Source organism: Streptomyces sp. NPDC001663 (assembly GCF_042893105.1).
In the GTDB taxonomy this organism is placed as follows: domain Bacteria; phylum Actinomycetota; class Actinomycetes; order Streptomycetales; family Streptomycetaceae; genus Streptomyces.
Genome location: NZ_JBIAUR010000001.1, coordinates 1,090,876 through 1,145,977, shown reverse-complemented (window position 1 = coordinate 1,145,977; position 55,102 = coordinate 1,090,876). Strand labels below are relative to the sequence as shown.

Annotated in this window: 62 protein-coding genes and 4 pseudogenes (1 of these 66 cut by a window edge); 20 read left to right on the top strand and 46 right to left on the bottom strand. The window is 69.5% G+C overall.

Annotated elements, in window-relative coordinates; all coding sequences use genetic code 11:
• Positions 1-455: the 3' portion of a TetR/AcrR family transcriptional regulator gene (locus tag ACFY1L_RS05485; protein ID WP_388818459.1), read on the top strand. It extends 190 nt beyond the left edge of the window; 455 of the gene's 645 nt are visible here — the last part of the coding sequence; its start codon lies beyond the left edge, outside the window; it ends in the stop codon at positions 453-455.
• Between the two features lie 854 nt (positions 456-1,309).
• Here the strand turns inward: ACFY1L_RS05485 and ACFY1L_RS05480 are convergent.
• Complete coding sequence (locus tag ACFY1L_RS05480; protein WP_388818456.1) at positions 1,310-1,975, bottom strand: TetR/AcrR family transcriptional regulator; 666 nt, start codon at positions 1,973-1,975, stop codon at positions 1,310-1,312.
• Positions 1,976-2,136: 161 nt separating this feature from the next.
• Here ACFY1L_RS05480 and ACFY1L_RS05475 point away from each other — a divergent pair, with 161 nt between their 5' ends.
• From ACFY1L_RS05475 to ACFY1L_RS05435, 9 genes and pseudogenes are all read left to right on the top strand, one after another.
• On the top strand, positions 2,137-3,276 hold the full coding sequence (locus ACFY1L_RS05475; protein ID WP_388818991.1) for a VOC family protein: 1,140 nt from the start codon (positions 2,137-2,139) through the stop codon (positions 3,274-3,276).
• Complete coding sequence (locus tag ACFY1L_RS05470) at positions 3,273-4,232, top strand: fumarylacetoacetate hydrolase family protein (protein WP_388818453.1); 960 nt, start codon at positions 3,273-3,275, stop codon at positions 4,230-4,232. The genes ACFY1L_RS05475 and ACFY1L_RS05470 overlap by 4 nt, the downstream gene beginning before the upstream one ends.
• Before the next feature lie 126 nt (positions 4,233-4,358).
• Positions 4,359-4,784, top strand: a pseudogene (locus ACFY1L_RS05465) (AMP-binding protein); the annotation flags it as partial.
• A 180-nt stretch (positions 4,785-4,964) separates the two neighbouring features.
• Positions 4,965-5,423 (top strand): hypothetical protein, encoded by a 459-nt coding sequence (locus ACFY1L_RS05460; protein WP_388818988.1) that lies wholly within the window; start codon positions 4,965-4,967, stop codon positions 5,421-5,423.
• A 1-nt stretch (position 5,424) separates the two neighbouring features.
• Positions 5,425-5,766, top strand: a complete 342-nt coding sequence (locus ACFY1L_RS05455; protein ID WP_388818450.1) for a DoxX family protein — start codon at positions 5,425-5,427, stop codon at positions 5,764-5,766.
• Between the two features lie 53 nt (positions 5,767-5,819).
• Positions 5,820-7,580, top strand: coding sequence for an FAD-dependent monooxygenase (locus tag ACFY1L_RS05450; protein ID WP_388818447.1), 1,761 nt, complete (start codon positions 5,820-5,822; stop codon positions 7,578-7,580).
• 953 nt (positions 7,581-8,533) lie between these two features.
• Positions 8,534-9,916, top strand: a complete 1,383-nt coding sequence (locus ACFY1L_RS05445; protein ID WP_388818444.1) for a hypothetical protein — start codon at positions 8,534-8,536, stop codon at positions 9,914-9,916.
• Between the two features lie 146 nt (positions 9,917-10,062).
• A complete protein-coding gene (locus tag ACFY1L_RS05440) occupies positions 10,063-13,806 on the top strand; it encodes a helix-turn-helix domain-containing protein (RefSeq protein ID WP_388818441.1) in 3,744 nt (1,247 codons plus the stop codon).
• A gap of 11 nt (positions 13,807-13,817) precedes the next feature.
• Positions 13,818-14,153 carry a hypothetical protein gene (locus tag ACFY1L_RS05435; RefSeq protein ID WP_388818438.1) on the top strand — a complete coding sequence of 112 codons (336 nt, stop codon included), beginning with the start codon at positions 13,818-13,820 and terminating at the stop codon, positions 14,151-14,153.
• Positions 14,154-14,453: 300 nt separating this feature from the next.
• On the opposite strand, the pseudogene ACFY1L_RS05430 reads toward ACFY1L_RS05435, so the two are convergent.
• From ACFY1L_RS05430 to ACFY1L_RS05410, 5 genes and pseudogenes are all read right to left on the bottom strand, one after another.
• Positions 14,454-14,657 (bottom strand): annotated as a pseudogene (locus tag ACFY1L_RS05430) (transposase); the annotation flags it as partial.
• Positions 14,658-14,729: 72 nt separating this feature from the next.
• Positions 14,730-16,088: a hypothetical protein gene (locus ACFY1L_RS05425; RefSeq protein ID WP_388818435.1), complete on the bottom strand. Its 1,359-nt coding sequence runs from the start codon at positions 16,086-16,088 to the stop codon at positions 14,730-14,732.
• Positions 16,089-16,115: 27 nt separating this feature from the next.
• Positions 16,116-17,282, bottom strand: a complete 1,167-nt coding sequence (locus ACFY1L_RS05420; protein WP_388818432.1) for a transposase — start codon at positions 17,280-17,282, stop codon at positions 16,116-16,118.
• A 65-nt stretch (positions 17,283-17,347) separates the two neighbouring features.
• Positions 17,348-17,446, bottom strand: a pseudogene (locus ACFY1L_RS05415) (hypothetical protein); the annotation flags it as partial.
• Positions 17,447-17,640: 194 nt separating this feature from the next.
• Positions 17,641-18,063 carry a nuclear transport factor 2 family protein gene (locus tag ACFY1L_RS05410; protein ID WP_388818985.1) on the bottom strand — a complete coding sequence of 141 codons (423 nt, stop codon included), beginning with the start codon at positions 18,061-18,063 and terminating at the stop codon, positions 17,641-17,643.
• 391 nt (positions 18,064-18,454) lie between these two features.
• Between ACFY1L_RS05410 and ACFY1L_RS05405 the strand changes: the two genes are divergently transcribed.
• From ACFY1L_RS05405 to ACFY1L_RS05385, 5 genes are all read left to right on the top strand, one after another.
• Positions 18,455-18,706 (top strand): phosphatase PAP2 family protein, encoded by a 252-nt coding sequence (locus tag ACFY1L_RS05405; RefSeq protein WP_388818429.1) that lies wholly within the window; start codon positions 18,455-18,457, stop codon positions 18,704-18,706.
• A gap of 69 nt (positions 18,707-18,775) precedes the next feature.
• On the top strand, positions 18,776-19,195 hold the full coding sequence (locus ACFY1L_RS05400) for a phage holin family protein (RefSeq protein WP_388818426.1): 420 nt from the start codon (positions 18,776-18,778) through the stop codon (positions 19,193-19,195).
• Entirely contained in the window at positions 19,192-19,656 is a 465-nt protein-coding gene (locus ACFY1L_RS05395; RefSeq protein ID WP_388818423.1) for a DUF3618 domain-containing protein, read from the top strand. The genes ACFY1L_RS05400 and ACFY1L_RS05395 overlap by 4 nt, the downstream gene beginning before the upstream one ends.
• 35 nt (positions 19,657-19,691) lie before the next feature.
• Positions 19,692-19,922 carry a DUF4235 domain-containing protein gene (locus tag ACFY1L_RS05390; RefSeq protein WP_388818982.1) on the top strand — a complete coding sequence of 77 codons (231 nt, stop codon included), beginning with the start codon at positions 19,692-19,694 and terminating at the stop codon, positions 19,920-19,922.
• Between the two features lie 87 nt (positions 19,923-20,009).
• The gene (locus ACFY1L_RS05385) at positions 20,010-20,282 is read left to right on the top strand and encodes a hypothetical protein (RefSeq protein ID WP_388818420.1); all 273 of its coding nucleotides are present in this window, start codon (positions 20,010-20,012) and stop codon (positions 20,280-20,282) included.
• A 233-nt stretch (positions 20,283-20,515) separates the two neighbouring features.
• Here the strand turns inward: ACFY1L_RS05385 and ACFY1L_RS05380 are convergent, their stop codons facing one another.
• The 3 genes and pseudogenes from ACFY1L_RS05380 to ACFY1L_RS05370 all read right to left on the bottom strand — a co-directional run bounded on the left by ACFY1L_RS05380 (position 20,516) and on the right by ACFY1L_RS05370 (position 21,419).
• Positions 20,516-20,719 (bottom strand): hypothetical protein, encoded by a 204-nt coding sequence (locus ACFY1L_RS05380; protein WP_388818418.1) that lies wholly within the window; start codon positions 20,717-20,719, stop codon positions 20,516-20,518.
• Positions 20,720-21,065: 346 nt separating this feature from the next.
• Positions 21,066-21,236, bottom strand: a pseudogene (locus ACFY1L_RS05375) (ANTAR domain-containing protein); the annotation flags it as partial.
• Between the two features lie 15 nt (positions 21,237-21,251).
• A complete protein-coding gene (locus ACFY1L_RS05370) occupies positions 21,252-21,419 on the bottom strand; it encodes a hypothetical protein (protein WP_388819017.1) in 168 nt (55 codons plus the stop codon).
• A 525-nt stretch (positions 21,420-21,944) separates the two neighbouring features.
• Here ACFY1L_RS05370 and ACFY1L_RS05365 point away from each other — a divergent pair.
• From ACFY1L_RS05365 to ACFY1L_RS05355, 3 genes are all read left to right on the top strand, one after another.
• Complete coding sequence (locus ACFY1L_RS05365; RefSeq protein WP_388818415.1) at positions 21,945-22,979, top strand: YaaC family protein; 1,035 nt, start codon at positions 21,945-21,947, stop codon at positions 22,977-22,979.
• Between the two features lie 77 nt (positions 22,980-23,056).
• Complete coding sequence (locus tag ACFY1L_RS05360) at positions 23,057-24,535, top strand: hypothetical protein (RefSeq protein ID WP_388818412.1); 1,479 nt, start codon at positions 23,057-23,059, stop codon at positions 24,533-24,535.
• Positions 24,536-24,740: 205 nt separating this feature from the next.
• Complete coding sequence (locus ACFY1L_RS05355; protein ID WP_388818410.1) at positions 24,741-25,208, top strand: hypothetical protein; 468 nt, start codon at positions 24,741-24,743, stop codon at positions 25,206-25,208.
• A gap of 326 nt (positions 25,209-25,534) precedes the next feature.
• Here ACFY1L_RS05355 and ACFY1L_RS05350 read toward each other — a convergent pair whose 3' ends face one another.
• Positions 25,535-25,711 (bottom strand): hypothetical protein, encoded by a 177-nt coding sequence (locus tag ACFY1L_RS05350; RefSeq protein WP_352181346.1) that lies wholly within the window; start codon positions 25,709-25,711, stop codon positions 25,535-25,537.
• 177 nt (positions 25,712-25,888) lie between these two features.
• Between ACFY1L_RS05350 and ACFY1L_RS05345 the strand changes: the two genes are divergently transcribed.
• Positions 25,889-26,776, top strand: a complete 888-nt coding sequence (locus ACFY1L_RS05345) for a transporter (protein ID WP_388818407.1) — start codon at positions 25,889-25,891, stop codon at positions 26,774-26,776.
• Between the two features lie 325 nt (positions 26,777-27,101).
• Here the strand turns inward: ACFY1L_RS05345 and ACFY1L_RS05340 are convergent, their stop codons facing one another.
• The 35 genes from ACFY1L_RS05340 to ACFY1L_RS05170 all read right to left on the bottom strand — a co-directional run bounded on the left by ACFY1L_RS05340 (position 27,102) and on the right by ACFY1L_RS05170 (position 53,663).
• Complete coding sequence (locus tag ACFY1L_RS05340; protein ID WP_388818405.1) at positions 27,102-28,229, bottom strand: DnaB-like helicase N-terminal domain-containing protein; 1,128 nt, start codon at positions 28,227-28,229, stop codon at positions 27,102-27,104.
• Positions 28,229-29,509, bottom strand: a complete 1,281-nt coding sequence (locus tag ACFY1L_RS05335; RefSeq protein WP_388818402.1) for a DNA cytosine methyltransferase — start codon at positions 29,507-29,509, stop codon at positions 28,229-28,231. The genes ACFY1L_RS05340 and ACFY1L_RS05335 overlap by 1 nt, the downstream gene beginning before the upstream one ends.
• A complete protein-coding gene (locus ACFY1L_RS05330; protein WP_388818979.1) occupies positions 29,506-30,405 on the bottom strand; it encodes a hypothetical protein in 900 nt (299 codons plus the stop codon). The genes ACFY1L_RS05335 and ACFY1L_RS05330 overlap by 4 nt, the downstream gene beginning before the upstream one ends.
• Positions 30,406-30,825: 420 nt before the next feature.
• A complete protein-coding gene (locus tag ACFY1L_RS05325; protein WP_388818399.1) occupies positions 30,826-31,419 on the bottom strand; it encodes a hypothetical protein in 594 nt (197 codons plus the stop codon).
• Between the two features lie 251 nt (positions 31,420-31,670).
• Positions 31,671-32,387, bottom strand: coding sequence for a DUF317 domain-containing protein (locus tag ACFY1L_RS05320; RefSeq protein WP_388818396.1), 717 nt, complete (start codon positions 32,385-32,387; stop codon positions 31,671-31,673).
• Entirely contained in the window at positions 32,384-33,187 is an 804-nt protein-coding gene (locus tag ACFY1L_RS05315) for a hypothetical protein (RefSeq protein ID WP_388818394.1), read from the bottom strand. Before ACFY1L_RS05315 ends, ACFY1L_RS05320 begins: the two co-directional genes overlap by 4 nt.
• Before the next feature lie 74 nt (positions 33,188-33,261).
• On the bottom strand, positions 33,262-34,017 hold the full coding sequence (locus ACFY1L_RS05310; RefSeq protein ID WP_388818391.1) for a hypothetical protein: 756 nt from the start codon (positions 34,015-34,017) through the stop codon (positions 33,262-33,264).
• Entirely contained in the window at positions 34,014-34,484 is a 471-nt protein-coding gene (locus ACFY1L_RS05305; RefSeq protein ID WP_388818388.1) for a hypothetical protein, read from the bottom strand. Before ACFY1L_RS05305 ends, ACFY1L_RS05310 begins: the two co-directional genes overlap by 4 nt.
• A 481-nt stretch (positions 34,485-34,965) precedes the next feature.
• Positions 34,966-36,762, bottom strand: coding sequence for a type IV secretory system conjugative DNA transfer family protein (locus tag ACFY1L_RS05300; protein ID WP_388818386.1), 1,797 nt, complete (start codon positions 36,760-36,762; stop codon positions 34,966-34,968).
• A gap of 48 nt (positions 36,763-36,810) precedes the next feature.
• Positions 36,811-37,575, bottom strand: coding sequence for a DUF317 domain-containing protein (locus ACFY1L_RS05295; RefSeq protein ID WP_388818383.1), 765 nt, complete (start codon positions 37,573-37,575; stop codon positions 36,811-36,813).
• 106 nt (positions 37,576-37,681) lie between these two features.
• Entirely contained in the window at positions 37,682-37,936 is a 255-nt protein-coding gene (locus ACFY1L_RS05290; protein ID WP_388818380.1) for a hypothetical protein, read from the bottom strand.
• Positions 37,937-37,954: 18 nt separating this feature from the next.
• Complete coding sequence (locus tag ACFY1L_RS05285) at positions 37,955-38,173, bottom strand: hypothetical protein (protein WP_388818378.1); 219 nt, start codon at positions 38,171-38,173, stop codon at positions 37,955-37,957.
• A gap of 68 nt (positions 38,174-38,241) precedes the next feature.
• A complete protein-coding gene (locus ACFY1L_RS05280; protein ID WP_388818376.1) occupies positions 38,242-39,060 on the bottom strand; it encodes a DUF317 domain-containing protein in 819 nt (272 codons plus the stop codon).
• Positions 39,057-39,410: a hypothetical protein gene (locus ACFY1L_RS05275; RefSeq protein ID WP_388818373.1), complete on the bottom strand. Its 354-nt coding sequence runs from the start codon at positions 39,408-39,410 to the stop codon at positions 39,057-39,059. Before ACFY1L_RS05275 ends, ACFY1L_RS05280 begins: the two co-directional genes overlap by 4 nt.
• A 164-nt stretch (positions 39,411-39,574) precedes the next feature.
• A complete protein-coding gene (locus ACFY1L_RS05270) occupies positions 39,575-40,381 on the bottom strand; it encodes a DUF317 domain-containing protein (protein WP_388818370.1) in 807 nt (268 codons plus the stop codon).
• Complete coding sequence (locus ACFY1L_RS05265) at positions 40,378-40,770, bottom strand: hypothetical protein (protein ID WP_388818367.1); 393 nt, start codon at positions 40,768-40,770, stop codon at positions 40,378-40,380. The genes ACFY1L_RS05270 and ACFY1L_RS05265 overlap by 4 nt, the downstream gene beginning before the upstream one ends.
• 309 nt (positions 40,771-41,079) lie before the next feature.
• A complete protein-coding gene (locus ACFY1L_RS05260) occupies positions 41,080-41,451 on the bottom strand; it encodes a hypothetical protein (protein ID WP_388818364.1) in 372 nt (123 codons plus the stop codon).
• Positions 41,452-41,476: 25 nt separating this feature from the next.
• A complete protein-coding gene (locus tag ACFY1L_RS05255) occupies positions 41,477-41,899 on the bottom strand; it encodes a hypothetical protein (RefSeq protein WP_388818361.1) in 423 nt (140 codons plus the stop codon).
• 20 nt (positions 41,900-41,919) lie between these two features.
• Complete coding sequence (locus ACFY1L_RS05250; protein WP_388818359.1) at positions 41,920-42,588, bottom strand: hypothetical protein; 669 nt, start codon at positions 42,586-42,588, stop codon at positions 41,920-41,922.
• Positions 42,585-43,343 carry a hypothetical protein gene (locus tag ACFY1L_RS05245; RefSeq protein WP_388818356.1) on the bottom strand — a complete coding sequence of 253 codons (759 nt, stop codon included), beginning with the start codon at positions 43,341-43,343 and terminating at the stop codon, positions 42,585-42,587. Before ACFY1L_RS05245 ends, ACFY1L_RS05250 begins: the two co-directional genes overlap by 4 nt.
• 30 nt (positions 43,344-43,373) lie before the next feature.
• Complete coding sequence (locus ACFY1L_RS05240; protein ID WP_388818353.1) at positions 43,374-44,084, bottom strand: hypothetical protein; 711 nt, start codon at positions 44,082-44,084, stop codon at positions 43,374-43,376.
• Between the two features lie 21 nt (positions 44,085-44,105).
• Positions 44,106-45,011 (bottom strand): hypothetical protein, encoded by a 906-nt coding sequence (locus ACFY1L_RS05235; protein ID WP_388818350.1) that lies wholly within the window; start codon positions 45,009-45,011, stop codon positions 44,106-44,108.
• Positions 45,008-45,778, bottom strand: a complete 771-nt coding sequence (locus ACFY1L_RS05230) for a hypothetical protein (protein WP_388818348.1) — start codon at positions 45,776-45,778, stop codon at positions 45,008-45,010. Before ACFY1L_RS05230 ends, ACFY1L_RS05235 begins: the two co-directional genes overlap by 4 nt.
• The gene (locus tag ACFY1L_RS05225) at positions 45,775-46,197 is read right to left on the bottom strand and encodes a hypothetical protein (protein WP_388818345.1); all 423 of its coding nucleotides are present in this window, start codon (positions 46,195-46,197) and stop codon (positions 45,775-45,777) included. The genes ACFY1L_RS05230 and ACFY1L_RS05225 overlap by 4 nt, the downstream gene beginning before the upstream one ends.
• 109 nt (positions 46,198-46,306) lie before the next feature.
• Positions 46,307-46,804, bottom strand: coding sequence for a hypothetical protein (locus tag ACFY1L_RS05220; protein WP_388818343.1), 498 nt, complete (start codon positions 46,802-46,804; stop codon positions 46,307-46,309).
• 132 nt (positions 46,805-46,936) lie between these two features.
• Positions 46,937-47,269, bottom strand: coding sequence for a hypothetical protein (locus tag ACFY1L_RS05215; protein WP_388818340.1), 333 nt, complete (start codon positions 47,267-47,269; stop codon positions 46,937-46,939).
• An 8-nt stretch (positions 47,270-47,277) separates the two neighbouring features.
• The gene (locus ACFY1L_RS05210; protein WP_388818337.1) at positions 47,278-47,895 is read right to left on the bottom strand and encodes a hypothetical protein; all 618 of its coding nucleotides are present in this window, start codon (positions 47,893-47,895) and stop codon (positions 47,278-47,280) included.
• A gap of 111 nt (positions 47,896-48,006) precedes the next feature.
• Entirely contained in the window at positions 48,007-48,357 is a 351-nt protein-coding gene (locus ACFY1L_RS05205; protein ID WP_388818334.1) for a hypothetical protein, read from the bottom strand.
• A complete protein-coding gene (locus tag ACFY1L_RS05200; protein ID WP_388818331.1) occupies positions 48,354-48,755 on the bottom strand; it encodes a hypothetical protein in 402 nt (133 codons plus the stop codon). Before ACFY1L_RS05200 ends, ACFY1L_RS05205 begins: the two co-directional genes overlap by 4 nt.
• A gap of 433 nt (positions 48,756-49,188) precedes the next feature.
• Positions 49,189-49,926, bottom strand: a complete 738-nt coding sequence (locus tag ACFY1L_RS05195; protein ID WP_388818976.1) for a glycosyltransferase family 2 protein — start codon at positions 49,924-49,926, stop codon at positions 49,189-49,191.
• A 77-nt stretch (positions 49,927-50,003) separates the two neighbouring features.
• Entirely contained in the window at positions 50,004-50,732 is a 729-nt protein-coding gene (locus ACFY1L_RS05190) for a hypothetical protein (protein WP_388818328.1), read from the bottom strand.
• A gap of 474 nt (positions 50,733-51,206) precedes the next feature.
• Positions 51,207-51,725 carry a hypothetical protein gene (locus tag ACFY1L_RS05185; RefSeq protein WP_388818325.1) on the bottom strand — a complete coding sequence of 173 codons (519 nt, stop codon included), beginning with the start codon at positions 51,723-51,725 and terminating at the stop codon, positions 51,207-51,209.
• 34 nt (positions 51,726-51,759) lie between these two features.
• Positions 51,760-52,557: a hypothetical protein gene (locus ACFY1L_RS05180; RefSeq protein ID WP_388818322.1), complete on the bottom strand. Its 798-nt coding sequence runs from the start codon at positions 52,555-52,557 to the stop codon at positions 51,760-51,762.
• A gap of 300 nt (positions 52,558-52,857) precedes the next feature.
• Positions 52,858-53,394: a hypothetical protein gene (locus ACFY1L_RS05175; protein WP_388818319.1), complete on the bottom strand. Its 537-nt coding sequence runs from the start codon at positions 53,392-53,394 to the stop codon at positions 52,858-52,860.
• Positions 53,395-53,417: 23 nt separating this feature from the next.
• Complete coding sequence (locus tag ACFY1L_RS05170) at positions 53,418-53,663, bottom strand: hypothetical protein (RefSeq protein WP_388818316.1); 246 nt, start codon at positions 53,661-53,663, stop codon at positions 53,418-53,420.
• Positions 53,664-53,867: 204 nt separating this feature from the next.
• Here ACFY1L_RS05170 and ACFY1L_RS05165 point away from each other — a divergent pair, with 204 nt between their 5' ends.
• Complete coding sequence (locus ACFY1L_RS05165) at positions 53,868-54,284, top strand: cupin domain-containing protein (protein ID WP_388818973.1); 417 nt, start codon at positions 53,868-53,870, stop codon at positions 54,282-54,284.
• Positions 54,285-54,295: 11 nt separating this feature from the next.
• Here ACFY1L_RS05165 and ACFY1L_RS05160 read toward each other — a convergent pair whose 3' ends face one another.
• Positions 54,296-55,084, bottom strand: a complete 789-nt coding sequence (locus tag ACFY1L_RS05160) for an alpha/beta fold hydrolase (RefSeq protein WP_388818313.1) — start codon at positions 55,082-55,084, stop codon at positions 54,296-54,298.
• Between the last annotated feature and the right edge of the window lie 18 nt (positions 55,085-55,102).

Sequence of the window (55,102 nt, the reverse complement as noted above, 5' to 3'; positions counted from 1 at the left end):
CGCTCGCCGAGGAGGCCGCCGAGACCCTCCGGGATGCGGTTGCTGCCGGGGTGAAGCCGACGGAGCCCGCCGAGCGGGCCCTCGCGTACTTCTCGTTGACGATGTGGCCCGTAGGGGACCGCTACCGGATGCTTCTGGCGCTGGCCCGGCACGACCTGGGCACGGAACGGGTCGCCGAGATCCTGGCACCGGCCCGCGACGCGGTTACGGCCATTCTGGAGCGAGGACAGCGGGACGGTGTCTTCCACGGCCATGTGCCGCCAGCCGTACTCAGCGCCGGACTGGAGTCGATGACAGTTGCGCTGCTGGAGCAGGTCAACACCGGAGCGCTGGAGGACGATGGCACCCAGGTCACCGCCGTCACGCTCGTCGCGGCCGGTGTGCCGGCGCAGCGGGCGCGTGTCGTGGTCGACGATGTCGCCGCCACGTTCGTAGCGGTGACCGCTGACGACTGAGTTCCCGGCACGCCTGTCGGTGAGCCTTCGAGTCCCCACCTCACGCCTCTGCCGACCGGCCCGACTCGGGTCGGAACTGGAAGCACGGCCTTCTCGGCTCCAGGTAACTCAGTTCGCCCGGTAATGGATGGTCCAGTGAAATTACCGTCACCACGCGCCGGCTTTACAGCGGAGCTCGTTCATGGGCCGCCTGGAAACGATCGACCTCGTTGGACCCGAGATCTTCCGTACCACCTTCCGCAACCTCCACTGCGCACGGCAGGAGTGCGGCTGGTGGATCGGTCATCTACGGGGCTGGGTCCCCGCCGACATGCGGGCCGCCGTGTCGTGCACCGGCTGCGCGTGCAGCTCGAACAGTGCCACCAGGTCGACCCGTCGCCGTTGATCTCCCGGTGCACGAACAGGCCGTCCGTGCTGGTGACGGCGTAGGGGTCAGGGCCTGTGCGTTGTCCTCGTCCAGGTCCGAGAACATGGTCCTGAGTACATTGGCTGTCGTCTGGTGGGCGAGGGGACCCGCTCCAGTCGTATGTCGGCCTCCTCGCCCGGCAGCGCAATGGCGGCCAGCCAGCTCTCGAAGCTGCGACCGATGACCGTCGTAGCCACGCTCGCCCGCGAACTCCACGGTGGCGGCGAAAAGCAGCGGCAGGTCGCGACACCGTTGGCGCGCCGCTTCCGCTCCGTGGTCCCCTGCCTATATCGCCTCTCCGGTGCGTGCAGGCTCTGGGCCGTCTCTGAACGGCCATTCTCTGATGAACCCCACTCTCCTTGGACCATGTGGTACTGCGGGGCTTGGTCAACCTGGCCCGGACCGCGCGCGGCCAAGCGTTGTCGCCCCGCCCGGCCGGAGGCGAACCTCAAGCGATGACGGTGTCGACGAGATCAAGGTTCGGCAGGTCCAGCGAGCAGATTCGCTCGGCCTCGGCGGCGGGGATGCCGAACTGCCGTAGAAGTCCGCGGACGACCAGGTCCGATGACTTCGCGTCGTCACGGTCGGGCTGCTCGTGCAGCAGAGCGCCCAGTGCCAGCGTGGCGCCCGCCGTCACCGCCAGCGCGAGATCCAGGTCCTCCACCTCGAACCGCCCTGCGTTCACCGCGGCGCTGATGTCGTGGAACGCCCGCGGCGCCAGGCCGCGGTCGGAGCGAGCCAGCTCGAGTCCATGATTCAGGAGGATCCGGCTCAGTTCCGGGTGGCGGCGGTGCAGGCGGCCGGTCAGGCGGAAGCTCTGGGCGTACGCGACCGCGGGGTCGTCGATGTCCGCGGTGAGGCGGTCCATCAGAGTGCCCCACCCCTCCAGCGCCTCTTCGACCGCGACGCGGAAGAGGCCTTCCTTGCTGTCGAAGTGGTTGTAGAAGGAACCGACTCCGATGTCGGCGAGCTCGGTGATCTCCAGGATGGGGACGTCCATCCGCCCTTCGGCCAGTAGACGCTGGGCCGCGCGCACCAGAGCGGTCCGGGTCCGCGCTCTCCGTCGGTCGACTCGCCGGGGTGCGGTGTTCTCGGCAACGGTCTTGTCGGCCATCGCATCCTCCATCCCATCCGCACTCGCTTCACCTGCACTCTAGCCGCCCCACCCGACTTCTTGAGGATTTCTTCAGTTCGCTTGACTGACGTCAACTTCGGAAGTGAATATTTCTTCAGGAGGTGGTGACCGTGGCTGCTCACCCCAGCGCCGGACTTGGCATGCACGACGGCCATCACGGGACGCACAACGACTTGCATTCCGAGCAGGGCGCACTGCCCGGAGAGCATCCGGGCCGGGCGGCAAACCCTGTGATCAAGGTCCACGACATCGCGTGGCTGGAGTTCTTCAAGCCCGACCTGGCCCGCGCCGAAGCCTTCGCCCGGGCGTTCGGCTTCGTAGCGTCCTACCGCGACGCCCACGAGCTGCATCTGCGAGGAACGCAGGCGGGCTCGCCGTGCGTGATCATCCGCAAGGGCCCCAGGTCGCGGTTCCTCGGCCTGGCCTTCCGGGCCGCCGACACCCGTGACCTGGTGCGGCTGGCCGACGCCACCGACACTCGGGTGAACCGGCTGCCCCAGACCCTGGGTGGGTCGGTCGTGGACCTGCTCGACCCCAGCGGAATACGGGTCCGCGTCGTCGCCGGCACCGACGAGCTGCCTGCCCTGCCGGGGCAGGAGCCGCAGCGACTGAACTTCGGCGGCGATCTCGACCGGGTCAACGCCACCCAGCGGCCGCCACGGGAGCCGGCCACGGTACACCGCCTCGGGCACGTCGTCCTGCAGACGACCAGCTACCTGCGGACCCTGAACTGGTACCTGGAGCACCTCGGCCTGATCGTCAGCGACTTCCTGTACTACGAGGGCCAGCGTGATCGGGGCCCCACCATGAGCTTCATCCGCTGCGACCGCGGCAAGACGCTGACCGACCACCACACCCTGGCCCTGACGCTGGGGCCCTCCAACCGGTACGTGCACTCGGCGTACGAGGTGACCGACCTCGACGCGCTGGCCGTGGGCGGACAGTACCTGCTCGACGAGGGCTACAGCCGTTCATGGGGCATCGGCCGCCACATCCTCGGCAGCCAGATCTTCGACTACTGGCGCGACCCCGACGGTTTCCTCGTCGAGCACTTCGCCGACAGTGACGTGTTCGACTCCACCCTGGAGCCCGGCTGGGCAGCCATGACGGCTTCCGGCCTGGCGCAGTGGGGACCGCCGGCCACCAAGGACTTCCTGGGCATCGCACCTGGCCGCGTGTTCCTGAACGAGCTGCGCTCGATCCTGACCGCTCTCCGATCCGACGACAACGAGTTCGACCTCGAGCGCCTGCGTGGCCTGCTGAAAGTGGCTACCTCATGAGCATCTCCGTCTTCCGTACCGTCGACGCGTGGTGGGTCGCGCTCGACGCGTACCGCGCCGTCCCGGTCGACACCACCGCGACCACGACCTCCGAACTACTCGACGATGTGGTCACGGTCCACATGGCCCTGGCCTCGGCTCGCTCGGGCACCCTGCCGGCGGAGTCGCGCCGCATCACCGAACTCCCGTTGGTGTCACCGGTGACCACACCGTGCCGAGTGGTCGCGCAGATGACCAACTTCGTCTCCCACGTGCGCGATTCGGGCATGGATCCCGAGACCGTCCCGCTGACCTTCTTCCGCAAGACCTCGGGGTCGATCAGCGGACCGTTCGACGAGATCGTGAAGCCCGCCCACGTCCGCTTCCTCGACTACGAGATCGAGCTCGGCCTGGTCATCGGACACCCCCTCGACGTCGGCACCACCGTGACCGCCGCCAGCTGGAAGGACCACATAGCCGGTCTGGTCATCACCAACGACATTTCCGCACGCGATGTACAGCTGCCCAAGACCCAGTTCTACGAGGCCAAGTCCTACCCGACCTTCACCCCGGTCGGCCCCGCCCTCGTGCTGCTCGACGCCGACGAGCTCGACCGCCTCTCCGAGCTGAGGCTCGTTCTCAATGTCAATGGAGAGGTTCGCCAGAGCAGCGACCTCACCGACATGATCTACAGCCCGTTGCAGGCCCTGCAGGAGCTCTCCCGCTTCCAGGCTCTTGCCACCGGCGACCTCATCCTCACCGGTACGCCCGGTGGTACGGCCCTCAAGGCGCCGCCCAAGCCGGTGGAGATCATCGGCGCCCTCCTGCCCCCGGCTATGAAGTGGAAGGCGTTCTTCAACGCCCAGGCGAAGAACGAGAGGTACCTCCATGACGGGGATGCGCTGGAGCTGTCCATCCGTACGCCCGACGGAGCCATCGACCTGGGCGTGCAGCAGAACAAGGTGAGGTTCTCTTGACCACCAGCACCGACACCGGCACCACGTGGCCGAGCTACGACCGCCCCGAAGACCTGGCCGACATCGAGGCCATGCCGCTGGCCGAACGCGGGCTGCCCAGTACCTCGTACGAGCTGCTGCGGCGCGCAGCAGGTCGTGTGGGCGGGGTCGTTGGGCTACCGCGACCTCACGCTGTACGCGGAGTTCTGGCGCATCGTCGAGCACTATCGGATCGGCACGATGAGTGCCGTACCCACCGTGTACGCGGTGCTGGGCACTTGCCCGGTCGGCGGAGCGGACATCAGCTCGATGCGCTGTGCGATGGTCGGCGCCTCCGCGCTGCCTGCGGGCGTGCGCACCGACTTCGAGACGGCGACAGGGATTCCGTTGGTCGAGGGGTACGGCCTGACCGAGGCGACCTGCGTCAGTGTCCGCGGATTTCTGGAGGTCCGCCGGCCCGGCTCGGTCGGACAACGGCTGCCGTACCAGCAGATCAAGATCATGGATGTGGAGACAGGCGTGGAGCTGTCGGCCGGCGAGACCGGTGCCATCCTCATCAGCGGCCCCACCGTCTTCCCCGGCTACGTCGAGGGCCGCGACCATGACGGCTACCGGATCGGCGGCCGGGGCAAGCTGGTCGACGGCTGGCTGGACACCGGTGACCTCGGCCATGTCGACGAGGACGGCTTCCTCTACCTCACCGGACGCGCGAAGGACCTCATCATCCGAGGGGGTCACAACATCGACCCCCGAGTGATCGAGGACGCGCTGCTCTCCCATCCCGCGGTCACGGGTGCGCTGGCCGTCGGGCAGCCGGACCAGCGGGCGGGAGAGGTACCGGTGGCCTACGTGACCCTCGCCCACGGCATGGTCAGCGAGGACGAACTTCGCGACTGGGCCACGGCGCACGCCAGCGAGGCGGCCGCTATCCCCAAGGCCGTTCGCGTCCTCGCCGCGTTGCCCGTGACCGTGGTCGGCAAGCCGTACAAGCCTCCGCTGCGTGCCGACGCCACCCGCCGTGTGCTGAGCGATGTCCTCGCCGACATCCACGACGTCGAAGAGATCAGCGCCGAAGCCGACTCCGGGTCGGTTGAGGCCATCGTGTGGCTGCGTGCCTCCGCGTCGGCCGACACCACCGCGGAAGTGGAACGCCGGGTCGGCAAGTTCACCGTGCCATGCCGGATCCTGCAACGGAAGCCGAAGGACGACTGACATGATCGCGCTCTTCGTCCTCACCTCGATCCTGGCCGTGTGGTTCGTGCTGCTGGGCGCCGGAAAGGTCCTCGGCCTTCCTGCGATGGCCGAGCGGGCCGCCCACGTGGGGTTCACCGTCGGTGGCTACCGCATCATCGGCCTTCTCGAACTCGCCGGTGTGCTCGGCCTGTTCGTCGGATGGACGGTCGTCAGCGTAGGCGTCGCCACCGCGGCCGGATTCCTGCTACTGCTCACCGGTGCTGCCCTGGCACACCTGCGTGCCGGAGACCGACCTCCTGCGCTGGTACCGGTGATCGTCTCGGCCGCCCTGGTGGCGGGCTACCTGACCGTTGTCCTCTAGACCACAGCCCTGGTCAACTTCTGTACAGAGCCGTACAAGAAATGAGTCGCAAGATGGCCAAGCAGACAACCCCGGGACGGCGTCAGGGACCGAGAGCCGCGGCGCTCGAAACCACGTCGGTGCTGGTGATCGGTGCGGGACCGGTCGGCCTCACACTGGCCATGGAACTGGAACACCACGGCGTGGACGCATTGCTCGTGGAGCGCAATGCCTCGACCACCCGGCACCCGAAGATGGATGTCACCAACGGGCGAAGCATGGAGCTGTACCGCCGCCTCGGCGTCGCCGACGACTTGCGCAAGATCGCCATCCCGGCCGATCACCGCACCAAGGTCACATGGGCGACCGACGCGGTGGGCTGGGAACTCGCCTCGTTCGAGTACTGCAGCGTCGAGGAGACGCGTAAGGCGATCCGTGAGCGCAACGACGGCACCCTCCCACTCGAACCGTGGATGCGGGTGTCCCAGGTGGTCCTCGAACCGGCGCTGCGGGACCTGCTGGAGGCGCGGTCCCAGCACGTGAAGGTGGAGTACGGCTGGGCACTGGAGAGCTTCGAGGAAGACACCGAGGGCGTCACGGCCGAGCTGGTCTCCGCGGACGGCGGCCGCCGGCGCACGGTTCGCGCGCAGTACCTGGCCGGATGCGACGGCGCCGGCAGCCGAACGCGCGCACAGCTCGGCATCGGCCTGGACGAGATCGACCTGCGGCGGACGCTCATCAAGGAGCTGGGGCTTCCCACGACAGTGGCGACGATGGCGCGGGCCTACAAAGCCACCCGGGAACGGCCCATGGACGGTCGGTTCTACCTGGTGCACTTCACCACGCCCGACACAGATGTCTTCCGCCGTTTCGGCAACGTGTGGCACCTGCAGTCCCCAGAGGGATGGACGCTGATCTCACAGAACGACGGTGACACCTTTACCCTCCATGCGCCTCTGGGGGTCGGAACCGACGCCGACAGCATCGATCCCCGGGAGTTCGTCTACGACCGCGTCGGTCGCAGGTTCGAAATGCACGTCCTGGTCGCCAACGCCTGGAGGCCGAGGCTCACCGTCGCCGACTCCTATGGTCGCGGCCGGGTCTGGCTCGCCGGGGACGCCGTCCACCAGGTGCCCCCCGTCGGCGGCTACGGCATGAACACCGGCGTCGGCGACGCCGTCGGACTCGGCTGGGCGCTGGCCGCGGTGCTCCAGGGGTGGGGGACGCCCGGACTGCTACGTGCCTATGAGTACGAGCGCCGGGCCGTGGCGCTGCGCAACCGCGCGGCCGCCGCCCGGCACAGCGTCGTCCGGGGAGCGGTGAAGGCGGCCTACCGGACCGCAGTGCACAGTGAACGATGGCTCGGGGCACGCGCCCGCCAGAGACTCGGCCGTGAGATCAGCGACCTGGGAAACCTGGAGAACGAGGCCCTCGGCATCGAACTCGGCTATCGCTACGACACCTCGCCCGCGGTGTGTCACGAAGCCGGTGGCCAGGCTCCGCCTCAGACGACGGCTGAGTACACGCCGAGCACCTGGCCGGGCGCCAGACCACCGAGCCTGCTTCTGCAGGACGGCTGTGCCCTGTTCGACCTCTTCCACCGTGGGTTCACCCTGCTGCGATTCGCCGACCACGACGTCAGCGCCTTCACCGACGCAGCCGCCGCACGAGACGTCCCTCTCGGGGTCGTCGACGTACGCGACGGTCACGCCCGCGCCCTCTACGAGCGTGACCTGGTCCTCATCCGTCCCGACCAGCACGTCGCCTGGCGCGGAGACGCTCCACCCGCGGAGCCCCTGTGTGTGATTGACCGTATCCGGGGAGTCCACAGCTGAGCCGCTGCACCGGAAAGACATCAACGGCCTCGGCCGAGAGTCCTCCCGGGCGCGTCGGCGTTTTTGTGCAAGTACTCGGTTTTCATCCGGCGCCGTGACGCGGCTACGTCGGTCGACCCGGTGAAGTTCACCACCCGTGCCTTGGGGTCGGCGCGGCAGCCCGGCGTCGCGCAGCACGTCGGTGATGAACAGCCCGCAGGCCCGCGAAGCTTCTTCGCTGGGCTTGAGGAGCACCGTGTGACCGGTCGCCGGCGGCGCGGCGACCGCGCGGACGCCGTTCACGAAAGAGACACGACGGACAGGGCTATGCCGAGAAGTCGGCAGTTCATGAACGGGGCGAAGACCGAGTCGGCGAGCGCCTCGAGCGTGTCGCAGAGGTCGTTCTGCTGCCGGCCCAGTCTCTGGGCAGACGGTTACGCTTCGCCACCCGGCCTACCTACCGTGCGGCCCAAGGGCTGCTGCCGCACGCGGGATGCCTTGCGCTGAATGCCGCATCAGGGGCCCGATGTGCGCTCCACTGTCGTCCGTTTCCGCAAAGTGGAGCTGCACTTCGTGGCCACCCGCAGCGCGGTCGACTACGTCAGGCGCGTAGCGGAAACCCATCTGGTGCTTCTGACCGTGAGGTGCTGAGCACTCCCTCTGGGGGAGAGCAGGCGTCTGTGGGACGCCGGCTCCGTTCCCACGCCGGATTGCGACGGTCGCTCCCAGATGCGCCGTCGTGTTCTCCGGTTCACGCTCCACACCAGCGTTGCCGCCGGACGTGCGCGGCGGATCATGCGGCACATGTTCTTCGCCCACCGGAGAATGCCTGGTCAGCCGCTGGGTGGAGGCAATTGTTTGCCCCATGTCCAGCGTTGCCGAACAACTCCTCGCGCAACAGGATCTGACCTCATCCCTTGGAGCACCCCCGCACGAGTGCCCATTCCTCCCGGCTGTGACAAGGAGTTGCCGCTGTGCAGTCCATAATCCGTATGAGCCCGATGCTTCGCAGAGGGCCGACCAAGATCTCCCTGTGGAAGACGGCCATGATCGCCATCCTGGCCCTCGCCCTGGCCTCCGCCGTGCTCGGCCCGACGATGCCCACGCACAGGGCCACGCTGCACAAGGTCTCGATCACACAGCTCTGCGACCAGTCCGCTGACTCCATCGAGGCCTCCTACGGCGTGCAGCCCCCGGGCAAGTCCGGGCCGTCGGCCGAGGGAGGCCCTGCCACGGTCACGGTTCAGCCGGCCGCGGCCCCCCGCACGCTCACCGTCCAGCAGGCCGCCGCCCTGCGCACCGTCCGGCAGAAGGCGGTCGCCGACTGCAGGGGCAAGCTCGGCGCGCAGCAGACGGTCTGGTCCTACATCAGCGCACGGGCGGTCGAGATCGCGGTGGACGCGACCATTACCGTCCTGGCCAGCACCATCATCTGCTATCTCGCACCGGCCGCCTGCAAGTGGGGAGTCCGCGTCGCCGCGTTCCTCGGCGGTTTCGTCGGGTCCTTCGTCTTCCAGTACCTGACCGACGGAACCATCGACTGGAAGACCGCCGGCTACGCCCTGCTGGACGCGATGGTCTCGATGCTGACCTTCTCCGGGCTGGACTCACTTTCGGAGCACTACATCGAGCAGGGTGTGACGTCCACGCTGGGCGAGGCCGGCAAGGCCGTCACGTCCGTGGGGAACCGGATCGGCGGTCTCGGCTCCGGCTTCATCACCTACATGCAGAACGCGGCGGATTGGATCAACAGCAACGTCCTCGTGGCGGCCGGTTGGTGGAGCCCGGTGGCAGGCATCGGCTACACCGGAGGTGGCTCCATCCGTCCCGCCACCGCCGACGGCCACGGCTCCGTCGTGCAGGCTGCCGCCACGTCGAAGTCGGCCACCAATGTCGAGATCCGCGCGGTGGACGACTCCCGTCACACCGGCTACGACCACACGGATCTGCACTCCGGCAGCGGCAACAACGAGTACTACACGTGGACCATCACGAAGCTGGGGTACACCAACGGCGACGGCGCGATCGCCTACGCGATCTCCCAGGGCAACCAGTGCCTCAACGCCACGGGCAGCTACAGCAAGGTCGAACTGGCCACCTGCGACTACGCGACCAACTCGCACCAGGTGTTCTTCATGGACGGCGACGAGCTGATGGCCTACAACGGCGAGTGCATGGACGAAGGCGCTGACGGCAACCGCTGGCTGGCCGACTGCGACGGCCTGAACTACGAGACGTTCGCCGCCCAAGGCGACAAGGACGACCAGTTCATCGTCACTCCGCCCATCGACGGAACCGTTTACCCCGACACCATCACCAATTGGAAGAACGACCTGAGCATCTACGAGAACGCCTGACCGACACAGAGCGTTCGGACCCCAAGAAGCCGAGGGCCGGTGACGGAAGTCACCGGCCCTCGGCCCATCCGGCTCTTGCGATCACCCATCGCCGTCGCTGATAGTGCCGAGAATGTGAAGAAATCATCATCCGTGAAGGGATCGTCATGGGAAGGCCCGAACGGGCGATCGATCCCGCTGCGGGGCCGGTCCAACGTCTCGCTCACGAACTCCGTGCGCTTCGCAAGCGCGCGGGGAACCCCTCCTACCGGTCCATGGCCGAGCGTGGCGAGTTCTCCGTGACGACGCTGTCCCAGGCGGCGGCCGGCACCCGCCTGCCCTCTCTGGCCGTGGTGCTGGCGTACGCGGAGGTCTGCGGCGCCGATCCGGAGGAATGGGAACAGCGGTGGAAGGCGGCGGCAGACGCGGTCGCGGGCGTGCCGGAGGCCGCACATCACGACCGGGAGAGCCAGGCGCCCTACCGGGGTCTGGCGCGCTTCGAACCGCAGGACCGCGCCGGGTTCTTCGGCCGGGAGCGCTTCGTGAAGGACGCCCTCGTGCTCGTGCGGGAGAACCGCTTCGCTGCCCTGCTCGGCGCCTCCGGCAGCGGCAAGTCCTCACTCCTGCGCGCCGGCCTCGTCCCTCGCCTCCAGGAACTCGCGCAGGAGGCGCCCACGCCCGCCGCGATCAGGATTCTCACGCCGGGAGAACGTCCTGTCTCCCGCTACGGCCACCTCTTGACGCCCAAGGCGGATGAACCGGATAGCTGGGTGATCGTGGACCAGTTCGAGGAACTGTTCACGCTGTGCCCGGACCCACGGGAACGAACACGCTTCATCGACCTGCTGCTCACCGCGCGGGAGCCGGAGTCCCGACTGCACGCGGTGATCGCCATGCGCGCCGACTTCTATGCACGGTGTGCCGAGCACCCCGGGCTCGCCGACGCACTGAGCCGCTCCGGCCTGCTCATGGGACCGATGAGCACCCTGGAACTGCAGGAAGCGGTCACCCGGCCGGCCGCAGCCGCGGGGCTGCGCGTCGAACGGGAGCTGACCGCCCGCATCGTCGAGGAGGTCGTCGACCGTCCCGGCGCCCTGCCGATGTTCTCGCACGCACTTCTGGAGACCTGGAGGCGGCGGCGCGGGTGCGTGCTCACTCTGGAGGCGTACGAGGCGGCCGGAGGCATCACTGGGGCCATCGCCGCCACAGCCGAGAGTGTGTACGGGCAGCTTTCCCCCGGCCAGGCGGGCGCCGCCCGCCGCCTGATGCTGCGGCTGATCGTCCCGGGTGACGGCGCTCCCGACACCAGCCGCCCCGCCCGCCGGACCGAACTGGATGCATGGCACTGCCCCGAGCTGGACACGGCGGTCGAGCGGCTGGCCGCGGCCCGTCTGCTCACCATCGACGGCGACACGGTGCAACTGGCGCACGAGGCCCTGATCACCGGCTGGCCCCGACTGCAACGCTGGATAGACGAGGACCGTGAACGGCTCAGCCTGCGCCGGCGGCTCACCGATGCCGCACGGACGTGGCACGACATGGGACGCGACCCAGGCGCTCTGTACACGGGGGACCAGCTGGAGCCGGTCGCGAAGATCCTGCTGCCGTCCGACCGGGACCACGACCTCTGTCCGGTCGAGAAGGCCTATCTCACTGCCGCCCTCGATGCCCGCGCGGCTGAGCAACGCACCACCGCCCGTGCCAGGACGCGGACACGGCGCCTGGTCGCCGCATTCTCAGCCATGCTGGCGATCGCCTTGATCGTCAGTATGCTCGCCTGGCAACAGCACCTCACCACTGAACGGGAGAAGAGCGCGGCCACCGCCGTCCGGGTCGCCGAACTGGCCGCTGCAGCCCGGACCACCGACCCCCGAACCGCCCTGCTCCTCAGCCTTGCCGCCTGGCGGATCGCGCCGATACCCGAAGCACGAGCCGCTCTGTTCGGTGCCCTCACGCAGCGCGAGTCGGACGCCTTCAGTGACCCCGGGGCAGGCGTCGGGAGCCGGCGGTTCCTCGTCGAATCCGGCGGGACGCTGCTCAGTGTGCGCGACAGGTCGTGGCATACCTGGGACGTGGCCACACACGCCGAGCGTGCCTCGGGGCGATTGCCCGGCACCGTGTTGGCCGCTGACCCCGACGGCCGAGTGGTCGCTCTCGACAGCGGCACCGGCTGGCGGCTGTGGGACACACGTACCCATGTCTGGACGGGATCCGTGAACGAGCTGTCCAAGGACTCCTACCTGCCCGACTTTCCCGCCTCCGGAGCCAGCTACCTGGTGAGCGCCGTCGGCCGGTCCCAGGTCCAGGTACGCGCCGTGTCGGATGGCCGATTGCTGTACCAGGCGGCGGCGGACAGCCCGGCGAACGTGACCGTCGGTCCCGGGAACCGGCTGGTGGCCGCATGCCTCGCCGGTGGCTCACTCGTCGTCCAGGACCTCGGCGGCAACCACCCAGTCCCCGGTGCTTGGACGAGCACGGGTGGGAACACCTGCGGCGAGGCCAGCTCACAACTTGCGTTCGACCCCGCCGGCAAGCGGCTCGCCGCCGTGTCCGACAACGGCGTACGGGTGTGGGACCTGACCTCGGGCCGACTGCTCGCCGACCTCGACTCTCCCGGCATCGAGCGCATAGTGTTCGGCGGCGGCGACGAGTTCCTCGCTGCCGCGGGGTCGGACGAGATCACCGTGTGGAACCTGTCGACAGTCAGGCCCGTCTTCCGGCACTCCGTGCCCGGCCACCAGGTGGCCGGCCTCGCCTGGGACGCCCACCACCCCCTGCTCCGCTACCTCGCGGACGGGACCGTCCACACCTTCGACCTGGCAGCGAGCCTGACCCCGGCAGACAATGCCAAGGCTTCGGACAGCACCCTGCTCAGCCCGGACGGCCGCACGGTTGCCACCGCCGTGGGCACCGGTGACCACTATGTCGTCCAACTGCGAGACATTGGCGGCGGGCGGCCGGCGCACACGCTCCCCGCCCCGTCCCCGCCCGCCGTCGGCTCCGGGCCGGTCGCCCCCGGGGGCATGACCGCCGTCATGGGCTTCAGCCCGGATGGCAAGACCTTCACATACGGCATCACCGCCCCCGGTCGTACGGCGGCGCGGCAGACGTTCATCCTCTGGGACATCCCACAGGCCCGCCAACAGGCTGTCGTTGACGTCGCACCGCGGCCGGCGCCCGCGGTCACGGGAGTCGCGCTCAGCCCCGGGGGCACGATGTTGCTGACCACACGCACGGACGATAACGGCCGCTACGGTGAGGTCTGGGAAACCGAGCGTGGCCGTAGAACCGCCGTCCTACCGGGCCTGGACACCGCCTCCCCGACGATCAGACCCGACGGGCGGCTGCTCGTCGGCGCCGACGGGACTGCCGAACTCCCGGTCGGGCGAACAGCCGTCCGCGCCCTCGGCCGGGGTGAAGAAGTGACGGCCCTCGCCTTCGACGCGGACGGCAGCAAGCTGGCAGTGGGCGACGCGTCCGGGCGCGTCACCCTATGGGACAGCGACGCTCGCCACAGCATCGGCACCCTGCCGAGCACCTTCCCCGCCCCTGTGGGCGAGCCGGCAGAGGGGGTCAGCGCTCTCAGCTTCAGCCCCGACGGCACCACCCTCGCGGTCGGCGGCCGCTTGGGCAGTATCCAACTCTGGGACACCACTGGCGACGAGCCGCTGGGGACCAACCTGGTCAGCTTCGGCGAGAGCATCATCTCCCTCTCCTTCGCGCCTGACAGCGAGGCCCTGTACGCCAGCAGCCTCCACGCCTCGCTCCAGCGCTATCCCATCACTCCAGACTCCATTGCGATGTTCATCTGCGCCGCCACGAAGTCCGCTCTCACACCCACCGAGTGGCACGCCTCCATCCCTGACGCGCCTTACCGCAAACTCTGCCCGCCGTCCGCCCGGCGCGGATGAACTACTGTCCCGTGTCGATCGCGCCGGGGCGCTTCGAGCGGTACGCGCAGAGCACCTGGTCGACCAGCCGGCACCTGCCGGGCGCCGCGCTCACCGACGGCGGTAAGGGCGCCGCCCACCTCGCCCTGTTCGGGCCTGACGACGCGTCTCACCAGTGGCGTCGCACGCTCACGCCCGGCGAGCAGTTCACCACCGTGCCCGCTGTCCTGGTGCGCGCGTCGTTGGCCTGGACGGGGCCTTCGGCGAGCTCACCACCTACCGCCACCTTCGGGGCCACCGGGCCGCCAGCGGACGTGCCCGACACGGGGTACTCGCTCATCCGCCCTCCGGAGACCGTGACTGCGTAGCCGTCAGCGGCACCCGCAACGTCATCTTCCAGACGAGCCTGCACTCCGTGACCGACGGACGGCGCTTGGATCCCCGGCTCGCGGCGGCCCACCCCGGTCTGGACATCGCGAGCGGGTGATCACGCTGCGACACGAGAAACTGCTGGGGCACGTCCTCGAACAGTACGGCCGTTCCGTCGACGTCGTCGCGCTCGACATCTGGGCCGAGCCCGGCGCCTGCCAGGGAAGATGGTGACCGAACCGTGGTCAACCCGTCCCGCCTTTCCAAAGGTCCGCCGGGTCCCGCGATGCCAGGCCAGCCAGCATGCGGCGCAGCCGCCACCCCTGGCCGTAGGCGGCATCCGCGGTCACCCAGGCGACCGGCAGCGGCGAGACGATCGCCCGCAGCACCATTGCCTTGGCCAGGTCGGGCTTGGTGGCGAAGGCCCGCTCGTCAGGGATGCGGGCGGCGCGGCAGCGGTCGCGGTCGTCGGTCCAGGACTTGGGCAGATACAACTGGCGATCTCAGTGTCTCTTGAACGACCGCAGCGCGAGTTACTCCTGTGGTGATGAGGCCGCGGCAGCAGTCCCACCGGCTCAACTGAAGAGCTTATGCAGGACCGAGCCCCATGAATCCAGTGCACTACTGAGTGCGGAGCCACCGGCAGCGGCTGCTGTTAGCGCCGCGAGAGCGGCCCGGGAAATACCCTTGTTACGCTCCTCGGGCGGTGTTGCGGCAGCCTGTGCCAAGTACTCAACGTTGTCTAGAAGGTCACTTCTACGCTCGTCTTCCATGCTGTCGGTCATGACGGCCTGCTGGAGAGCCCGAAGGGCCTCGGCAACGTCAATGCGGCCCTCTTGGTGCATGCCAGTTATCGCAGAATGAACGTTGTTGATCCGGGCTGCAAACTGACCACCGATGAAAGTTCCCCCGCTGAATGTCATAGATACGTGAGGGTCGGGCTGTTGGCTGGAAGCCTCGATGTAGTCAGGCATGCGGGTCTGCACCTCGTTCAGGTAGGACAGGGCGAATACGGTGTAGGCGCGGGCGAGGAGGCGGGAGTCAGCGACAAGGGGGCTCTGGCATGCCGCGACAGCCGCGTCCATCGTGTGCAACCCTGCGGCCACGCTACCCAGCGAAACGCGTAGTAAGTTGCCCGCATCTTTGATCCATGTGTGTGCCTCTGGCCAGTCCGCGTTGCCTTGCGCTAGGCGCTCCGACAAAGCGCTTCCTCTGTTCACCGTGGCTGCTAGGTCTTCGTTTACCAGACGGCCGAGGCGTCCTTCCTCCAAGTTCCCGTACCGGGGGGCATGGGCCTGACGCGGTATCACCAGGAGTCCATCGGGGGGTTTCCTCAGGAGCTCGGCAAGTTCCCTGATGTGGTCATGCAGGGTTTGCACGGCTGTCTCGGTGTGTCTTCTCCGCGTGAAGGGCGGAGGCTTACCCACGCCCTCGTAGGGGCTGTCCCCATGGTGGCTGTTCTCAACCTGACGGAGGGAAGGGGGGTGGTATTGCAGATCACGTACGGCCTTCCCCACCTCCTCCCAAGATGTTTTCAGGGTTGATCCCTCAGCCCACTTCTTGGCAGCGATGAAGGCGCTCTCGGCACCATTCTTCAGGCGTCCCAGGGGGTCTGAGTCGCCCCAGGTTCCGGAGTTCCTCTTCCAGGCCCTGCCGAGCCACGGAGTGAGGGCATCGGCATGGGCGTCACCTTCCGCTGCAACCTTGCGGAGGACGGGTACCAGCCGTTGCCGCGCGAGCTTGTCCTGCAGGCGTATGGCTTCCCGGGCAGCATCAACATCCATGCCGAAAACTTTAAGGCTCAAAGTCGTGCTGGATACGAATCTCTGCAGTATTGAGCTGCATGCGCTGGTTCCTGACCAGGCCGAGCGGACGGTGGCCTGACAGAACATCAGATGCTGGAGCGGTGCAAGAAGGACGGCCCTGACGGTCACGGGTGATTCTGGTCTGCTGCTCGATAGCTATGGAATCCTGGAACCGCTGTTCGTGGTGGCGGAGGAGGTTCCGTACGGGATCAGCCGGATCATCAAGGGCCGCTGACGCCGACGGACCACATTAGCCTCGATCTTGCATGAGGGTCCGTCAGCTTGCTGACGGACCCTTTGTGGCGAGTGTTGGTGCGGAATTCCGGAGTCTGGGCAGGTTGAGTGCCCGGCTGTCGCGTCGGGTGTGCGCCAGGGTTCCACGGCTCCGGTGGGCTGGTGCTGCTCGCAGGGGCGGAATGTGCTGGTCAGCTGGGGTTCGGTAGGGCCTGGAGCCGGTCGGAGATTGCGCATACCGGTGGTACGGGCGGCGCGGATGCGGTCCTCAGCACGGGCCCGCTGCCGGTGGCGCAGTTCGAGGGCGGCGATCGCCTCGCTGGCCGTGTTGGTGGCGAAGCAGGTCAACCGCATGCCGTCGGCGTCGGTGAAACGCAACTGGGCACCGGGGTGCGGCCGCTCCTTGCGCACGATCAGCCGCAGGCCCTTCGGCCAGCCCGTCAGGCAGTCGCCGGCGAGTTCGGCCACCCAGGCGTCGTCGCGGATGTCGCCGTCGGGTTCCACGGCCGGTGTCCAGGCCGAGGTTGGGACCTTCAGGACGGCCTGGTGGACGGCGTCGGTGCTGGTCATCCCGACCGAGTACGACAGCCACCGCCCGCGCCGAGCGAGCCAGGCGACGAACTCGTGGGTGCCGCCGCCGGAGTCGGTACGGATCAGTGTCTGACGCCCCCGCCGGAGCCGTTTCGGCAGCTGGGCCAGGGCCAGTTTCGTGGCTTCGATGTGGTCGGCGGCGGTGTTGGAGCAGGCGTTGCCGGGCCGCAGCAGGCCCACGACCGGCTCGCCGGACCCGCCGCGGGAGTGGTCGACGAACCCCATCAGCGGGTTGGTGCCCGAACGTCTTCTTCCAGGTCGCGGCGTCCTGCTTCTCGAGTGCGCCAGGACGAGGACCCCGTCGATGTCCACGATCACCTGCCCGCCCGCATCCGGCGCCGCGTCACCGGCCAACCGCCAGACGTGTTCACGCACTTCGGTACGGGCGGTGCGCAGCGCGGCCAGGACCCGCTTGCCGCCCGAAGCCAGCTGTCCGAACAGGCGAGAGACCGTCGGGTCGGAGGCCACCGGCCCGAACACGGCCGGCGCAGCCCGCACAGGGCCACGTCGGCAAGGCACTCCCCGCCCAGCGCGACGGCAAGCGCCACATCGAGCAGGATCTTTCCCGGATCGTGCACCGCCCGCGGCTTGCGCCACGGCTCAAGCGCCGCCGACATCGCCGCATCCAGACCGGTCTTGCGGGCCGTCTCGACCAGCAGCACTGCACCGGCCTGCGAAGCCACTCCGCGACCACCGTCCTCGGGGCGGTCACGCGGACTCGATACGCTTTTTCACCTGGAAAGTGCCTCCGGCGGTGGCGGGAACAAGGACCTCAGAAATCCTCATTCTCACTGGTCAGAGGCACTTTCTACGTTCATCATCAACAGATGGACAGCCCACCTCGGAAAGCGCGAGGTTAGGAAACGCCCTTGCGCAACGACGCGAGGAGGCGGTCGAGGTCCCCGCGTGCCGTGTACGTACGGATCGGGTCGATGTAGTCGCGAGACTCGATGATCTGACCGTCCCGCACACGCATGACGAAGACGCAGGGCACCTTGGACCTGGAGTCGTCCGGCAACGTGAACTCGTAGGCGAACTCGGCGACGATCACTTCAGGATCGGCGGTCTCGTGCACGACGACATCGACGACACTCTTCTTCGGCAAGGACTCCCGAATCTCCGGCGGCACCGTGAAGTGCTCCCGGAGCGCACGCCGACTCGTCAACGGCTCGGACTCCGGCGTCGCCATCGGATGCCGGACATCGGTAACCTCGCCGTACAGGTCAGGCAACTCGCTTGAGTTCCCGTCGGCGACCCCATGAACAAGCCGGAGAAACACCTCACGCGGACTCAGACTCACAAGACCCCCCAAGTGATACGCACAGGCAGCTAACGATCATTATCGCCTGTCGCGGGCCGGTGTTGTGGACTGTCTCGACCAGCAGCACCTCACCCGTCTGATCCCACGGCCGTCGCGCTGGACGCGGACTTGCAGATACAGGTCAGCACTCTTCATCCGAGAAGTGCGCTTCCGCAGCAACGGCCAGGACTCTCCACGGGTCCCATCTGTGCAGGTCAGGAGCGCTCCTCGCATCTCTGGTCAAGCGGTGGACGGCACTGCTTGTGAAAGCCCAAGGTTAGATCGCCGCAGAGCAGGGGGCCAGCATGACGGCGGACAACACGGCGGCGAGCGATGACGTGACGGCGGTGCGCCGCTGGGTGCGGCTCTCGTGCGCCGAGCCGGGCACCCTCCTGCCCGCCCTGACCGAGATCTCGCTGCCTTCGGCTTCGCGGGCGCCGTCGCGCCGGTGTGGCCGGCCGCCGGGGCCGCCTGTGGAGTGTCGGCAGTGCTGGTGGCGGCGGAGCGGGTGCACAGCGGCGCGCACTACCCCTCCGACGTGGCCGCCGGCGCAGTAATCGGGATCGCCGCGGCCGCCCTGGTCCGGGCCGCACTCCGTCTGCCGTGGCGACGGGTGCTGTGAGCGGTGATGCTTGGCTGCCGGGGTACTCGGGCAGCCGGTCCGACGGGAACGAAGGACAGGTGAGCACTCATGACAGCAGATGGCCCTGCCCGCCCGGGCAGCAGCGCGCAGGAACCGGTGGGCGAGCTGGTCCAGCGTGCCTCGCAGCAGCTCTCCCAGCTGGTGCGCGACGAGATGCGGCTGGCGCAGGCGGAGATGACCGAGAAGGGCAAGCGGTTCGGCAAGGGCGGCGGCTTGTTCGGCGGGGCCGGCCTGATGGGGGTGCTCACCCTGCAGGCCCTGGTGGCCACCGTGATTGCCGCGCTGTCGCTCGTTATGGATGTGTGGGTGGCGGCGCTGATCGTCACCGGCGTGCTGGCCGGCGTCACCGCGCTGATGGCGGCGCTCGGCAAGCAGCAGGTCAGCAAGGCATCCCCGCCCACGCCCGAGCAGGCGGTGGACGGCGTTAAGGCCGATGTGGCCGAGATCAAGGAGAGGGCACAGCGATGACCCAGGACAAGCCGCAGGGTGATGAGGCAGTGCCTTCCCCGGAGGAACTGCGCGAACAGGTCGAGGCGAACCGTGAAGAGCTCGGCGAGACCGTCGAGGCGCTCGCGGCCAAGACCGACGTCAAGACCCGCGCGGCGGAGAAGACCACGGCTGTCAAGCAGCAGGTCGCCGCCAAGACCACACACGTCAAGACCCAGCTGAAGGACAAGGCCGCGCACGCGGCCCACGTGGTGCAGGACAAGACGCCCGAGCCGGTACGCGCCAAGGCCGCTGCGGCCACCGCACAGGTCCACGACAAGGCCGCGCACCTCGGCGAGTTCGCCCGGGACAAGGCCCCGGAACCGGTGCGGGAGAGGGCCGGCCAGGGCATGCAGGTGGCCCGCGCCAACCGGGTCCCGCTGCTCGCTGCGGCCGGCGCGCTCATCGCGCTGCTGGTCATCCGTCGCGCCCGGAGGCACTGATGAAGGCCTCGAAGGTTGCCTAGAAGCCGGTCGGTCTGGCCATGGGCGCCGTCAGCGGCGTCCTGGCCGGCGGGCTGTTCAAGCAGGTTTGGAAGCAGCTCGGACACGATGAAGACGCCCCCGACGCCACCGACGAGCACCGCACCTGGCGCGAGGTGGTGTCGGCAGCCGTCCTGCAGGGAGCGATCTTCGCCGGTGTGAAAGCTGCCGTCGACCGGGGTGGCGCCACCGCCGCCCGCCGTCTGACCGGAACCTGGCCCGGCTGACGCGCACCAGGAGGTGTCAGGGCCGCACCGCACGGATATCGGCCCTGCCACCTCGCTGCCCGTATCCGCACGAAGGACCTCCCCGCCATGTCGGACCAGCACACGGCTACCGCACTGACAGCCGCCGCCGTCACCACCATGATCCTTTTCGCCCGGGCCGCAGTCCTCCACCAGGGCGGCCGACGGCACCCCGCCCGCACCGGCCGCCCACCACGCCGACGCCCCACATCCGGCTCCGACCAGCCCGCGCCATCCGCAGCGGGACCCTCGGACGCCGCCGCGTGCGCCGTACGCGAGGCGGAACACCACGTCCACCGCTGCTGGCAGCACCTCGACGCACACATCGACCCGCCCGAATGACACGCTCATGGACGCGGCCGCCGGCGCAAGCACGCAGCGGATCAAGGCGTCACGCCAGCAGCCCCGGGAGCGTTCAAGATCACCGGCCCGGCCACCGGATCCCTGCACCGGCTACCGCCTCAAACGCAGGCCCATGCTCGGATCAGCCGAGCAATCCACCAGCAGTGCAGCCGTCACCGCTGCGGTCGGCAGTATGACCCGGCGCAGCCGACACCGTTTGAACTCTGACATTTTCAGGCCGCATCGAGGTGCCGCGGGGAGTGCGGGGCCGGGTCGTGGTCGGCGGATGGCCGACTGGTGCTGTGGACCAGACGCAGATGGCCCCTGCGGGCGTAGCGTGTGGCCCGCGGCCTGCCCTGCAGCCAGTCCTCGCAGCGGTCCATTCCGTACAGCAGCAGGCCCAGCATGGGTAGCAGCGACACAGCGACGGCGATCACAGCGCAGATGCCTCCCGGCCGGTAACACCTGACGGGTTGAAACCCCGCGGTGGCCAACAGCCCTCCCACGTGAAGGTCCGGTGACGGCCAGGTGTGGGGGCGGACGGTGGTGAGCCGTTGCGGGCGGGATGACCGGAGACCGGAGAGGAAGGGAGACCGGCCGACTCTGGGGGGAGCCCGAAATGTGCCTCGCATCACCTGTCGAGGCGCTCGGTGCCTCGGCGCGCGCTCCCTGTTCGCCGTGAATGGCTTTGGCCTGGACCTGCGTTGGCGCGAGTGATCATGGCGACAGCTTCGTGGCCACCGGAGCACGGTGCCGCTCAACCCCTTACGAGGGACCTGCGCCCTACGCGCCGGCGGCACGGCGAGTGCGCCATGCCGCCACCGCCGCCGCCAAGTGGTCTTGAAGATCGGCAGGCATGGGCACCTGCTGCGTGGTCGCGACCACGGCTTGCGCCACGTCATGCAGCTTGTTGTTGGAGTGCTGGGACACCCGGACCAGCATCTGCCACGCCTCTTCCTCGGTGCACGATCAGGTCGCCATCAACACGCCGCGCGCCACGTCAATCGCCGGCCGCCGCTCCAAGGCCTCCTTGAGCTGCTCCGTCTCCTCATACAGCAACTCGGCCTGCTTGACGACCGGTAGCCCGGCGAGGGGTCCAGCGTGCTCATCGTCCTGGCGCTGCGCATCGCCGGGCATCTCTGCACGCCGGGGACCAGGGCCTTGGGAAGGTCGCATGCGAGCAGCCTGCCCGGCATCACCCCTCCCACACGCGACCACCCCGCGATGGGCGAAAGGCGGTGAAGAGCTTGGTTGAGAGGCGGGGGTGTGGTCGGTGGGCGCGGCAGGTGATTGATGTCCGCGCAGGTGTCGGCGCCGGGCCGAAGCCACGGGGAGACGTCCACAGCCAGCACCAAGCGGCCGTCGCTCGCCAGGGGTGGCTTTCGGGCGCACGTCGAGGCTGCGCCCCTGATGCGCACCCGCATAGGGCACGCTTACGCGGGGCGCGGCACACTGGCCTCGTCCCGGCTCCAGACGCCTCCTCCTACCAGTGGTCGCGGGCCGCCGTGGGCTGGCGAACATGACCGTTGCAGAACACCTGAAAAGCCGTCAAGAGTCATTAAAAATGGGCAAGTTGGGCTCACGTGCTTAGATCCGCGACCGCGTACGCGAGAGGAAAATTCACCCAGCGGCGTCAACTCGACAGCGGGTAGCGTCCCGGCCATGCACAGCGATCTCGACGCAGATGAGGCGTGGGAGCGGCTGCGGGCCAGCCACTCCAATCCGCCGGCCCGAGCCAATACCGGCTCCCGGCGCAAGACGTACTCGGCAGCCCTGGAACAGGCTCAACAGCTGTTCCGCGCCGCCGCCGTCGTGGGCCCGGCCACGAGTCCGGTCCTGGCCTTCTACGGCCTCAGCCAGGCTGGCCGCGCCATCACGGCCGCCGCCTGGTCTCTCAAGGGCGAGGACTGGCGCCTCAACACCCACGGGATCACGAGCAAGGGGTTCCACCTGCCCTTCCCCGACATCGAGATCCGCACCGATCCGCCCGGCACCCAGGGCAGCTTCGTGAAGGTCAGCGAGGTCCTCGACTCACCGGTGTGGGAGACGGACCCGGTGCGCCTGGAGGACGTCTGGGACCTGTTGCCCCCGAACCTCAACTACCCGCTCACCAGCAGGGACCGGCTCACCCCGCTGTACACAAGCGAGGGCAGCGTCGACGAAGGCGACCACTCCTTGCTCAGCGTGTTCGTGTGCAACATTCCCGACCGGATCGTCAAGGCCGGCACTCGTAAGGTGCTGGCCGACTTTCTGACTGCGTACGCGGCTGTCGCCCAGCACGAGAGCTACTCGAATGTGGGAGCGTCGGCGCTTCCGAACTACGTCCGTTATGACCACGGCGGGGGCCAGCTGGCGATGAACTGGCTGATGCCCGAGGGCGTGGGCACCGGGTTCGACGGGATGGCGACCATGGCCGAGCGGCAGGCCCACCTGAGGGCCTTGACCCGCGGCTACGCCGGGGGCCGGTATTTCCTGCCGGTCTTGGGCTCGATGAAGCGGGATCTACACCCGCTGATGGCCTGGTGGGCTGTGCTGTACACGCTGTCCATGCTTGCCCGCTACGAGCCCGCGGCCTGGGGCAAGCACATCAACGTCGATGCCAGCCCGCACGCGGTCCCTATCGAGCGGCTCTTGGAACGGGCGATCAACCACCTGCCCGTCCTAGTCGCGGACACCATCATCGAGGTAAGCACGTGATCGACCTTCCTCGACGGGTCGTAGCAGAGAGCGAAATTCCAGCGACAGTACTCCACTGGGTCAGCCACTCTTGATCCATGGCGGCATTGCTCTATGACCGGCTGGTCACGGATCACGAGTACGTACAGCGAGTCAGGCAGCAGCGCCCCAGCGCCCTCCTGCCTGTCATCGCCGCTGCCTCAGCCCGCTGGCACAGCGACACGTGGTGGAACAGTCCATACCGCAAGTACACGCCGTGGGCTCTCGCCGATGTCGCGCGCACCAGCCTCGCCTACGGGAACGAGTACCGCGGGGACGGCAGCTGCACCGAGAACGATCTGATGGCCATGCTTGCCGCGTACGCGGCGTTGACCGACCCCATGATCCGTGACGGGGGGAGTGCCGAATCCGTCGCCAGCTGGTTGCTGCGTACCTCGGGCGAGCAGTTCACCTACCAGGAGTCCGGCTTCAACGATCTCGCTCGGACGGCCGCTCTGTTCGGCCAGACGAGGACGGCCCGCACCGCCACATGCCTTGTCGACGGATGGGATCAAGAACTTCTCGGCTGTTCCCTGTCCGACTACGTCGGTGTCACCCAGCTTCTGCAGGTGGCCGCACTTCGGAACGAAGGGCGCTTCGATCCCGCGTGGCTGAGCCAGCCCCAGATGGAGCAGATCTGCTCCATCATTCCCGCGCGCACCATACGAGAGATCACGGACCGTCACTTCGTTACCGATCTGGCGGCCTTCAAAGCCGAGAACGACACTAAGCGGTCGAGTCGGGACTCCCACCTGCGCCGCTTTGAGTACAACCCACTGCGCGGCCGCCCCTTCTTGTCCGGCTTCGGGGCGGGCTACCTCGCCCCCTCATCTCACCTGATCATTCCCAAGGGCAGCCCTCTCGGTCTGTACTACATGGGCATCGCCCACTTTGAGAGCGACTTCGCCAGGGAACTCGGGGACCTCTTCGAGCAATACGTAGGACGCCAGCTCGGCCAACTTGCCGACGCCAAGGTCTACCCCGAGATCATCTATCGGGACGAGCGACGCAGCGTTGACTGGATCGTTGTGTTCGACGACCTGGTCCTGCTCGTCGAAGTGAAGTCCACGCGCCCTACGGAAGCACTACGTCTTGGTGTGCTGGACCGCACCAGCGCTGACCTGCGCCAGATCAAGCACGCCTACAAGCAGCTGGGAACCACGGCTGCACTGATCACCGGCCGGGACCCGAGTTTCAGGCACCTCCCCGCGGACCGACCCGTGCACGGTCTCGTCGTGACCATGGAGCCCTTCCACACCGCCAACGCCCCCTTCCAGAAGGAGATGCAGCCGGACACGGACATACCCGTGACCGTCTGCAGCGCCACAGAACTGGAGCACCTTGTAACGCTAAGCGACATGTCGGTGAGCCAGCTCCTCCGCCAACGCCAAGAAGATCCTCTGGCGTCGACCTACTCCCTCAACTCTGTCCTCGTCGGCAAGAATCACGGACGCAATGCGATCCTGGATGCGGGCTGGGACAGCTACCCGTGGAAGCGGCACGCTGAACGTGCGAGCCAGGCCGCTGTAGATCAGTAGTACGGGCCTGAGGGATGCAGCCCGTCTGCGACTGCGGTCTCTGCACTGTATTGCCGATCGTGGACAAACTGCTGCCCGCTCCTGACGGTGTGCCGCGGGCATGCCAGCTCCCCATGCGCACCCTGCTGCGGAACCCCCGATCCTCCGGGTCCTCACGATTCCGATGCGGCGGCTGGATGTCAGTGCGATGTCGTAAGGTCCGCCCATGAACTGGGGAGATGCACCAGCTTGGGCTGCGTTCGCTGTGTCACTGGGAGCCATTGGTATCAGCCTCAAGGCCAGAAGTGACGGCAAGCGTTCGGCTGATGCTGCGGAGAAGACCGCCGCTGTTGCTGAGGAGACCCTGGCCCACCAGCGAACGGCGGACGCTGTTCAGCGCGCGGCAGAGGAAGAGGCCAATCGGCCTCGCGTTGTGCTGGCCTTCGAGCATGCCAACAAGGCGAAGTGGCAGTTGGTCAACTACGGAACGGCGATCGCGACCAACGTGCGGATCACGGAAGCGGTTGCCGCCATGCACGGGGCTTGGCCCGAGAACCTGACGCTGGCCCCGGGCGAGGTGCACGACTTCCTGATGGCGGGGTCGATGGAGGCGCGGATTCCCTCCCTGATCCGTGTTGTATGGGACGGGCAAGAAGAGCCGGTGCCTCTTCGTGTGCCGCCGCGTATCGGCTGACGATGGAACGCGCGCCATCTCTCCGGACGTTACGTCCAGCGCATGCCGATGGCGGACAGCTGTTCCACCCGCTGGGGGTGAGCGTGGCGGCCCGGCTGCGCTGGTTCCCGATCCATGCACCGATACGGAGCTCGCGTTCCTCCTGGTCCTCGCATGGGAAGGGGCGCAGCAAGGGTTGCTGGTGGCGACGGCTGATTGGTCGCCGGGGCACGGGAGGTCGTCCACACCACAACTACGTGGTCACAGAGGTGAACCGAGCGGCCGTGCAAATGTGGCTTGAGAACCTGCGAGTATCCGGCAACGGACTCTGGTACCCGGCCTGAAGGTCAGACACCGATACCGCTGTACTCGGGTTCGCCGCTGTCGAGGACGCGGAGCAGGGATGCGGTGACGACGCGGGTGCTGCGGCCGATGCGCAGTACGCGGCAGGGGAATTCGCCGCGGCGGACCAGGTCGTAGCCCTTGGCCCGGGAAAACCCGAAAGCCTTGGAGGCGTCTTCCACGCTTCCCGTTCCGCCCCAGGTGGATCGGATGTGAGCCGGGCTGTAGGGGGCGTCATGCGGCGGGCTGTCCTGTCGGTGCATCGTGCTTGCTGGTCCCATCTCGAAATGCGGTGGCAGCGGAAATATCCCTGCGCTGTGTGGCGTTCCCCTCTGGCATCGTGATCGCGAGTCGAGGGGGTGGTCGGTCTGAAGCTGTTCAACACGGCAGACGGGGCAGTCGAGGTCCTGCCGCATCTTGCGGAGGTCGAGGCGGATGTGCAGGCCCTCGTCGAGGCGCACATGGAGACGATGCTGGGTGTCACCTTCCTGGCGAGCGAGTACGTCATCGATTGTGTCGATGGCGGGCGGATCGATTCGTTGGGTCTCGACGAGAACGGTGCGCCCGTGATTGTCGAGTACAAGCGCGGCACCGACGCAGGGGTGATCAACCAGGGCCTCTATTACATGGCCTGGCTGACGCACCACAAGGACGCTTTCCGGGGCCTGGTCCGCGACCGGCTCGGGGCGGCGGCCGCGTCCCAGATCCTGTGGAGCGCACCCCGGCTGATCTGTGTGGCCGGCGACTTCACCCGTTACGACGCGCACGCTGTACGCGAGCACCGGCGCTCGATCGACCTGGTCCGCTACCGGTACTACGGCAGCGATCAGTTCGGCCTCGAGACCGTAGCCTCAGTCACGGGGCACTCGGCTGAAGGCAAGCGGGTACGCCGCCGCGCGCCCAGGTCGCTGCCGGCTCGACAGCAGGGCGGTGCGATGGCGCAGCTGGCTGCGGCAGTCGACGAGACCCTCGTCGGCCTGGGAGACGGCGTCACCCGGGTGCAGCGCAAGCAATACCGCGCCTACCAACGGCTGCGGAACTTCGCCTGCCTCATCCCGCCCCAGCAGACCAAGGTGCTGGTCTACCTGAAAGCGGCTCCGACGGCGGTGGACCTGGTACCGGGCTTCACCCGGGATGTGACCGGGCTCGGCCACCATGGCACCGGAGATCTGGAGGTTCAGCTCCGTTCCGAGCAGGACCTGGAGCGCGCGCGGGATCTGTTCCGGCTCAGTTACGCCGCGGCGTGACGAACTAGGAACCGGCATGACGTGCCGTGGGGCGGTGACGTTATTGATCGTCGCTGTGCTGCCTTTCGACGGGCGGTCAGGAAGTGGCGGTGGAGCTACAAGGATGCGGCGGATCCCCGGTTTCGGTAACCGGGGATCCGCCGCTACACTCCCGCCACCTTCACCGCCTGGGATCAGTTGGGGAATTGGCGCCGCGACTGGGCGGTGGGGTGGGAGGCATGGACACCGAGGCGGACGGGCGCGTCGGGAGGAATGCCGGGCATGAAGAGGCTGGCTCGTTTCGGGTTCGGACCCGGCCATGAGGTGGCCAGGCCCTGTCGTGGGGTCAACGGCGGCTGCGAGCGCTGAGTAGGGCTGGCTGGGGCGGCGGGCCGGTAGCGCCGGGCGGTTGCCCGCTGCGTGCCGGCGGGATTTCGGCGGGAGCGGGCGCAGGCGCGGTGGCGCGGATCCAGCGGGAACGCAGGGAGCCCAGGTCGGCCAGGGCGCGGCGGCTGCCGGTGACGAGCTGGTGAGGGGTGTTGGCCAGGTCGTCGGTGTAGGCGGCGATCCGTACAGCGACCGTCTGGGCGCGGGCGAGGAGCGCGCGATGCAGGATCTTCTCGCCCCAGTACTCGGGGGAGCCTGCGGGCGTGGAGACCAGGGCCATCACGTCTTTGGGCGCGAGGGAGCCGGTGAGCAGGCCGCGGTGTTGGGCCTCGTCGAGGACGGTGATGGGGTCGACCATGCCGCCGCGGTGGACCAGCGCGGTGATGGCCTGCCAGAGCGCGGCATGCAGCGGCAGCAGGAAGTCCGCCTCGGTCAACCACCGCATCTGGCGGACCTCCGCCGGGTAGGCGGTGGCGGTCGCCAGGAGGAGGCGTTCTTCGTCGAGGTCCTCCTGGTCGGCCTGCCGTGGGACCTCCGCGGGGAGCGGCGTTCGGGGAAAGGAGCCGGAGCGCGGGTCGAACTGTTCGGCGAGGGCGTCCAGGACGCGGCCGAGGTCGTCGGCCATGCCGAGCGTCGCGGCGGCCGGGTTGGGCAGGCCGGGGTCGCTCGCGGTGGACGCGAGGCGCTCGGCGTGGGCGCGCAGAACCCTGCGGGCATTGTCGGCGCGGATCATCCTGGCGTACGCCGCCGCATGCTTGGGCTGCGGGCAGAACTGGATGAGGGTGTGCAGGTAGGAGGCGTTCAGGCCGGGAGCGTGCGGACGCGCGTGCTCCAGCACGGCGTTGAGCCAGGCGGTGTCCTTGGCGTGGTCGGCTGGGTCGGGCGGAGGGAGTGTGCGGATCGCGGTGAACAGCGCGGCGTGGGTGTGGCTGTCGAAGTGCTGGCTGTTCAGGGGCTCGGTGTCGGCCAGACGTACAGGTTCGAGGAGGAGGGCGCCGAGCAGGGCCTGCTCGGCGTAGTGGACCGGCTTCGGCGCCGGCACGCGGTCGAGGTCGTCGTCCTCGTCGGGTTCGGGGGCGTGGGGCATCAGGCGGCGAGGGTGAAGTCGTCGGGGTTGAAGGGCTTGTTGAGGTGCGGGGCGAGCAGGTGGGCGGCCAGGCGCGGGGGGACGGCGTTGCCGATCTGCGAGAAGGTCTGGCCCTTGTTGCCCTGCCACGGATAGTCGGCGGGGAAGCTCTGCAGCACGCCTGCTTCCCGCGCGGTGATCTTGATCGGGGCCGGTGCCGCTCGCAGCTCGTCGTCCGGAACGCCGGAGGCGGTGTCGGGGATCCAGACGCACTCGTTGGCGTGGTGGCCGAAGAACAGGGTGCCGGCGGGCTCGTCGGCCCGGCGCACGGTGGCGTTGGTCTGGTTGTTGCTGCGCAGTGACCACGACCAGCGGTGCGCCTCGGCGGTGAACGTGGGGGTCGACGTATCTGCGGGGCGGTTGTCGCGGACACTGTGCCGGGCGGCCCAGCCGGAGCCCTCCCGGCGGGAGGCCAGGACGAATTCGGCGTCGGGGTGGGGTGTCCAGGTGCCGCGGTCGCGAGCGTCGGTCAGGGTCTTGCGCGAGCCGGAGGGGAAGGGTTCGGGGCCGCCTCCTGGTCCGCCGCCAGCGCACACGGTGGGCACGGGGCGGTCGGTGGCGCCCCAACCCAGGGCTTCGGCCATGGACAGCCAGCGGTCGCGGCCGGGCCCGAAGAGAGATTCCGGTTCGGCGGTCTGCGCGTGGGTGGGCGGCGGGGGTTCGGCGGTGCGGGTGCGGGAGGCGAGCAGGATCGCCCGTCGCCTTGTCTGGGGGACGCCGTAGTCGGCGGCGTTGAGGATGCCGGTCCATACGGAGAAGCCCCAGGTCCGCAAGATCGCCGCGTACTGCCTCCAAAGGGGCAGGACATCGGGAACTTCCTCCATGAGCACCCACTCGGGCTCGCCCACCAGGTTCAGGGCGTGCAGGTAGCGCATGGGCTCGGCGGCGAGGAGCGAGCGTTCGTCCGCGCACGCGCCGAGCAGCTGTTCGCGGGTGTCGCGTCCGGCGGCGAGGTCGGCGACGGCTTGGTGGACGAGGGGCTGGTCGACCAGGCCGAGGCGCTTGCCCGCCATGCTCCATGCCTGACAGGGAGGGGAGGCGATCAGGCCGAGGATCCGGCCGGAGAAGATCCATGCCGGATAGCGGGCGACATCGGTGCGGATCGTCAACTGTCCGGCCCTGGTCCGGGTCTTGCAGGCCCACTCGTCCCACTCCAGGCCGATGTCCCGCGCGCCGAGGACGGTGAGCGCGTGGCTCCAGCCGCCGGGACCCGCGAACAGGTCGAGAATGATGCGTCTCATGAGGCCAGCCCGAAGTCGTCCTGCACCGGCTCGACTTCACCCCGGCAGGACCAGGGAGAACAGCCGTCGGCCACACCGTTTTCCAGCTCCTCGACCGTGGCGGCCGGGTCGTCGAGCTCCTGTCGGCGCGCTGCCCACTCGGCGGCCGTGACGTGGTCGATGGGGGCCTGGGTGAGCGGCACGCGGGAGCGGTGTAGGAACGCCTGGCCGAGCAGCCGGTTGCCGGCCGCGTTGGCGCGGGCGTTGCCCTGACGGATGGCAGCGTCGAACGCGACCACGTCCGCCCATTCCTGCGGGCTGGTGTCCCGGATATTTCGCCACTGCTGATTTCCGTGAAATGGGCAGCCCAAGCAACTCGATTTTGGTGTTTCTGCCAGACCGATAGAGGCCAGGTATCGGATGCAATCTGCTCGTGACCAGTTGAGGTCGATGAGTGGGTGACGGTTGCGCATGTACTTGACGTCGGCATCTTTGGCTCGGTGGAATTCATCGGTGGAGATGTCGACCCACTGCTCGACGAACACGCTCTTTGGGATGCGCTTCGGGTAGGGGTATCCGAGGAGTTCCCGGACCTTCTTCTTTATAGGTTTGACCTTGTATTCCCCGGTGCACTGGCGCCTGGTCATGCCCTGTTTCCCGTCCTGGTTGAGGATGTAGAGGGGCATGGAGGCGAATCGATGCTCCGGGTCGCGGGCGTCGTCGCGAATATTCCCGGATGTGACACGCAGCAGGGGTATTCCGGCTGGTGCGGCGATTTCTCGTTCGAGGCGGTTCAGGTGGGTGTAGACGGCTGCTGGTTCCCAGCCGGTGTCGGCGAATATCGCGTAGTCGACCTTGGGAAGGGCGCCTGCGGCGGACAGGGCGAGGAGGGTGCTGGATTGAACTCCCGCGCCCAGGGAGAGGGCGCGGAACTGAGGCTGATGGGAAATGGGGAGTCCTGGGTGTGACGGGTGCGGATGTCGGACCTCAACGGGACTCGCTCGCAGGCAGGTTGACGATCGTGAGCGAGTCGCGCGGGATGGCCTTGCAGGGCGGGGGTGGCATCGAGCAGATCGGTGGCCGACTCGACGTACTGGTGGGGCGAGGGACGGAGCAGGACGAGCGGCGTGGGATCGACTGCGCTGGTTCTCTACGTCGCGGGTAAGCGCCGTGCTGAGTTCGGCGCCCGCGTCCTGGGCGGCTTTGGCGGTGTGTGCGGCGCGGTCGAAGGGCAGTAGGTGCGCCCCGTATGGCATCGCCCTTGCGCTGGTCGCCCAGGTCCACCCGGACGCGGGGCGTCGGTGGGCGTGACGTCTCCCGAGGATCGGGTGCGGGGGTCAGCGGGTGCGGCTGGCGGTGGCCTGGGGCAGGGCCGCGGCGGGTCGCGCCGTGGTGGGTGCGAGGCGGTTGGGGCGGCCGAAGGAGGCGGCGAGATCACGGCAGCCGTCGGGGGTGAGGTGGACCCGCTCGTCGGTGAGCCACAGCGGGCACTCCTCGCGGGTCACGAGGCCGCGGGCCTCCAGGGCGCGCACGGTGCTGATCGTCACGCGCAGGTCGTCGGCGCGGACGTAGGGCTTGTTGTCGGCGATGGTCACCTCGCCGCGTGCGACGGCGCGCAGTGCGGCGTTCTGGGCCGCGGTGAGGACGGGGGGCTGGTGAGGGAGCGAAAAGCCCCGGCGAAGCCGCTCGGCGACGTACGCCTCGGCGGCTGTGAGGGCGTCGTCGGCGCCGAGCGCGGTCAGATCTCTGACGAGAGTGAGGCGGCCGCCGGCCTCTCCGAGGGCCTGCTCGCTGGTCAGCGTGACCAGGAGCGAGTCGTCGGTCTCGACGGGGAGTCCGGCGCGCGTGTGGTCGAGGATTTCGGCGGCGTCCAGGAGGTGATCGGCGGTGTCCGTGGCCAGGTGAGCGAGCTGACGTACGCGTGCGTACACGGAGCGGATTACGGGGCTGTGGTACATCCGTTGGGCGTTGAGGGTGTCCACGATGTCCAGCGCCGCTCGGGCCAGGTGCTGGGCGGCGGCGGCCTGGGCGGTGAGGAATGTCGAGGGGCTGGGACCGTTGATCCGGTGTCGCAGAAGGGCGTCGTTGTACCGGGTGAAGTCGGCACCCAGGAGCAGGAGTTGTTCGGCAGGTGCGGTGGACGCGGTGTGCTGGGGCAGGGGGGTTCCGTTTCGGGGCGGCGTCAGCGGCGGCGTGCAGTGGCGCGGTCGAGCTGGGTGAGGGTGTGATGGACGTGCGGGTTCACCGAGGCGCCGCGGACGGGGGTGATCAGGGCGCTGTCCGTGTGCCGTGTGCTGAGGGGGACATCGGCGTAGGCCCGCTCCACGGCCAAGGGCGTGGCCAGGTGGGCGAGGAAGGTGCGGACGAGCGCCTCGGGGGTGTCCTGTGTGAAGGTGGCCAGCGGCTCGTTTTCGTAGTAGAGGTGCTCGGCCTGCCAGGAGATGTTCTCGCCGGGTGTGTGCCGCAGGCTGCAGTACAGGTCGGGTGAGGTGAGAGTGTCGCCGTCGGCGGACCAGTCGTTCAGCTTGGCGAGCTGTTCCAGGGGCATGTCTGTGATCGGGATGCGTTCGGCGTGCCGGGCATCGCCGAGCAGCTGAGGCAGTGCCTGGGTGACGGCGGCGACTGCCTCCAGGGGCGCCTGCCTGCTGAACATCACTTCCCAGAACGGCTCATGGTGGGCCACGGTGACCCATCGGCCGAGCGGGTGCAGCGGGTTGAAGTCGAGGAGCATGCTGCCGTCGGGGCTGTCGATGTTGATGTGCCCGGTGTCGGCGTCGTGCTCGTGGCGCCAGCCGAAGAGGTGGATGAGGGGGCCGATCACGTCGGCGATCCGGTCTCCGGCGCCTGCCATGTACCGCGGCGAGATCATGACCCGGTCGTCGTGCGTGTACGGGTTCACCGGCGTACCCCCTGCCTCGCCGCGATCTTGGGCGGGGCGGTCGCGGCGGCGGTCAGCGCGGTGTGCGGGCGTGGCTTGGCCAGGGCTCGCTGGCCCTGCTCGGTGACGGTGATCTTCTGCCCGTGGTACAGCGAGGTGCTGGTGTCGGCGGTGACCATCCGGTGCTTGGCCAGGGCCCGGTAGGTGGCGATGGACACGCGGGCGCCGTCGTCGGTGGCTACGCGTGTGACGCCCAGTCCGCGTTGGGAACTCTCATACAACCGTGCGCCGCCCAGGAAGGACGTGAGGGCGTCGTACTGGGGGCGGGTGAGGTCTGGCACGGTTGTCTGCTGAGTAGGCGCCGCCTGGTGCTCCTGTTCGGATGACAGGTCTTCGGTGATGCCGTGGGCCAGGTAGTGGGATCCGATAGCGCTCAGGTCGAGCTGGTGGGCGGCGTCATCGAGGTGGCCGGTCATCTGTGGAATGGCCTCGGCGTGCCGCGCGGTACGCACCGCCTCGTCGTCGGCCGGATATCCGGCGAACTGCTGGCCCTCGTAGGGGTTGGCGAGCAGCGCGTGGGCGAGGTCGGTGCCGGCTAGCGACGAAGAGGACACGACCGAGGCCAGCAACTCCAGGCTGGCGCGGCTGCCGGCGATGTTGGTGTACGCGCTGTTGTCGAGCGCGGTCAGACGCACCAGGGCGGTGGCCGTGAGGTCCTGTGCCGTGAGCAGGAGCGGGCTGATGCGGCGCAGCGCGTCCGTGCCGGGGGTGTAGGAGACGTCGCGTACGCGGGCGCGGAGGGCTTCGAAGTCCCGGGCCAACTGGCGAAGCTGGCGGACTTGTTCGTGCAGGTCGAGTTGGGGCGTGGGGATGGGTGACTCCTGTGGGCGGCGGTTCAGCGGCTTCGGGTGGCTGCCTGTGAGGTGGCGGGTATCGGGCGGGCCGTGGCGCCCAGCGCGGTGTCTGGCCCGGCCGCAGGTGGGCCGATGCCGGAGGCGAGGACGGTGATGCCGGCGGGTGTGAGGCGTACGCGGTCCTGGGGCGGGCCGCCGTGGTAGGCGGGCAGCGCGGAGTTCGGAGTGCGTTCGGCCAAGCCCTTCGACTCCAGCGTCCGCAGGGTGCTCATCAGGACCTTGGGATCGCGGGAGCGCGTGAACTCCCGTCCCAGGGAGCTGCTGGCCACGACGTGGCCGGAGGCGATCTGCGCCAGAGCGGAGCGCTGGTCGGAAGTGAGCCGCACATCTGGCGCGATGGCGCTCGCCCCGCGACGGCGCCGCGTCTCGGCGGCGAGACTCACTGCGCAGCCCACCGCGGTCTCGGGAGCCAGGGCGGTCAGCTCACGCGCCACCTGTACGCCGTGGTCCGCTGATGCGGCGCTGAGAAAGGCGAGCTGCTTCAGCTGCACAACTGTCTCCGCCAACTCGGTGCTTTCGTATAGCCGTTGATCGTTGATGGCGCGGACGGCCATGCGGGTGTCGGCCGCCAGTCGCTGAGCGGAGGCGGTATGGGCCTGCGGCTCGGGCTCGGTGGCGGCGCGAAGGTGGAGGTCGAGCGCGTCGTTGTGCCGGGTGTACTGGCCAGCGAGGTGGAGTAGCCGTTCGACGGGCGTGGGCACATCGAACAGCAGGGGTTCGGCGGTCAGCGTGCTCATGAGCGGCGCCGTGCGGTCGGGGCCGGCACGGGCACGGTGGCGGTCGCCGTGGGTGTCGTGGAAGGACGCGGGCGAAGGCAGACGCGGGCTTCGGCCAGGGCCCGACCGGCGTCGTCGAGGTGGACACGCAGGCGGCTGTGCAGGTCGATCGCCTCGAGCTGCTGTTGGAGCGTGGCCTGTGACCCGGGCTGCGCGAACGCGACGAGCGGGGCGAGGGCCTGCGTGTAGTGGGCGATGGCGCGCCCCACGTGCGCCGCCGTCTGGCTCAGGTTCTCGGCCGATGGCGTAGCCGGCCCGCCTGCGCTGTCGTGGTTGTGGAGGTACTCGGCGTCGCCTGCCAGTCGGCTGGCGAGGGCGCACAGCAGCTCGATATGGCGGCTCGCGGTGAACAGGCCGTGCCGGTCGCCGGGGACCGGGTGGTCGCGCAGGTCGGCGGCGACCGCGGCCACAGCTTCGTGCGTCTCCATGTCCTGCAGATCGATGGGTTCGTAGGTGTGCAGTGCGTCTCCCAGGGGTGAGGGCGGTCAACGATGCCTTGACTGGCCGGGCGAACCCGGCGGCCAGGGCAGTGGCGCCGTCGCTTGCTCGGCCGGTGCTCCTGGCGCGGATGCAAAGGAATCGAGGACGGCGGACACCTCCGAGATATGCCGGGTGCAGGCGAGAGCCTGTTGGTTCGTTGCGGGGTGGGTGATGGCCCGCAGCGTGACGTCGGGTTGCTGTTGCCGCATTCCAGGCAGCAACGGTGAGCGGGGTTCCAGTCGTCGGGGACGTCGTGGATCTGTGGCATGGGCGGTTCCAGGTGTGGTGGATCGTCTTGCTGGCCGTAGTCGGTGCGCGGCTTCGCCAAGCACGGCCGATCAACGCGGCGTCTCGCCGTGACCTCTGCACCGCCGGATCAGGCTCGGCACTGCCGGCGGGCTGAAGGGCGAGCGCGTTGTGGTGTCGCACTCATGCGGCCTTGCCGAAGTCGTACTGTTTCGGGGCAGCCTTGGCCACAGCACGCTCGGTGATGTCCTTGGACGCCCGGGTGGAGGCGGCGGAGAGTTCGCCTGCGCCGGGTTCGAGATACCAGGGGCGCAGGTCGAGCATGGCCGCGCGCATGCCGGTGGCGAATGCGAGCGCGGTGCCCTTGGGCAGGGCGCGGATGGCGTCGGCGGCCAGGATGCGTTCCTGCCGCATGCTGACGGACGTGGACTTACCGGACTCGGAGGTCGAGGTGGAGGTGGTCTCGACGTCGTGGTCACCGATCAGGCGGGACAGCTTGTCGGCGAAGTCCGGGTCGTCGATGCCGGACCCGATGACCTTGATCGTGGAGGCGGACCACATGGCGTCCATGCCGGCGTCGCCCCAGACTTTCTGCCCCTGCCGGTAGCTCTGCAGGATCGTGATGGGGATGATCCCGCGGCTGCCGAGGTGGGAGTACAGGTCCGGCAGGTCCGAGATTTTGCAGACGTTGGCGGCCTCGTCGAGGATCGCCAGCATCGGCGGGTCGAGACGTCCTCCGGCGCGTTCGGCCTGGGCGGTCGCGGCCCGCATGACTGAGTCCGCGCACGCGGCGATGAGGCCCGAGGCGCCGCCACCGCCGTCCTTCGACAGCAGATAGAGCGTGTCCTTCGAGGCGACGAACTCGCTCGGCTTGAACTCCGCCACGTTCTTCTGCGGGGTCACCCATGCGGCGATCTCGCTGTTGAGCAGGGCGGCGGCGTACTGGCGGGCGGTTTCGTAGATCCCGTCGCGGGTCTCCGGCGGGCCCTCCACGGTGCCCTTCAACTGCGCGGCGACGGCGGCGAACCCGTGATCGCGCAGGACGTCCAGCGGGGTCCGGTCGGCGGGGAAGGCCAGCCACTGCATCACGTCGGTGATCGGCCGTTCGTCGAGCGCGGCGGCTAGGAACAGCTGCGAGAGGATGTTGGATCCCGCCTTGGACCAGAAGTCGCCCTGCTGGGAGGCGTCCACCGAGGCGGCGAGGAAGTGGCCGGCGAGGCGGCCGGCGCCGTCGAGGGTCTTGGCGTCGGACAAGGGGTTCCACCACATGGCCCGTTCGGCGTGGGCGATCTGCTGCGGGTCCATCGACCAGGTCCGGCCGACGGCCGCCCGCGCGTCGAGCGTGGCGGTGTAGGCGTCGCCCGCGGCCTTGTTGGAGGTGAGCAGGACGGGGCCGGGCGCGTTGAGAATGGAGGGTATCGCGAGCGATGTGGTCTTGCCGGAGCGCGGCGCCATGATCGCGACGGCGACGTCCTCGTACCCCATGCGCACTTCGTGCTTCGTGCCCTGGAGGTTGCCGAGCAGGATGCCGGTGTCGGCCGGTTCGAGGCGCTTGGCGTCCTTCAGACTTGGGCGCAATGATCTTGCCTTGGCGGTGATGGCCTTGGACAGCAGCGGCTCGATGTCCCGCTGCTTGGCCATCCCGGCGACGCGCTTCCTGCGTCCGCCGTTGCCGTCCTTGTGCCGCTTGTACAGCACGGCGGCCGTGATCCCGAGTGCGAGTAGCACGGTGCCGGGCAGGATGCGGGTGCCCAGCAGGAGGGACGTGTCGCCGAGGCGGGGCCACAGCTGGTCGGGACGGAGCAGGGCCTGTACGGGCTGATACGGCGCGCGGGGACCGGTGTCGGTGGCCCAGGCGGTGAGGTTGCCGCCCAGCCACGCCAGGTTCGACAAGGGGACGGCGATGGCGAGGACGACGCCCAGGACGCGGAAGGCTATGTCGTAGCCGTCGGTGGACGAGGTGGAGGAGGGCTGGGGCAAGGGCTGTTCCAGGTACGTGGGTGAGGAGCGCGGCGTGGGCGGGGCCGGTCAGCGGGTGCGGCACGGCGAACGGCCGTGCGGTGCGGGTGGGGCAGTGGTCGCTGGGCGGTGCCGGGCGGCGAGGGCGCTGACGCGTCGCTCCAGGGCGAAGGCGATGTCCGGCGCGGCGACGTGATGGGTGTGCACGGTCATGCGGTCGTGGGCCAAGCCCGGGATCCGGCTCGGATCGCGGGTGATGGGCGTCCGGTCGGCGAGCGACTGCGTCACGGCGGCGATCAGGTGCAGCGGGGTGGTGCCGGTGAACACGGCCCGCCAGATCGTCGGGTCCTGGATCACCGCGGTCTCGATGCTCCACAGATCCCGACCGGGGGCGCCGATCCGCCAGACGTGCGCGATGTTGTCGGGGGAGGCGAGGCTGCCGAGGTGGGGCGGCGTGTGCCAGCCTGCGTCCCGCAGCGGGGCGAAGGGATCGGGCGTTGCGGTGGGCGGGCCGGATGGATCGATCAGGGAGTCAGTGAAGGCGGCGATGATCTCGACGGGGGTGCGGGCTTCGAAGGTGGCCGTCCAGCCGGGGTGATCCGCGGTACGCGCGTGCCGGATGGCCCACCAGCCCGGATCGTCCGGGGCGGGGTCCAGACGCAGCTGGATGAGCTGGTCCGGGCTGGTGAGCAGGACGTGCGGCGTCAGCGGGTCGTGTCCGTAGCTCCAGTCGGCGGCGCGATGCAGCGGCACGGTGATCCACCCCGGGTCTCCGCCGCCCGCGATATAGCGCGGGGTGATGAGCGCCTGCGCGACGGTATCGCTCAAGCGCACCACCGCCGGGCCGCAGACGACGCTGCGGCGGCCTTGGGCACGGGCGGCGCCGTGACCAGTGCTGGCGCGGATGCCTTCGGTCGCTTCTGCGCCAGCGCGTTGATGGCTAAGAGCGCCTGGCTGTGGATCGCCACTGGTCGAGGTAGTGCCAGGCTTCCGCGTAGGTTTCGGCGAGCGGTTCATCGGACGCCTCGGTCCCGGGCAGGGCACTCGCGGGCAGAGCGCGGCGCACGGCGAGCCAGTCGTCGTGGACGGCGTACAGCCCCTTGGTGCTGTCGCGCAGTTCTCGCACCTGCCAGGCGTAGCGCCGGGTCCGGGCGGAGGTGGGCAGCTGGGCGAGCTGCTGTTCGGCGACGTGCACCAGTTCGTCGGCGTGGACTTATACCCGGCCGAAAGAGGCCAAAGTGTCGGAGTCACGCAGGCGCTGGCGCAGGCCGTAGGCGTCCTCGTCGTAGGGCTGGTGCGTGTCGGGGTCGGAGTGCTGGTCGGAGTAGGCGTCCCAGGCGGCGAGGATCTGCCTGCTTTCCCGCAGGTAGATGGCAAGTTGGCTCAGATGGAGGCGGTGCTCTGGGCTCGCGGGTTCCAGTGGAATGGTCAAGAAGGGCCTTCGGGCATACAGGTGTGACAGCGAGGGGGTGCGGCGCGGCCGGGGCCGCGCCGCGTGGTTCAGCGGCCCCGGGCCGCAGCAGTGGCCAACTCGGCGGCGGGTGCCGGGACGGGGTGCGTGGTCGGCGCGCCACTGCGGCGGGCCTTGCGGGCGGCGGCCCGGATGGGCTTCAGGCGCGCCTCGTGGGCGGCGGCCAGCTGTTCGCCCTGGGCGCCGCGTTCCACCTGGGTGATTAGGTGGGAGTGCGGGACGTCGTAGTGGCCGCGCGGCACGGGCGCGGGGTCGGTGAGGGCGGTGGCGAAGGCGGCGAGCAGGTGGCGGGGTGTGCGGTCGTCGAAGTACGCGTGCCACAGCCGCTGGTGGCCACCGAGGCCGGTGGGGAGCGCGACGTCGGTGCTCCAGCTGAAGTAGTCGCTCGTCAGCGTCGCCCGCCGCTCCATGGTGGTGATGCCGTCCGGATGGCGCGCACTCTCATTGCCCCGCTCGTCGCGCTCGTAGGTCCAGTCCGCCGCTTGCAGGGTCGGCCACACGTCTGGCTCCATGGGCGGGGCGGGGTGCAGGAGGGCGTCGGTGAATCCGGCGATGATCTCGGCGGGTGTGTTGCCGCCGAACGACGCGTGCCAGCGCTGTGAGGAGATCCGCCACCAGGCGGAGTACGTGTCCGCAGCGGGTTCGAGTGCGAGCGTGTGGCGGAAGTCGGGGCTGGCCAGGACGACATGGGGAAAGTCGGGGTCGGCGTAGTTCTTCCAGCCGCCGGCCCGCAGCGCCTGGGTGACATGGCGCGGGTCGCCGGGCCCGGCGAGATGACGGGGACTGGTGTCGAACCAGATACGAGACCAGGGGTCGTCGGCCTTGCTGACGATGTAGGGGCGGGTCACGAAGTCGTCGGCGGACCTGCGGGCGCGAACGCCTGGCCGCCCACGCGCTGGATGTCCCAGTGCAGGACGTGCCAGTCCGTGGCCTCCTGGGCGGCGTCCCGGAGCCCGTCGATGATCAGGCGGATCTCGTCGGTCTGGGGGCTGGCGGCCCGCTGGGAGACGAGGTGCGCGGCGTTGCGCAGGACGTCGCCGAGCAGGATGGGGACGCCGGTGTCCTCGTCGAGGAGGCGAGCCAGCAGCGGCAGCACGTCGGTGACGGGCGGGTTGGTGCGTAGAGAGTCCTTGAGCTGGGTCAGGGTTGCGGTCGCCTGCGCGATCTGGTCGGAGCTGGGGTGTGAGGGATTGGGCATCAGCGTCCTTGAGTGAAACGTGGTGGTGAGCGGGGCCAGGCTGTGGACAGCCCTGTGGATATCCCCTGTGGCGAGGGTGTCGTCGCAGTTCAGATCGGTGATGAACCTCCTTGCCATCGAGGAAAGTTGGGGACAGGACGGCGGGCGTGTCCACCCGAGGCCGGTCAGCGGCGTCGGCCGTCGGATGTCGCGTACGGGCGAGCGCCGGGGCTGGAGCGAGCCCGGTTGGTGGCGAAGGAGCTACGGGCCCATGTGGCCGCTCTGGCGGCGGTGATCCGGGCCTGCTGCCACGCGCCGAGCTGGGACGGTAGGACGGACACGGAGGTGGTGCGGATCCGCTGGGAGGGCGGGACGCGGCCGAGTGGCCGCAGCACGGGCTGCGGGTCCGCGAGCGCCGTGCTGAATGCCTGCACCAGGTGCATCGGCGTGGTCGGCGTGAACATCGCCTCCCACACCCGGCCGTGTTCGTTGCGAGCACCGGCCCACCAGTGCGCCTGCCCGGGGCCGGACTGGTGGAAGCGGACGAAGGCATCGCCGTCCGGGCTGCGGGCGGTGAAGTGCTGGCCTCGCTCGGTCTCCCAGCCCTGTTGCTGCAGGGGCTCCCACACGTTGGGGGCGTGCGCCTTGCGCTCCGTGAACAGGGCGTCGGTGATGCCGGCGACGATTTCGACGGGCGTATGCCGGCCGAGGGTGGCGTGCCATGCCTCCTGGTGCGCGGTCTGCTTCCCGCTGATGGTCCAGCCGCCGGGCTGGGTGAGCGGGTCGTATCCGATGCGCACGGACTTGTCCGGGCTGTCGAAGACGATGGGGCCGCCGGTCTTGGACTTGTCCTTCCACCCGGAGGCGCGCAGGTACTCGGTGACGTGGCGCAGGTCGCCGCCGCCGGCGAGATAGCGGGGCTCGACGAGGTAGTGCTGCTGGGCCTGCTGACCGGCGGCGCCCCAGCCGGACCACTGCTTGTTCTGTCTCACCGGTGCCGCCTGACGACCATCGCCGATCCGGCGGCCCGCGCAGCCGGGCTGGTGGACGGGGCGGCGGGCGTGGCGAGCTGTTTGATTGTGCCGGTGTGCTCGTTGAGGTCCTCGCCCACGCTGTCGAGTTCGTTGGCCGCGCGGCCCAGGGCCAGCCACACCTCGGGGTGTAGGACGCCGCGCTGGGAGTGGTCCTGGGCGAAGCGTGATCCGGTAGCGACCAGGTCGGTGACTCGTCCGAGCAGGCCCCCGTCGTAGTCGAGGACCTTGCCGAGAATCTGGGCGGCCTCGTGCGGCGGCGACTGGGCCAAGAGCTGTGTGAGCTGGCTGAGCTGGCGTGCGATGTCGTCAGCGAGCCGTACGGAGGTGAGGGGCGGGGGGTTGGTCATGGGCCTCCTGAACGGGCCAGGTCGGGCTGCTAGTTGTGGTGGCGGATGCGGTGGCTGTCGACGAGAGGGAACATGTCCCGGCGACGGGCTTCGTCGAGGGCCGCTTCGGGGTGCCCGCCGGCCAACAGGTTGGTCCGTGTGCTGCTGCCGGCGGTGACGGCACGCAGGTAGCGGCGGAAGAGGGCGGTGACCAGGCGCGGCTTGCGGTCGGCTGTGATGGGCGGTGGGGTGCGGTCGGTTTCGCGGGTGACAGGTACTCCAGGTGAGGGCTGGGCCGACCCCCCGGTGCGGGGGCGGCGCGGTGGGTGGTCAGCGCGTATGGCGAGGGCGCGACGCGCTCGGGGCAGGCGCTGCGGGCGCGGGTGCCGGCCGGTGTGCTGGGGATGCGGCGAGGGCGGCGCGGTAGGCGGTGCCGCCGAAGAGGCCCGTATCAATGGAGACCTGGAAGCCGTGGCGCGTCAGCAGCCACGCAGCCCGATCGGCCATGTCCTTCATGGCGATCTCGTCCATCTGGTCGGGGATTTGATGCCAGATCTCGCCCTCGCCGCCGTGGCGTTCGAGCCCGAGGCCGTCGAGCAGGACGAGCAGCTGCTCCGGGGCGCTGGTGCGGGTATCGACGTAGATCGTTCCGTCGCGGTGATAGAACTCAACGTCGACCTCGTGCTCGTCCGCCAGGCTCACGAGCGGGACTCCTTTCGATCGTGGCTCACCGCCGACGAGGTGTCGCCGGACTGCCGTGGGCCCGGATGCCGGTGGCGGTCGCGGTGTGCGGCGCGGCTGCGGCGCCGGGCTGGCGGCGCACTGCCTCTGCGGCCTCCTGATAGGCGGCGGCGTCCCAGACGGCGTTGGTGATGTTGACCAGGTATCCGGCCACGAGCAGCGAGGGAACGGCGCTGGTGGCGAGCCACTTCTTCTCGGCCTCGGTGAGGCGGTCGGGGACCTCGTGCCAGACATAGACGGGCCCGGCCGTCGCCGCCGTCTTGCGTTCGAAGCCGAGGCTGTCGAGCAGGGCCAGGAGTTCCTCGGGTGCATCGGTGGGGGTGTCGGCGTGGACCGTGTCGGTCAGCGGTTTGACGTAGATCTCGACGTCGGTGCCTTCGTCGTCGGCGCGGTTTCCCACGTACGGCATGCTCCTCTTCGGGGATCGGGTCAGCGCTGTCGAACGGCGGGCGCAGCCAGTGGCGAGGGCGCTGTGGACACTGGGCGGGGGTGGGTCTGTGGTGCGGGGCCGGTCCGGTCGGCGTCATTGCGGACCTGCTCGATCTGCCAGGTGAGGGTGGACAGTTTGTTGACGATGGCCCCCAGCTGCATCGCCACCTGCGGGTCACGGCCGGTGTCCTTGAGACGCCGGCCCCACGATGCCCAGGTCGCAAGCAGCGACTGTGTAAGGCGGGGCAGCAGGCCGTCGTCGGGTGCCGCGATCTCGGTCAGGACCGCCGTGACCTGCCGGTCGTTGTCGGCATCGCTGCCGAGTGAGGTGAGCTGTTCGAGATGGCGGTGGGCGGCTTGCCGGTCGCTGCCCTGGGTGGCCAGGGTGTTGAGCGTGGGGTCGAGATGGACGCTGTACCCAGCCAGAAGCAGGGCATGGGCTGCGGCGGTGGCACCCTGACGCTGCTCCTCGACGGGCAGGGCGTGCGGCAGGCGGTGGTAGTCGCCGCGTGGGCCTGGGGCGGAGTGGAAGCCGCCGGCGGTCTGCAGGAGGCCGGCCGCGCGCTGGTCGCCCCCGATGGCAACGACCAGCGCGGTCTTCGGGTCCCGGGTGATGGTCACGTAATCCAGGACGAGGAACGTCGGCTCGTCCTCGTGTGCGAGAGTCACCGGCCCCGGTGCGGAGAGGTGACCGGCGGGCTCGGGGGCGCTACCGCGGTGGTGCCCAGGGCGGGCCGGGCGGGCGGATTGCGTAGGACGACGCCGATGCCCAGCTCGGACAAGCGGTGGCCGGCGGCTCGTACGGACGCGGCCTGGTGCGCGGAGTCGTCACCGGACAGGAAGAAGACGTTGTTTTCTGCGTCGAGGGCGAAGCCGGCCTCGGTCAGGGCCCGGACGATGTCGTCGCGGTCGGGCTTGTCGACGACGAGGGCGTCGCCGGACCAGGTCATCACCACGTGTTCCGGCTCGGCGGCCGGCGGCGTCGTGAGGCGGGCGGCGTTGGTGCGGACCTGGGCGAGGGCCTTGTCGTACCGGGGCAGCAGGTCGTAATGGATGTCCTCGGCGGCGCTGAACGGATCGGCGTCCACTGCGATTCCGTCGGGCTCGCGGACGCCACGGAACGCTTCGGCCGGTGCGTCGGTGGGGGCCATAGCGGCGATCAGGTAACCCTCGCCGTGCCCGAGCGGGTCCGCGACGAACAGTCGGCTGCCGTCGTCGCGGGTCAGCACGGCGCAGTGGTCCACGGTGTGCTTGGCCAGGGTGTCGGCGACATCGTTCATGTCCCACACGTGGTCGGGGAGGGCGTCGTGGTCGTTGTTGCCGCCGCGGTCCGGGTGGTACGTGCTGGTCCAGGCGCCGGGCAGTTCGCCGGCGAGGACGGCAGCGAACGAGCCGAGAGTGGTGTCGGGGGTGGGGTCGTGCATGGTCTCCTCGAAGGTAATAGGGGGCGGGGGTCAGCGCCGCCGGTGTGCCGGGGCAGCTGCGGTGGGTGCGGCGGCGGGGCCGGTGGTCAGGCGCGGCGGGGGTGCAGGACAGGCGCAGATGGCGGAGGCTTCGCGCTCGTCCGGCCCGACGTCGGCGGTGCACGCGCGGCGCTGGGGGTGGTTCTGGTGCCGGTCGGCGAGGTCGTTGCGCATGTGGGTGAGGTCGGACCGGATGGCGCCGAGCCGGTGCTCGCCGAGGTACTGCAGCCGCTTCGCGGTGTGCGGATCCGGGGCCTGGCCCAGGCCCTGGTAGAAGGCGGCGGTCGCGGTGAGGACTTCGCCCAGCGCGATGAGCACTCCGTCGTGGGAGGCGGTCAGTTCGGTCAGCGCGTCTGCGACCTCGTCGCTCGTGGTGGCTTCACGGATCCGTTCGGCGAGGTCGGCGACCAGCGAGCCGAGTGGCTGGTAGTGCGCCTCGCGCGTCTCGGTGTCGAAGGCGTCATCGGCGTCGACGTCGTAGCGCACAGCGCGCAGCCGGGTCACGGCGCGAGTGGCGAGACGTTCCTCCTCGGCTATGTCGAGACCGATGGGCAGGCGGTGATAGGTCTCGTGGAGGCGGACGACGGGGACGAAGCCGGTGCGTTGAAGGATGCTGTGGGCTTCCGGATCGCCGCCGCGGGCGAGGACTTCTCCGGAGTGCGCGTCGCGCCCCAGGGTCAGGAAGCGATCGGCAAAGGCCAAGAAGCTGTTCTTTCTGTCGGGTCAGCGGGTCAGCCGGGTGCCGGGCGTGGGAGGCGCGGCGGTCATTCGGGTCGAGAGGGGCACCGGCCGTGCGGTAGCGGGCAGGGCGGCGGCGGTCGTGTCGAGGTCCTGCTGGACGCCGTGCAAGCGGCGGGCGATCAGCTCCAGTTGGCGTCCTGCGGCCGGGCCGTAGGCGTGCGGGAGGCGATCGAGACGGTGGGCTGCGTGCTCGACGAGGCCGCGCACGGTCGCGAGCGGACCGGTGTTCTCGTCGGCGAGCTGCCGGAGCAGTCCGGCGAGTTGAGTGGTGGAGTCGGCAGCGCCTGGTGAAGCGCCGTTGCCCGCCGTGGTGGTGCGCTCCGCGAAGCGGGCGGTCTGCCCGGGATCAGGGCCGAGGAGGGGAGAACGGAGGTCCAGTTCGGCCTCGATACGCCGGCACTCGGCTGCCAGGAGCGGAAGCAGCCGGTGGGGCTGCGTGGTCCATGTGTTGTCCGGGCGGATGAGGTTGGCGAGCAGGTCGAGGCGGCCGGGCTGTGCCTGGACGGCGATCCAGCGGCAGCCGGGGTCGTCCCCTGGCCGCTGGATGCCCGCGATGCGGGCGATCCGGTGGGCGATCTCGGACCACTCGGGGCCGGTGAGGTCGCGGTCGCTGGGGTGCAGGCGCACATCTGCGTGCCAGATGGCGCGTCGGTCGTCCTGCGCACTGGCCGCGAAGGGGTGCTGCCAGCTGGGGTCGTCCAGGTGCTCGGCCCACTCGGCGGAGGTCCAGGACTTCTGCTCGTCGTCGCGCGTGTAATAGTCCAGCCCCGGCCAGTGGGCGACCACCGTGTGCTCGGTCAGGCTCTCTTGGTCGCTGACCGGGCGGTCGAGGGCTTCGGCGAGCGGCTCGTTGGGGCTGATGTCACGTGGATGGATACGGATGATCATTGTGAGGTGGGCTTCCAGCGCCTACGGGCGAGTTGGGTCAGGTCGTGCGCGGCGGTGATCAGGGTGTGTTCGCGCACCATGTCGGAGTGGACGGCCAGGTTGCCCGGCGGCAGGAGTTCCAGGGCGCGCTCGATGGCCGTGCGCGCCTGGCGGTACTGGCCCAGCGCGCGCAGCGCCGAAGCCTTGCGGAACTGCGCGATCGGATCGTCTCCACCGCCCTCGGGCAGCCGGTCCACGAGGGCGAGCAGCGCGTCCGCGCGGCCGGGAAGCAGACCGCCCAGCCACACTCCGTGCAGCAGGACGTGCAGCGTCTTGGGGTGATCCGATGCGGTGGCGAGGACCTTTTCCATCACGGCCAGGCCATCCGAGCGGGACTGGCCCAGGCGCGCGAAGGCGTACAGCGCCCAGCTGTACGGGTCCGCATTCAGCACGCTCAACGGCACCTGGTTCAGGAGGGATTCGATGGAGCGGCACCGGAAGTCGTAGCGCAGGGCGCTCAGGTAGAGGTGCCGGTACGTCCGCCAGATGACCGGGCCGGGGCCGGGGTCGGTGACGTGCTCGGGGTCGAGAAGTACCAGCGCACTGTTCCCGGCGGCGCGGGCTTGCCAGGCGACGTCAGCGCCCACCTCGGCTGACTCCTGCCACGTCGCGTCCCGATCACGCAGGGCCTCGGCCAGGCGCATGGGCCACTGGGTACCGGCGACCGTCTCGATGGCGATCGAAGCCGCGCGGGCCAGGGCCGCGTTGCGCTCGGGGCTGGGGGTCATCGCCCGCCTCGGGCGTCGGCGACGTGCACCACCTGATTGAGGTGGTTGACCGAGTACCAGCCGCAGTCGACGTCCTGTTCGGCGCCGGCCAGGCGTGGGACGAGGTAAGTACGCAGCGCCTGCTGGTAGATGAGGCAGTCCGGGCAGCGGCTGGAGAGATGGACGAGGTAGCGCGGGTGAGCGGTGAGGTACGTGCGCTCGCCGCCGGCCGGGTCGTACAGCCGCCACCCGTCCTCGTCGGTCGGCGTGTGCCACGAGGGCGTGACGACCTTGTAGGCGTCTCCCCACAGCTCGCTGCCGGAGGTGCCCTTGAGGATGACGACCTGGTCGCCGGGCCGGAAGTGCTGGTGGGTGATGTCCCGTTCGGGGGTGACGACGTCACCTGGGGCATGCGGCTGGCGGGAGATGGCGTCGGGCACAGCAGGGGTTCCTTCCACGATCAGGCGCAGGGGAGGCGGTGGGAGGAACAAGGATCCGGACGATCCCCGGTTTCGGTAACCGGTGATCGTCGGGTATAAGACCCTGTGTCTACCGGAACGGATTCTCGGTTCCGGTGTCGTCGCTGGTGGCGGCGTCCAGGAGTTCGGGCAGGTCAGTGCCCTCGGCGTCGCGCTGATCGATCCACCACCCAACGCGGGTGACGGTGCGGATCGTGTCCTCCAGGGCAGCCCAGTCGGCCTCGTCCCAGCTGCCTTCGGTCACCAGTGCGCTGTACGCGGTCGTGACGAGCTGGTGGCGGGATCGTTCGCCCCAGGCGAGAGCCTTCTCGGGTCCTTCGAGCGGCGGCATGTCGAACTGCTCGGCCCACTCGGTGGCGGTCTGCTGTTCCTCCGCGCGCCTGGCGGCCAGCCACTCCTCCTTGCCGGCGCTGTCCTCGTCGCGGGCGGCCTTCCAACAGTCGGTGCAGTCGCGTCCCTCCAGCCAGCGGGCGAATCCGGCCCGCCGGTCGGCAGGGCGGTTGGAAAGATCATGCGAGATTTCGTGTCCACAGCGGTGGACGATGTTCCACGTCGTTCGGACGGCCATATGAGGGCGAATCTCCTTATTGTCGGGGGTGGTTCGGTGTGTTCCGGGCGTTCGGCGCGACCTGGGCGGGGTGCTAGCACCCCGGGCTAGCACCCCGGGCAGTGGCCTCGGCAAGGCGGCAGTGGTGGACGGTCAGCGGGTCCGCCCGGTGGCGGCAGCAGCCGCCGGCGGTTTCGGCGGCGTGCTGGTCGAGACGGTGGGGCGGGAGGGTCCCTGGGACGAACCGCCGGTGGCGCTGCGGACTACCGCGACCAGGTCCTCGCCGGACTCGAGCCACACCGCCATGGCCTCATAGGTGCCGCCTGGTTCGAGCCCGCTTCCGGCGTCGTCGCTGGACTGCGTCAGGGAGGCGAGGAGGGTCTCGAAGCGGTCGAGAACCTTCGCATCCTGCGCGGCCAGGGGCTTGGCGCCGACGCGGCGACTGGCCGTGATCAGGTAGGGCGCGTGGGTGAGGAACCGTTCCAATGCGGCGTCTAGGTCCGCGGGGTCGGGTAGGGCACGGTGCCGGGCTCGACGTGGTCCCGCAACCAGTTCAGGTCTTCCTGCACTTCGCGCAGCCGCGCGAGGTTCACCAGCTGCTCGAATTCCGGCAGGAGGCGTGAGCGCACCTCTGCAGCGACTGCATGGGCGGCGGCGACAATGCGTGGCCCTGCGCCGATCACGTGGAGGTAGTCAGGGGAGGGAAGCAGGGTGGCGACCAGGTACTGGCCGTCCCATGGGCGTTCGGCCAGGAGGAGTTCGGTGCCGCCGCCGTCGCGGAGGATCGCCGCACCTGAGTTGCGGTACTTCACCAGCGGGGACAGCACGGGGCCGGCCTCCCACACCCAGTCCAGCAGGTGGGTGGGGATGTTGCCGTCCGGGTAGTGCTCGATGTCCACCTCCCACGGACCGGGGAGACCCTCGGCGATGAGGTGCGCGATGTCGCCGAGATAGGGACGCTCACTGGTGATGACCTTGGTCTGGCAGTCGCGGGCCGTCTGGTGGTGCTGGGTGAGCGCCTCGCGCGCTTGGGAGTGGTTGTCGAGGCCAGCCGGTGGACCTCGTCCTGGTGCCGGGTGAATCCCGCCAGTTCCAGGGCGGTGGTGGCCCACCGGTGCCGCTCCCCGCTGGGGAGCGCGACGATCGTGTTGCCGACGGCGAGGTGCAGGGTGATCTCGGCGGAGGAAGTCAGGGCAGCGGGCTTTCGGTTCGGGACACCGGGGTCAGCGCCGTGGCCGCCGCGGGGCGCCGGCGGGCGAGGGCTGCGGGGTCATGGCGGTCTTCGTGCGGCGCAGCGTCGGCGGTGCGGACGCTGCGGCCGGAGTGGGGCACAGGTCAGGGTCGAGGTCGACGCTGTAGCGAGCTGCGGTGAGCATCTCCGCAGCCCAGGTGGCGTGTTCGTTCTCCCAGGTGCGGCCCAGGTCGAACGGCAACCGGATCCATACGCCGCGCAGGGTGGGATAGGTGTCGAATCCGGCACGGGCCAGGACGCTCGTGGCGAAGGCATCGACCGGGCCTTCGACTTCGACTTCGCCGCCCAGGCCGCGGGTGATGTGGATCGCTTCGTCGCTCATCGGCTCCGCCCCTTTCCGGCTGTCTGTGCTCGGTCGCCCATGGGCACAGCGGCGGTCTGCGGCACAAACTCAGGGAGGGTGGCTGTCGGGGCGGTGAGCCTTTGCGGGGAGCGGGTGGCCGCTGCCTGCGCGATGGGGTTGCGTCGCTCCATCAGCTTGTTGCGCACGGCCGGTTGCGGTGGGCCGGCGGTGAGGGCGGGGTCGAGGGGGTAGTCGGCCTGCACCTCGTAGCCGTGTCGGCGAAGGTCGAGGACGGCCTGGCGGGTACGGAGGACCCCGTCCTGCTGGGGGTGGGTGAGCCGGTACAGGCCAGGGGTCTCGGGGATCGGCTCGAACTGTTCACGGACCAGGAACCAGTCGGCCAGGTGCGCGGGGATGTTCGCGGTGGCGGCAGCCACGAAGCCGTGGTCGGGATGGGCGCCGAAGCGGAAGTGGTCAGACAGAGGCGAATCCTTTCTTTGAGCGGTCAGCGGTGCGCTGCCGCGGAGCGCGGGGCGGGCAGCGGCGCGGGGCGGGCGGTGAGCAGTCGCGGGCTGGGCGCGGACAGCGCGGCCGGCCCGCCCGGTACGGCGGCGCGGGCCTGGCGCTCGAACGCTTCGCTGTCGGCGAGCCACGTTTCGATCGCGGGCAGGACGGCGAGGCCGAGCTGCCCGCGGACCTGGCTCCATTCGTGGGCCGGCAGTGTGCGGGGGATCGAGTACAGGTCGTGGCGCAGGTCGTTCCATTCGTTCCAGGCGTCCTGGCTGTGGTCGAGTGCCTCGCGCAGGCGGGTCAGGGCCGCGGCGTCTTCCTGTGGGATCGGGGAGCGGGCGACGAAACGGGGCGCTTCAACTAGGAGGCAGAGGAGGCGGAATCGCGGAGAGCGCGCGCTGCGGCGTGCAGGCTGGCACCGAACCGGTGAGCGAAGACCCGCGCCTTTCCCTCCAACTCGTCGTAGGAGTCCTGCGCGGTCATCTGCGCGGCGTGCTTGCGGTACCGGTAGACCGGAACGGGCAGCAGGATTCCCGGGGCGAGGCAGGTGATCGCGAGAGCGCAGTAATCCTCGCCCTGTACGAGACCGCCCATGGGGGCCGCGCGCACCAGGTCGGTTCGGGCCAGGATGGTGGTCGGGCCGAGCGGGATGGTGTCGGCCGGGTCCTTCCAGTACCGCCATACGTCCCCGGCCTCATGCCGGCCGGGCGGCGTCGGGCACCGCCACAGGGTCGTGGACCCGTCCGCGTGCAGGTCCTGGCTGTATCCGGCACACCAGCCCACCCCGGTCTCCTCCAGCGTGCGCAGCCGCAGCGCCATGGCCCAGTCGGTGAACTCGTCATCGTCGTCAGCCCATTGGACGTACTCGGTGCGCACTTCGTTGAGGGCGAAGTTGCGGGCGCAGGCCGCGCCGACCGAGCGCGGCAGGGCGAGGGTGCGGATGCGCGGGTCGACGGCGAGCGCGGCGGGCAGCCGGGTGGGGTCGGCGCCGTCGAGGGCGACGACGGCCTCCCACGGGACGCTCTGGCGGCACAGGCTCGCGTGCATGGCGGCGAGGAACGCCAGCCGCTCCGGGCGGAGTTGGGTGGCGATGACCACGGTGATCTTCGAGTGAGGGTGCGGCGACAGGTGCTTCTCCGGGCGGGCTTCGGTAAGGACGGTGCGGGCTGCCGGGGCTATCGGCGGGCGGCCTTGCGGGGCGCCGGCGCCGATGCAGGAGCAGTGGCGGACAGGCGCGGCGCGGTACGCGGCGGCACGACCGGCGCCGGAGAATCCGGGTTCCATGCACCGGGACCGGCGACGATGCGGCTGCGCGGGTCGGTGTCCCACCCGACGACGGGTCCGCGGTCGTACGCCAGCAGGCCGATCACTTCGATGCCGGACTCGTGCAGGACATAGGCCCACTCCAGGTCCTCGGTGCCGTCCTGCGTGATCAGTTCACGCTCGGCCGGGGTGCCGTCGGTGTTGTACACGTTGGTGAGCTGGCGGCTGGGGTACTCTTCGCCCCCGGTCAGGGAGCGGCGCAGGCCGGCGGGAGCACCGTCGAGGAGGTCCGTGCCCAGTTCCTCCCAGCCGTGGTGCACCTCGTCGATCAGGTGCCGGGCCATCGCCTCCACGTCACCGGCGAACCGGTGCTGGTAGGCGGCCAGGAGCAGCGGGAGTTTGCTGTCGGGGTAGCCGTCGAAGTGGACGTACATGCCGGCATAGCCGTCGGCGGTGGGGCGGGCGATGACCGCACGGGTGGACAGAGAAGTCTCCTGGGGGATGGGGCGGGTCAGTGCGAGCGGGCGCGCGGCGCCGGAGCCGAGGTGGGGGCCGGCCGGGCTGCGGCTGGGGCAGGTGCGCTGGTCCGCGCGGTGGTCTGGGGCGGTGTGGTGGCCGGGATCGGATGGTCGGGCTTCCACAGGCCGGGGGTGTCGCGGAGCCGGACGCGGGGGTCGGTGCTCCACGCGACGAGGGGCCCGCGTTCCACGCCGGGCGCGCTGATCACTTCGATGCCGTGTGGGTGGAGGACGTATCCCCAGTTCAGGCGGGACGCCGTCCGCTCCGTGTAGATCAGAGGCGGCACGGTCGGCCGGGCCGGGTATCGCTTGCCGGGCCGGTCGCGGCCGGCGGCGAGGCGGTCGCGCAGGGCGTCGGGCGCTCCGTCGAGGAGGTCGGTGCCGAGGGAGGACCAGCCTTCCGGCGCGTCGTCGATGAGGTACGCGGCCAGGGCCTCGGTGCCGCCGGCGAACCGGTGCCGGTGCGCGGTGAGCAGCAGCGGCAGGTGATGGCTGGGGTAGCCGTCCCGATGGATGTACGTCCCGGCGTAGCCGGTGGCGGTGGGGCGGGCGATGAGAGAACGTATGGACAGAGAGTCTTCCTGTCGACGGGACGGGTCAGCGGGAGGGGCGGCGTGCGGGCGCGGCCGGTGGCCCGGGTGCCGCCGCGGGACCGCTCGTGGCCTGTGCCGGGGCTGACGGGTGCGTGCGCCGGTAGGTGTCGGCGAGGTGGTCGTCGGTCAAGCAGCTGAGTTCGTCTCCGAGTTCGGACAGCTGCTCGGCATGCCGGCGGTACCGTTCGGCGATCTTCGGCTCATGGTTGCGCTCGCACCACTCGGCGGCCGTCTCCAGGAACTGGTGCAGCTCGCTCAGAGCGCTGTGTCCGTCGCCGAGGACGGCGGTGGCGACGGCCTGGAACTCGGCGGTCGTGCGCACTTGGTACAGCCGGCGGGTCCAGGCAATGACGCTCTGCCCGGCGTCCTCGATCGTGAGGCCGTCGGTGAACTGCTTGGCGTCGTGGGCGGCCCAGCGGTGCAGGTCGTCGGTGGCGGGCCGGTTGCCGCGGTGGTCTTTGATCTGCTCGCCGGTACGACCGACGGTGTCGTACAGGTCGAAGTCGGGGTGGGACAGGGACAAGGAACTCCTCGGGGCGTGGAGCCGGGCCGCGGTGCTACGCGTAGGTCGTGAGTCCGGAGGCGACGGGCGGCCCGGAGGCGTCGGTGCGGTCGCACGTGTAGCCGATGAGGCGGGACGGGGCGGCCTTGGCCGGCACGGTGGCAGCGTCGGAGCAGACGAACGTGTACGTGACCGAGGTGCGAGGGATGTCGTGGAGCCAGGCGCGGTCGTCCTTGCCGGGGTTGATCTGCAGCCCGGAGTGCGCGACGGCGTCGGTCTGCGTATGGGTGTGGGCGAAAAGGATCAGCGCCCCACCGTCGGTGGTCTTGAGCGCGTAGGCGTCCTTGTAGCGGTTGGCTGCCCCGGCGAAGACGGTGGTGCCCAACTTCCCGTACTTCTTGGTCGTCTTGTCGTGGACCTTGATCTGCTGCTTGCTCGCCGTGGTCGGGGTGAAGACCTTGGTGCCGGCGTTCACCCCGCCGGTCGCGAAGTTGTCGATCACTGCGGCGCGCAGCAGGTCGGCATCGGCGGCGAGCTGCTGGTTGCCGCCGGCGGCGACCGCGGTGGCGTAGCCGTGCTGGTCGAGGGCGATGTCCGGCAGGGTCTTGTCGTCGAGGTCGACGACGGAGACCATCTCCCACCGCGTGTGCTCCGGCTGCTCGGCGAAGACCGCAAGTCGGCTTGGATCCTTGCCCTTCTGGCCGGAGAGCGCTGCGGCGAACCAGCGTTCCTGGCCGGCGGTGAAGCGAGGGATGTACAGCTTGGCGTTGGCGGTGTCGTACGACCACGGCTTGTACGGCTTGCGGTCGGCCTGGGGCAGGCCCTCGTCCTCCTTGTAGTCCGCCACGGACATGGCGTACAGCGGGCCGTCCTCGATGCTCTCGAGGAGCGTGCGGTCGTTGTCGGCGTTGGCCTCGTTGTTGATCTTCGAGTAGTGGGTGATCTGGGCGAGGGCCTCCTGCTTCGTCAGCGCTGGTACGGCGGCTGGTGCGGGGGAGGCGGTGCGGGTGGACTTCGTCGTGGCGTCGTGGCTGCTGGTGTCGGAGGTTGTGCAGGCGGACGCGGTGAGGGTGACGGTCGCGAGCGTGGTGAGCAGCAGGGCGGCGCGGCGGGCGGGGGTGTGCGAGGGGATGAGGGCGCTCCGGAGAGGGGATCAGCGGGATCGGGATGGGGTTGTGGTGGTCGACAGGGAGGGCACGGCGGTCGCGGCCGGTGGTGTGCGGGTGTCGGCAGCGGCGCGCAGGTGCTTCGCGGCGCGGGCGAGGTAGATGCGGCTGTCGCCGAGGCGGTCTTCGAGCCGTTGGTGCTCGGTGGTGATCGCCCGGTCGCGGGCGGGGCCAGGGGCCTGGTGAGCGAGGTCGGCGAGATGGCCGAGGTGATGAACTGCGGCGCTGAGGGCGGCGAGCGCGAGCCCGGTGGGTTCGGCGGCGCTCGCGAGCGCGAGGGTCGTGCGGCGCACCGTGGTCGTGGGCCGAACCGGGGAGCGGGCGGCTGCGCGATGGCGGAAGGCGCTCTCGCTGGCCAGGAATCCCAGCAGGCGGGCCAGGTGACGGACTTCGTCGTCCAGGATCTCGCTCAGCGCCGGATCCGGGCGGATCTGGTCGGGGAGCGGAAGGTGGTCGGCAACGGTGTTGAGCCGGTCGGCCACGTCGTGCAGCAGCATCCGCTGGTCGGGATCGGACAGTGGCAACTCCTTGATGCGAGGGCCGGGTTCTACCTGCGGGAAATGGATTTCGGGGAGGAAGACACCATTGGCAGCATCTTGCTCGCAGCTGCTGATGCCGCAGTGGGAGGCGGGAGGGGAGCGGCGCGGCGGAAGTTGACCCCGATGCCCTGGAGTGTGAGCCGCTGGGCGGCGAGCTGGACCAGCAGGGCGCGCTCCTTGGGGCTGTAGGAGGCTGGCAGCACGAAGGCGAACTCATTCGGGCTGTACTGGAAGTTGCAGCCGAACAGCGTCATGCGCGCCTCTTCGGGAACCGAGTCGTACGGTGCTCCCACCACGCCGTCCGGGTACCAGACCAGCGTGAGAGTCTGGGCGACCTCGGGCGCGGGCTGTCGGTGCGGCGGCTCGGGCTGGCCGAAGGCGTTGTGACGGACCGCGTCCAGGGCCGCCCGGTAGCGGGGCAGCAGGCGTCGGGTGACTGCGGCGGCGGCGCGGGCCGGATCGTTGGGGACGTCATCAAGGCCGCGACGGTCCCCCTGCTCGACCGCGGCGGCGCGGTCGTGACGACACCGCTCATCACCACCGCGTCGGCGAACGGGGAGAACAAGATCACCAGCGGGATGAGCGTCTACCCCGTCGGTTCCGGAGCTCCGCTGCACTCGCACAACTGCGACGAGCACGTGACGGTCCTCGAGGGCGAGGCGGAGGTGTGGGTCGACGGCGAGGTGACGAAGCTGGAGCGGTTCGACACGACGTACGTCCCCTCCCCGATCCCCCACCTGTTCCGCAACGTCGGCGACGTCCCGCTGCGCATCCTGTGGGTGTACTCCTCGGGCCATGTCACCCGCACGTTCACCGAGACCGGCAGAACGGTGGAACACCTGTCGGCGGAGGACCAGATGGGCTCGGACGAGTAGCTCGGCCCAGCTCAGCGCACCGCTACCGTGGCCGCCTCCGCGATGACGTCGGCGACCCGCGCGGGCTGCTCCACCAGGGCGAAGTGCCCCGTGTCGGGCACGGTGACCGTCCCCACGTGCGGGCAGGCCTCCAGCCCTCGCCGTTCCTCGTCCGTCAGGCCGATCTCGTCGTGGTCGCCGCGGACGACCCACGCGGGCACCCGGGCCTCGCACAGCCTCGGCACCAACGACGGATACCGGTCCAGGTACGCGTAGTAGTGCCGCACGATCCGGCGGCAGTTCGCCGGATCGTTGCCTGTCATCGCCGCCGCCAGCGCCTCGGCGCGGTGCGGCGGCAGTTCGCGTTTCACGCCCACGGGCAGCAGCTTGAGCATGACCGCCCAGGCCGCACCGCCCAGCCCCGGCACCCGGCCCACGGCGTTCAGCACGGTCAGGAACTTCGCCTCGTCGCCGCGCGAGAAGGTCGGCGACAGCAGCACCAGCGGGCCCTTGAACAGGCCCAGCGCGGCCATCTCGATCGCCACGTTCGCGCCGAGGCTGTGCCCGACGACCGTGTCGCAGCCGGCCTCGGCGGCGAAGTCCGCCATCAGCCGGGCGTAGTGCTCCATGGACACGTCCGCGGGCGCCTCGGTGGGGCCGAACCCCGGCTGGGTCGCCGCGACCATCGCGAGCCCCGCCACCGCGGGCTCGGCCATGACGTCCGCGTAGAACTCGGTCGTGCACAGCGCGCCCGGGATCATCAGCACCCGGTGCGAGGCGTTCGTCGCGCCCGCCCGGCGGATCTCCCACCGCTCACCCATACATCGAGCGTGCCGCCG

Bases quoted from the DNA above. Each gene is read 5' to 3' on its own strand.
- ACFY1L_RS05355 (WP_388818410.1), top strand. From the start codon at position 24,741: ATGAACTGGGGAGATGCACCAGCTTGGGCTGCGTTCGCTGTGTCACTG.
- ACFY1L_RS05365 (WP_388818415.1), top strand. From the start codon at position 21,945: ATGCACAGCGATCTCGACGCAGATGAGGCGTGGGAGCGGCTGCGGGCC.
- ACFY1L_RS05255 (WP_388818361.1), bottom strand. From the start codon at position 41,899: ATGCCGTACGTGGGAAACCGCGCCGACGACGAAGGCACCGACGTCGAG.
- ACFY1L_RS05335 (WP_388818402.1), bottom strand. From the start codon at position 29,509: ATGAGACGCATCATTCTCGACCTGTTCGCGGGTCCCGGCGGCTGGAGC.
- ACFY1L_RS05385 (WP_388818420.1), top strand. From the start codon at position 20,010: ATGTCGGACCAGCACACGGCTACCGCACTGACAGCCGCCGCCGTCACC.
- ACFY1L_RS05180 (WP_388818322.1), bottom strand. From the start codon at position 52,557: ATGTCCGTGGCGGACTACAAGGAGGACGAGGGCCTGCCCCAGGCCGAC.
- ACFY1L_RS05275 (WP_388818373.1), bottom strand. From the start codon at position 39,410: ATGCCCAATCCCTCACACCCCAGCTCCGACCAGATCGCGCAGGCGACC.
- ACFY1L_RS05220 (WP_388818343.1), bottom strand. From the start codon at position 46,804: ATGGCCGTCCGAACGACGTGGAACATCGTCCACCGCTGTGGACACGAA.
- ACFY1L_RS05245 (WP_388818356.1), bottom strand. From the start codon at position 43,343: ATGCACGACCCCACCCCCGACACCACTCTCGGCTCGTTCGCTGCCGTC.
- ACFY1L_RS05205 (WP_388818334.1), bottom strand. From the start codon at position 48,357: ATGAGCGACGAAGCGATCCACATCACCCGCGGCCTGGGCGGCGAAGTC.
- ACFY1L_RS05305 (WP_388818388.1), bottom strand. From the start codon at position 34,484: ATGGAGACGCACGAAGCTGTGGCCGCGGTCGCCGCCGACCTGCGCGAC.
- ACFY1L_RS05160 (WP_388818313.1), bottom strand. From the start codon at position 55,084: ATGGGTGAGCGGTGGGAGATCCGCCGGGCGGGCGCGACGAACGCCTCG.
- ACFY1L_RS05475 (WP_388818991.1), top strand. From the start codon at position 2,137: ATGCACGACGGCCATCACGGGACGCACAACGACTTGCATTCCGAGCAG.
- ACFY1L_RS05370 (WP_388819017.1), bottom strand. From the start codon at position 21,419: ATGCCCGGCGATGCGCAGCGCCAGGACGATGAGCACGCTGGACCCCTC.
- ACFY1L_RS05230 (WP_388818348.1), bottom strand. From the start codon at position 45,778: ATGACCCCCAGCCCCGAGCGCAACGCGGCCCTGGCCCGCGCGGCTTCG.
- ACFY1L_RS05395 (WP_388818423.1), top strand. From the start codon at position 19,192: ATGACCCAGGACAAGCCGCAGGGTGATGAGGCAGTGCCTTCCCCGGAG.
- ACFY1L_RS05400 (WP_388818426.1), top strand. From the start codon at position 18,776: ATGACAGCAGATGGCCCTGCCCGCCCGGGCAGCAGCGCGCAGGAACCG.
- ACFY1L_RS05170 (WP_388818316.1), bottom strand. From the start codon at position 53,663: ATGACGCTGTTCGGCTGCAACTTCCAGTACAGCCCGAATGAGTTCGCC.
- ACFY1L_RS05310 (WP_388818391.1), bottom strand. From the start codon at position 34,017: ATGAGCACGCTGACCGCCGAACCCCTGCTGTTCGATGTGCCCACGCCC.
- ACFY1L_RS05450 (WP_388818447.1), top strand. From the start codon at position 5,820: ATGGCCAAGCAGACAACCCCGGGACGGCGTCAGGGACCGAGAGCCGCG.
- ACFY1L_RS05340 (WP_388818405.1), bottom strand. From the start codon at position 28,229: ATGCCCCACGCCCCCGAACCCGACGAGGACGACGACCTCGACCGCGTG.
- ACFY1L_RS05470 (WP_388818453.1), top strand. From the start codon at position 3,273: ATGAGCATCTCCGTCTTCCGTACCGTCGACGCGTGGTGGGTCGCGCTC.
- ACFY1L_RS05265 (WP_388818367.1), bottom strand. From the start codon at position 40,770: ATGACCAACCCCCCGCCCCTCACCTCCGTACGGCTCGCTGACGACATC.
- ACFY1L_RS05440 (WP_388818441.1), top strand. From the start codon at position 10,063: ATGGGAAGGCCCGAACGGGCGATCGATCCCGCTGCGGGGCCGGTCCAA.
- ACFY1L_RS05235 (WP_388818350.1), bottom strand. From the start codon at position 45,011: ATGATCATCCGTATCCATCCACGTGACATCAGCCCCAACGAGCCGCTC.
- ACFY1L_RS05360 (WP_388818412.1), top strand. From the start codon at position 23,057: ATGGCGGCATTGCTCTATGACCGGCTGGTCACGGATCACGAGTACGTA.
- ACFY1L_RS05455 (WP_388818450.1), top strand. From the start codon at position 5,425: ATGATCGCGCTCTTCGTCCTCACCTCGATCCTGGCCGTGTGGTTCGTG.
- ACFY1L_RS05480 (WP_388818456.1), bottom strand. From the start codon at position 1,975: ATGGCCGACAAGACCGTTGCCGAGAACACCGCACCCCGGCGAGTCGAC.